General features: G+C 45.0%; 44 protein-coding genes and 2 pseudogenes (1 of these 46 running past the window's edge). 27 read left to right on the top strand and 19 right to left on the bottom strand.

Annotated features, from left to right (window positions below; genetic code table 11):
* The 4 genes from F0229_RS10015 to xsc form a co-directional block, all read right to left on the bottom strand.
* Window positions 1–796, bottom strand: the 5' portion of a protein-coding gene (locus F0229_RS10015) for an FAD-binding oxidoreductase (protein ID WP_171732747.1). It extends 671 nt beyond the left edge of the window; only the first 796 of its 1,467 coding nucleotides appear in the window; its start codon is at window positions 794–796; its stop codon lies off the left edge, out of view.
* 48 nt (window positions 797–844) lie between these two features.
* Entirely contained in the window at window positions 845–1,282 is a 438-nt protein-coding gene (locus tag F0229_RS10010; RefSeq protein ID WP_016767899.1) for a nuclear transport factor 2 family protein, read from the bottom strand.
* Between the two features lie 264 nt (window positions 1,283–1,546).
* A complete protein-coding gene (locus F0229_RS10005; RefSeq protein ID WP_171732746.1) occupies window positions 1,547–2,362 on the bottom strand; it encodes an FRG domain-containing protein in 816 nt (271 codons plus the stop codon).
* Between the two features lie 445 nt (window positions 2,363–2,807).
* Window positions 2,808–4,619 (bottom strand): sulfoacetaldehyde acetyltransferase, encoded by a 1,812-nt coding sequence (gene xsc / locus F0229_RS10000; RefSeq protein WP_171732745.1) that lies wholly within the window; start codon window positions 4,617–4,619, stop codon window positions 2,808–2,810.
* A 262-nt stretch (window positions 4,620–4,881) separates the two neighbouring features.
* On the opposite strand from xsc, the gene F0229_RS09995 reads away from it, so the two are divergent.
* Together F0229_RS09995 and F0229_RS09990 are read left to right on the top strand one after the other, a co-directional pair.
* Complete coding sequence (locus F0229_RS09995; RefSeq protein WP_171732744.1) at window positions 4,882–5,865, top strand: MoxR family ATPase; 984 nt, start codon at window positions 4,882–4,884, stop codon at window positions 5,863–5,865.
* Between the two features lie 3 nt (window positions 5,866–5,868).
* Window positions 5,869–7,590, top strand: coding sequence for a cobalamin biosynthesis protein CobT (locus tag F0229_RS09990; RefSeq protein WP_171732743.1), 1,722 nt, complete (start codon window positions 5,869–5,871; stop codon window positions 7,588–7,590).
* A gap of 51 nt (window positions 7,591–7,641) precedes the next feature.
* Here F0229_RS09990 and F0229_RS09985 read toward each other — a convergent pair whose 3' ends face one another.
* Together F0229_RS09985 and pta are read right to left on the bottom strand one after the other, a co-directional pair.
* Window positions 7,642–8,409 carry a sulfite exporter TauE/SafE family protein gene (locus F0229_RS09985; RefSeq protein WP_171732742.1) on the bottom strand — a complete coding sequence of 256 codons (768 nt, stop codon included), beginning with the start codon at window positions 8,407–8,409 and terminating at the stop codon, window positions 7,642–7,644.
* 71 nt (window positions 8,410–8,480) lie between these two features.
* The gene (gene pta / locus F0229_RS09980; protein WP_171732741.1) at window positions 8,481–9,554 is read right to left on the bottom strand and encodes a phosphate acetyltransferase; all 1,074 of its coding nucleotides are present in this window, start codon (window positions 9,552–9,554) and stop codon (window positions 8,481–8,483) included.
* Between the two features lie 154 nt (window positions 9,555–9,708).
* Between pta and F0229_RS09975 the strand changes: the two genes are divergently transcribed.
* Both F0229_RS09975 and F0229_RS09970 read left to right on the top strand, forming a co-directional pair.
* Window positions 9,709–10,497: an IclR family transcriptional regulator gene (locus tag F0229_RS09975; protein ID WP_017064281.1), complete on the top strand. Its 789-nt coding sequence runs from the start codon at window positions 9,709–9,711 to the stop codon at window positions 10,495–10,497.
* A gap of 93 nt (window positions 10,498–10,590) precedes the next feature.
* A complete protein-coding gene (locus F0229_RS09970) occupies window positions 10,591–12,018 on the top strand; it encodes an NAD-dependent succinate-semialdehyde dehydrogenase (protein ID WP_171732740.1) in 1,428 nt (475 codons plus the stop codon).
* Between the two features lie 210 nt (window positions 12,019–12,228).
* Here F0229_RS09970 and F0229_RS09965 read toward each other — a convergent pair whose 3' ends face one another.
* Both F0229_RS09965 and F0229_RS09960 read right to left on the bottom strand, forming a co-directional pair.
* The gene (locus tag F0229_RS09965; RefSeq protein ID WP_171732739.1) at window positions 12,229–14,412 is read right to left on the bottom strand and encodes a malate synthase G; all 2,184 of its coding nucleotides are present in this window, start codon (window positions 14,410–14,412) and stop codon (window positions 12,229–12,231) included.
* A 155-nt stretch (window positions 14,413–14,567) separates the two neighbouring features.
* Window positions 14,568–15,521 carry a LysR family transcriptional regulator gene (locus tag F0229_RS09960; protein WP_009845781.1) on the bottom strand — a complete coding sequence of 318 codons (954 nt, stop codon included), beginning with the start codon at window positions 15,519–15,521 and terminating at the stop codon, window positions 14,568–14,570.
* A gap of 130 nt (window positions 15,522–15,651) precedes the next feature.
* On the opposite strand from F0229_RS09960, the gene F0229_RS09955 reads away from it, so the two are divergent.
* Together F0229_RS09955 and F0229_RS09950 are read left to right on the top strand one after the other, a co-directional pair.
* Window positions 15,652–17,250 (top strand): isocitrate lyase, encoded by a 1,599-nt coding sequence (locus F0229_RS09955; RefSeq protein ID WP_017059981.1) that lies wholly within the window; start codon window positions 15,652–15,654, stop codon window positions 17,248–17,250.
* A gap of 212 nt (window positions 17,251–17,462) precedes the next feature.
* Window positions 17,463–18,041 carry a hypothetical protein gene (locus F0229_RS09950; RefSeq protein ID WP_171732738.1) on the top strand — a complete coding sequence of 193 codons (579 nt, stop codon included), beginning with the start codon at window positions 17,463–17,465 and terminating at the stop codon, window positions 18,039–18,041.
* Between the two features lie 103 nt (window positions 18,042–18,144).
* Here the strand turns inward: F0229_RS09950 and F0229_RS09945 are convergent, their stop codons facing one another.
* Window positions 18,145–18,537 (bottom strand): cystatin domain-containing protein, encoded by a 393-nt coding sequence (locus F0229_RS09945; RefSeq protein ID WP_017059983.1) that lies wholly within the window; start codon window positions 18,535–18,537, stop codon window positions 18,145–18,147.
* Window positions 18,538–19,205: 668 nt separating this feature from the next.
* Here F0229_RS09945 and F0229_RS09940 point away from each other — a divergent pair.
* Together F0229_RS09940 and F0229_RS09935 are read left to right on the top strand one after the other, a co-directional pair.
* Window positions 19,206–20,435, top strand: a complete 1,230-nt coding sequence (locus tag F0229_RS09940) for an acyl-homoserine-lactone synthase (protein ID WP_171732737.1) — start codon at window positions 19,206–19,208, stop codon at window positions 20,433–20,435.
* A complete protein-coding gene (locus F0229_RS09935; RefSeq protein ID WP_171732736.1) occupies window positions 20,428–23,037 on the top strand; it encodes a hybrid sensor histidine kinase/response regulator in 2,610 nt (869 codons plus the stop codon). Before F0229_RS09940 ends, F0229_RS09935 begins: the two co-directional genes overlap by 8 nt.
* Before the next feature lie 122 nt (window positions 23,038–23,159).
* On the opposite strand, the gene F0229_RS09930 is transcribed toward F0229_RS09935, so the two are convergent.
* The gene (locus tag F0229_RS09930; RefSeq protein WP_017067927.1) at window positions 23,160–23,798 is read right to left on the bottom strand and encodes an RpiB/LacA/LacB family sugar-phosphate isomerase; all 639 of its coding nucleotides are present in this window, start codon (window positions 23,796–23,798) and stop codon (window positions 23,160–23,162) included.
* Window positions 23,799–23,851: 53 nt separating this feature from the next.
* On the bottom strand, window positions 23,852–24,613 hold the full coding sequence (gene kduD / locus F0229_RS09925; protein WP_108092975.1) for a 2-dehydro-3-deoxy-D-gluconate 5-dehydrogenase KduD: 762 nt from the start codon (window positions 24,611–24,613) through the stop codon (window positions 23,852–23,854).
* A gap of 317 nt (window positions 24,614–24,930) precedes the next feature.
* Here kduD and F0229_RS09920 point away from each other — a divergent pair, with 317 nt between their 5' ends.
* Entirely contained in the window at window positions 24,931–26,262 is a 1,332-nt protein-coding gene (locus F0229_RS09920) for an MFS transporter (protein ID WP_171732735.1), read from the top strand.
* A gap of 143 nt (window positions 26,263–26,405) precedes the next feature.
* Window positions 26,406–27,287 carry a DMT family transporter gene (locus F0229_RS09915; RefSeq protein WP_171732734.1) on the top strand — a complete coding sequence of 294 codons (882 nt, stop codon included), beginning with the start codon at window positions 26,406–26,408 and terminating at the stop codon, window positions 27,285–27,287.
* On the opposite strand, the gene F0229_RS09910 is transcribed toward F0229_RS09915, so the two are convergent.
* Window positions 27,256–28,464, bottom strand: coding sequence for a GGDEF domain-containing protein (locus F0229_RS09910; RefSeq protein ID WP_171732733.1), 1,209 nt, complete (start codon window positions 28,462–28,464; stop codon window positions 27,256–27,258). The genes F0229_RS09915 and F0229_RS09910 overlap by 32 nt on opposite strands.
* A 319-nt stretch (window positions 28,465–28,783) precedes the next feature.
* On the opposite strand from F0229_RS09910, the gene F0229_RS09905 reads away from it, so the two are divergent.
* The 6 genes and pseudogenes from F0229_RS09905 (at window position 28,784) to F0229_RS09880 (ending at window position 34,000) form a co-directional block, all read left to right on the top strand.
* Window positions 28,784–29,572 carry a phytanoyl-CoA dioxygenase family protein gene (locus F0229_RS09905; RefSeq protein ID WP_171732732.1) on the top strand — a complete coding sequence of 263 codons (789 nt, stop codon included), beginning with the start codon at window positions 28,784–28,786 and terminating at the stop codon, window positions 29,570–29,572.
* 20 nt (window positions 29,573–29,592) lie between these two features.
* On the top strand, window positions 29,593–30,582 hold the full coding sequence (locus tag F0229_RS09900) for a zinc-dependent alcohol dehydrogenase family protein (RefSeq protein ID WP_171732731.1): 990 nt from the start codon (window positions 29,593–29,595) through the stop codon (window positions 30,580–30,582).
* A 301-nt stretch (window positions 30,583–30,883) separates the two neighbouring features.
* Window positions 30,884–32,788: a bifunctional UDP-sugar hydrolase/5'-nucleotidase gene (locus F0229_RS09895; RefSeq protein WP_171732730.1), complete on the top strand. Its 1,905-nt coding sequence runs from the start codon at window positions 30,884–30,886 to the stop codon at window positions 32,786–32,788.
* A gap of 508 nt (window positions 32,789–33,296) precedes the next feature.
* Window positions 33,297–33,407 (top strand): annotated as a pseudogene (locus F0229_RS09890) (lipocalin family protein); the annotation flags it as partial.
* Window positions 33,408–33,611: 204 nt separating this feature from the next.
* Window positions 33,612–33,821, top strand: coding sequence for a hypothetical protein (locus tag F0229_RS09885; protein ID WP_048609786.1), 210 nt, complete (start codon window positions 33,612–33,614; stop codon window positions 33,819–33,821).
* Window positions 33,818–34,000: a hypothetical protein gene (locus F0229_RS09880; RefSeq protein WP_065583542.1), complete on the top strand. Its 183-nt coding sequence runs from the start codon at window positions 33,818–33,820 to the stop codon at window positions 33,998–34,000. The genes F0229_RS09885 and F0229_RS09880 overlap by 4 nt, the downstream gene beginning before the upstream one ends.
* A 100-nt stretch (window positions 34,001–34,100) precedes the next feature.
* Here F0229_RS09880 and F0229_RS09875 read toward each other — a convergent pair whose 3' ends face one another.
* On the bottom strand, window positions 34,101–34,889 hold the full coding sequence (locus F0229_RS09875; protein ID WP_061032159.1) for a helix-turn-helix domain-containing protein: 789 nt from the start codon (window positions 34,887–34,889) through the stop codon (window positions 34,101–34,103).
* A gap of 99 nt (window positions 34,890–34,988) precedes the next feature.
* Between F0229_RS09875 and F0229_RS09870 the strand changes: the two genes are divergently transcribed.
* The 4 genes from F0229_RS09870 (at window position 34,989) to F0229_RS09855 (ending at window position 39,094) form a co-directional block, all read left to right on the top strand.
* Entirely contained in the window at window positions 34,989–35,882 is an 894-nt protein-coding gene (locus F0229_RS09870; protein ID WP_171732729.1) for a DMT family transporter, read from the top strand.
* A 192-nt stretch (window positions 35,883–36,074) separates the two neighbouring features.
* Window positions 36,075–37,697 carry a peptide ABC transporter substrate-binding protein gene (locus F0229_RS09865; protein WP_171732728.1) on the top strand — a complete coding sequence of 541 codons (1,623 nt, stop codon included), beginning with the start codon at window positions 36,075–36,077 and terminating at the stop codon, window positions 37,695–37,697.
* A 366-nt stretch (window positions 37,698–38,063) separates the two neighbouring features.
* Window positions 38,064–38,567, top strand: coding sequence for an acyl-CoA thioesterase (locus F0229_RS09860; RefSeq protein WP_008215795.1), 504 nt, complete (start codon window positions 38,064–38,066; stop codon window positions 38,565–38,567).
* A gap of 281 nt (window positions 38,568–38,848) precedes the next feature.
* A complete protein-coding gene (locus F0229_RS09855; protein WP_171732727.1) occupies window positions 38,849–39,094 on the top strand; it encodes a hypothetical protein in 246 nt (81 codons plus the stop codon).
* Between the two features lie 600 nt (window positions 39,095–39,694).
* Here F0229_RS09855 and malG read toward each other — a convergent pair.
* From malG to malE, 3 genes are all read right to left on the bottom strand, one after another.
* Window positions 39,695–40,585, bottom strand: coding sequence for a maltose ABC transporter permease MalG (gene malG, locus F0229_RS09850; RefSeq protein WP_017060050.1), 891 nt, complete (start codon window positions 40,583–40,585; stop codon window positions 39,695–39,697).
* 11 nt (window positions 40,586–40,596) lie between these two features.
* Window positions 40,597–42,168 carry a maltose ABC transporter permease MalF gene (malF, locus tag F0229_RS09845; RefSeq protein ID WP_017060049.1) on the bottom strand — a complete coding sequence of 524 codons (1,572 nt, stop codon included), beginning with the start codon at window positions 42,166–42,168 and terminating at the stop codon, window positions 40,597–40,599.
* 81 nt (window positions 42,169–42,249) lie between these two features.
* Window positions 42,250–43,434 (bottom strand): maltose/maltodextrin ABC transporter substrate-binding protein MalE, encoded by a 1,185-nt coding sequence (malE, locus tag F0229_RS09840; protein ID WP_017060048.1) that lies wholly within the window; start codon window positions 43,432–43,434, stop codon window positions 42,250–42,252.
* Window positions 43,435–44,098: 664 nt separating this feature from the next.
* Here malE and malK point away from each other — a divergent pair.
* Window positions 44,099–45,211, top strand: coding sequence for a maltose/maltodextrin ABC transporter ATP-binding protein MalK (gene malK, locus F0229_RS09835; protein WP_017060047.1), 1,113 nt, complete (start codon window positions 44,099–44,101; stop codon window positions 45,209–45,211).
* Window positions 45,212–45,469: 258 nt separating this feature from the next.
* On the opposite strand, the gene F0229_RS09830 is transcribed toward malK, so the two are convergent.
* On the bottom strand, window positions 45,470–45,670 hold the full coding sequence (locus F0229_RS09830; protein WP_010431457.1) for a hypothetical protein: 201 nt from the start codon (window positions 45,668–45,670) through the stop codon (window positions 45,470–45,472).
* Between the two features lie 208 nt (window positions 45,671–45,878).
* Window positions 45,879–47,795: a methyl-accepting chemotaxis protein gene (locus F0229_RS09825; protein ID WP_017067914.1), complete on the bottom strand. Its 1,917-nt coding sequence runs from the start codon at window positions 47,793–47,795 to the stop codon at window positions 45,879–45,881.
* A 456-nt stretch (window positions 47,796–48,251) separates the two neighbouring features.
* Between F0229_RS09825 and F0229_RS09820 the strand changes: the two genes are divergently transcribed.
* The 6 genes and pseudogenes from F0229_RS09820 to F0229_RS09795 all read left to right on the top strand — a co-directional run bounded on the left by F0229_RS09820 (window position 48,252) and on the right by F0229_RS09795 (window position 55,168).
* On the top strand, window positions 48,252–49,208 hold the full coding sequence (locus F0229_RS09820) for a MoxR family ATPase (protein WP_017064262.1): 957 nt from the start codon (window positions 48,252–48,254) through the stop codon (window positions 49,206–49,208).
* Window positions 49,209–49,218: 10 nt separating this feature from the next.
* Complete coding sequence (locus F0229_RS09815) at window positions 49,219–50,145, top strand: DUF58 domain-containing protein (protein ID WP_171732726.1); 927 nt, start codon at window positions 49,219–49,221, stop codon at window positions 50,143–50,145.
* Entirely contained in the window at window positions 50,142–50,627 is a 486-nt protein-coding gene (locus F0229_RS09810; protein WP_171732725.1) for a DUF4381 domain-containing protein, read from the top strand. The genes F0229_RS09815 and F0229_RS09810 overlap by 4 nt, the downstream gene beginning before the upstream one ends.
* Window positions 50,620–51,627 (top strand): VWA domain-containing protein, encoded by a 1,008-nt coding sequence (locus F0229_RS09805; RefSeq protein ID WP_017065686.1) that lies wholly within the window; start codon window positions 50,620–50,622, stop codon window positions 51,625–51,627. The genes F0229_RS09810 and F0229_RS09805 overlap by 8 nt, the downstream gene beginning before the upstream one ends.
* Window positions 51,620–53,486 (top strand): annotated as a pseudogene (locus tag F0229_RS09800) (VWA domain-containing protein). Before F0229_RS09805 ends, F0229_RS09800 begins: the two are co-directional and overlap by 8 nt.
* Before the next feature lie 2 nt (window positions 53,487–53,488).
* Window positions 53,489–55,168 carry a BatD family protein gene (locus F0229_RS09795; RefSeq protein WP_171732724.1) on the top strand — a complete coding sequence of 560 codons (1,680 nt, stop codon included), beginning with the start codon at window positions 53,489–53,491 and terminating at the stop codon, window positions 55,166–55,168.
* A 69-nt stretch (window positions 55,169–55,237) separates the two neighbouring features.
* Here F0229_RS09795 and F0229_RS09790 read toward each other — a convergent pair whose 3' ends face one another.
* Window positions 55,238–57,382: a GGDEF domain-containing protein gene (locus F0229_RS09790; RefSeq protein WP_017064257.1), complete on the bottom strand. Its 2,145-nt coding sequence runs from the start codon at window positions 57,380–57,382 to the stop codon at window positions 55,238–55,240.
* Window positions 57,383–57,671: the final 289 nt, after the last annotated feature.

Raw genomic sequence — 57,671 nt, 5'->3', positions numbered from 1 at the left:
AATGCACACCGTTGCGTGTTTCCCAACCCATAACAGGGCTAGCTGGATGCACTTTTACACCGAGTGCTCTCGCCTTTCTTAGATAGCCAAACGCCAGTTTCCCTGCATGGATACCAATACCTTCTGGCTCATGCATTGCGCCTGCCGCTTCTTGATCACCAACGTAATCACGCTTTACGGTTTCCGCATCTAAGATCTGCGCATCGTAATCGAACGTGTCGCGCAGCAACTTGGCTTCTTTTTCAAGTGTTGCCATCACTTTGGGACGATGGGCAACGTATAAGTGGCCGCCCGACTGTGGGTCACAATCAATGTCTTTGATCAGAGACTTAAAGGTGTTCATACCATCGACGCATTCGCGATGCATTTTCAGTGCGGTTTCTAGTCCCCAGCGTTCAATCCACTGAGAACGCTTCAAACGTCCTGACGCACACTGAGCCTGGCCACCATTTCGGGTACTGCAGCCCCAACTCATACGGTTAGCTTCAATCACAGTCGCTTTAATGCCGTACATTTCAGCAAGGTGTATCGCGGTGCTTAGGCCTGTGTAGCCTGAACCGATTATCGCCACATCCACATCCATATCCGATGTAATTGGACCATCATCTTCAGGTGGCGCGCCTGCGGTATCTACCCAATAAGTCGGGGCGTATTCCTTACCGTGACCTGGGCTCTTGTCTTTAAGTGGATCGTATTTTGGATCGTATCTTTCTTTTGCTTGGGTACTTTCTTGTGCTTGGGTGCTTTTCACCTTTGGCGACACATCGGCTGCCGGTTGTTCCATTACTAAACTCATAATTCGACTCTCCTAGTCATAACACGTGAACGGGTTGTGGTTTCGTGTCTAGCTCTTGGGAGTGTTGTTAGGAGTCAAAAGAGGTCGTGTTTTACGGAAGGCATTTTTTACGCTGATTTTTCCCTCTTTCAGGGTAAACACATCAACCATACGAGCTTCGATGACAGTGCCATCAGGGTTAGTCGCAGAGAACGTTGATTCACTTACCGCGCGGTCACCACACACAAAGTGGACAGGGTCGCTCCAAGCTGCATCTGGAAAGTTCTGCCAAACCAATTCAAAGCTATTGCGAACGGCTTCGTACCCTTCGATAGTGTTGCCAAGTTCGCCTTCTCCAGCCACGGTGTGGAAGACACAGTCTTCGGTCATAAACGACATTAGCGCTTCAATATCATGGTTATTCCATGCATCACTAAAAGACTGTAAAAAGGCGGTGTCGACTTGGTTTTCCAGCACGAATGTCGCTGCATTGGTTTGCATATTCATATTCCAGAATCCTTTATGTTTTCGTTATTGGTTTAAATTTCAGTAGCTTTGCGCCACTTTTTTATTAGAGTGTTTAAACTAGATCTGTGAAATTTAACAACTTGATAACAAGCTTCGCCACTCTAACTTCGAGTTACTTTATAAACAATCTTTAAGCTCACAGATTTCATCTTTTTATAAATTAATTAGTGCTCTAATTTTATTTACACAGTCACTCACTAGATTTATACGAGGTCTAAATAAAATAATTAGAAATATTAGACTTTAGTCGAAGTCAAAATCTTGATGGTACTTTCGGCCATACTGCTCAAGCTGGCGATCATGAGTATTAACTTGTAATTCGATATTACCCTCACCTTTATTAATTGCTTGATTACCATCTACATGGGCTTCATTTTTCAAATCAGCCAGTTTCTCTTCAATATATTCTGTCGGTTCATTTAAAACATTCATGGAGGTTAATTCCTTTATCAGGTTTACTTTCGCTGATGGAAGAATATGAACGGACACTAGACCGTTTGAATATTCTTTCTCATCGTACAAAGGCTGAATGGCATCATTGCCACCTTCCTTAAATGGGTGAATGGAATACCACTTATCCTTTCTTTGCTCTTGCTGATCACAATCAGCCACATTGAATATCTGAGTCTTATTGAAGTCACATGGTGAGTAAAAAACACTAACCTTATGATAATCAATGGCTTTAATAATATTGATACAGTCTTTACTTTGGCTATGACATACAGACCACAGCGCATTAATCAGGTTATCTGTCCACTCAAGTAAACGGGTTGGAAACCCCTGTTTCTTGGCTAAACACATCAATAACCAATCGTTTATCTGGTGTGTATTCAACGAATGCCCGCCATAAACCCTCACGGTCGAAAGAAACTCTTGTTCGACACGGCGAATATTCTTTCGATTTGAGCGACCTAAGCTTGGCATCAAGTTATTATTTTCATAATCACACACGTTATAAATCAAACCACGATGCCCATTACACTCTTTAATGAGTGAATCGATTATTTTATACAGCTCGTCGAGTGAGCTTATATAATGTTTATTTTTCACAACATACATACTACGGTTCACTTAATTTAAATTCGGTAAGATCCAAATATAAACAACCCTATCAATCGATGATAAAAATCAACCAATAATAACGATTGACCAATAATAACGATTGACCAATAGTCAACTAGTGTCGTTATTTTATTTTTTCTAAAATGATAATAAGTATATATCTTCATAAACAAGTATCAGTATTAGAACCATTCACTAAGTAGCTATGAGTTAATGGTCGATTAATAATAACGAGTAACAAAGTTTATATAGCAATAACCACTTATTTCCCTAATGAACATTTAATTAGTGTTCTAATGTTTAACTGGAAATTATTGAACTAAGCGTTTACGTTCTTCACCTAAGTACTTGCCAATACCCGTTGGTATTGCCCGACCACATTCTCGATAGCACTTTCTCTAACACTCTCGAGATATCTGCCGCCGGACAAATTTCCTATGACTTACACGTAATCTTTGTATTTATCTAGGAAACGAACCGGTGTTGATAGTGCATCTCGGCGGAACGGGTCGCCCAACTCCTGAGTACACATGATTTCAATGATGGTTGTTTTGCCTTCGTTCATCTGCATGTCGATGGCTTTTTGCAAGGTTGGACCTACATCTTCAAGCTTATCAACCGTGATACCTTCAGCACCCATTGCTCGTGCAATCTCTGCAAAGCTTTGGTTTTCAAGCTCACCGGCAACAAAGCGTCGGTTGTAGAAGTCGACTTGGTTCTTCTTCTCCGCACCCCATTGACGGTTGTGGAATACCACGGCTGTCACTGGAATGTTATGGCGAACACATGTCATGGTTTCCATCAAGCTCATGCCCCACGCACCGTCGCCTGCATATGAAATAGCGGGGCGATGAGGTGCCGCTGCTTTCGCACCAATGATGGTCGGGAATGCGTAACCACAGTTACCGAAACTCATTGCAGCAAAGAAGCTACGTGGTTTCTCAAAGCGTAAGTAGCTGTTTGCCACTGAGTTGATGTTACCGATATCCGTCGAGACCATTACGTCTTCTGGCATCGCTTTTTCTAGCTCACGCAATACTTGGCGTGGGTGTAAGTATTCGCCACCAGAGAACGGAGTCTCGTGTGAGTTTTCCTCAATCATATCCAAGCTGAAAGAGTCACGTTCGTGTGTCCACTCATCAAGCTCTTTTTCCCAAAGTGCTTTTTCTGTAGCGACGGTATCTTGGCGAGCGCCTTTGTTGTTGTCACACAACAGTGCACGACCTTCCAACCTTTCAGATAGAGCAACCGCTGCTGCTTTTGCATCACCACAGATACCAACCGAAATCTTCTTAACCAGACCAAGCATCTTGTTGTCTGCATCAATCTGAATGATTTTCGCGTTCTTCGGCCAGTAGTCCATGCCATGTTGAGGCAAGGTACCAAATGGACCAAGACGTGTACCCAAAGCGATAACCACATCCGCTTGAGCCATCAACTTCATTGCTGCTTTCGAACCTTGGTAGCCTAAAGGACCACACCATAATGGGTGACTAGCAGGGAACGAGTCATTGTGCAGGTAGCTGTTCACTACGGGTGCGCCTAATCTTTCTGCCAGTGCCGCACACTCTTGAACTGCATCAGCCATTACCACACCGCCACCAGAAATGATGACTGGGAATTTCGCTTCAGCTATCAGGTCTGCTGCTTCATTCAGAGATTTCTCACCACCTGGACCACGGTCTAAACGCGCGGGTTTAGGGATCTCGGTTTGAGTTTCACCGTAGAAATAGTCACGTGGAATGTTCAGTTGAGTTGGACCCATTTCACTCATCGCACGGTCGAAGCATCGACCTGTGTATTCCGCCATACGATCTGGGTGCGTTACGTGTCCTTGATACTTAGTAAACTCTTGGAACATTGGAAGCTGGTTACATTCTTGGAAACCACCTAAGCCCATTGTTTTAGTGCCTGTCTCTGGCGTCACAATGACGACCGGGCTATGTGCCCAGAACGCAGCTGCAATTGCTGTTACACAGTTACTAATACCAGGGCCATTTTGCCCGATGACTACACCGTGGCGACCCGATACACGAGAATAACCATCTGCCATGTGGGCAGCGCCTTGCTCGTGTACTACTGGAACCAATCGAATGCCAGCAGGAGCAAAGATATCCATTGCGTCCATAAATGCCGACCCCATGATGCCGAACATATCGGTAACATCATTAGCAACCATAGTTTCAACGAACGCTTCTGATGGTGTCATTGTTACTGTGCCGGAAACAACCGTACGTTTTTCTTGCTCGCTCATTCTTCCATTCTCCTTGAGTTAACCAAAATTTCATTTTTCGGAATGAATTGTCTCTTTTTCGAATTCAATTTCACCTTAGTAGTAGAATTTTTGCGCGTCAACTTTTTATATTAAATTGGAACAATTCATTCTAATTAATAAAACTGGATCACATTATTGGTAGTTTTTCGTACAAAAAGTGCCGTTAACTTAGGTTGAGCTGTTAATAATCGACGACATAGCGCAATAGCTGCGACAAGTAATGGGTTATATAGAGGGAAGAATGATGAAAGAGTCGGAATTGATACCAACGCGACAAGTAAGTGTAAGAGAGTGCTTTGGCATCGACAGCAACCTAACGGTGATGGCGTTTGAACATGCGGGAGAGTATGTGCCAAAAATCGATCCTAACTACTGTTTTGATCCTGAAGTGACGCTGGCCATATTGGCGGGGTTCACTTCAAATCGTCGCACCTTGATACAAGGTACGCACGGGACGGGCAAGTCTTCTCACATTGAACAAATTGCCGCGAGATTGAACTGGCCATGCTTGAGGATCAACCTAGATGGGCACTTAAGCCGATTGGATTTCATTGGCAAAGATAGCATCGTCATTAAAGATGGAATGCAGGTGACAGAGTTTAAGGAAGGCATTCTTCCACAAAGTATCCAGCAACCCATCGCATTGGTATTGGACGAATACGACGCGGGTCGACCTGATGTGATGTTTGTGATTCAGCAACTCTTAGAGCAAGACGGCAAATACAATTCTCTCGAGCAAAACCGCGTGATCACTCCCCACCCTTCTTTCCGCCTGTTTGCTACGTGCAACACGCTTGGCTTGGGTAATTTTTCAGGTTTGTATTCGGGTACTCAAGTGCTTAACCACAGTCAGTTAGATAGATGGAACATCATCGCTACGCTCAACTATTTAGACCCACAACATGAAACCAAGATAGTGTTGTCAAAGCGCCCGGAGCTAAACGATGAAAGCGGTCAACAATTAGTAGAGAAAATGATCGCCACCGCTGGTTTAACGCGTAACGGGTTTCGGGCTGGCGACCTTTCGACTGTGATGTCTCCGCGTACAGTGCTCACTTGGGCTGAAAACATCCAAATATTCGACGATGTAGCGACGGCATTTAGGCTTTCATTCTTAAATCGCTGCGAAGACGAAGAGAAAGAACTGGTTAGCGAATACTATTTCCGTTGCTTTGGTGAAGCCTTGGAAGCGCATACTCAAAATTATTCGCACTCGGAGTCGTAAACCATGGCCAATATTTCTTCTCAGCAGAAAAAGATCCTCGATATTGGTGTGTCTGTCGCCAGAGCAATCAGTGGTGAACTCGATCTGAACTATCGGGGAGAACGACTCTATAAAGGCAATAATCCCTGTTATTACCAGTCTGCCCACACCAACGATCTCACCTTTGTATCTCGCCACGAGCTGAAAAACAGTAAGCTTTCGATGCAAGGCAAGATCGATTCATCGGCATTACGACTCTTGCTTTCAGATGCTGATCTTCACTACTCATTGCGACCGAAAAACGAGGTCGAACGTCTGTTATATGACTTCTGCGAGCAGGTGCGAATTGAATCGCAAGTTCCATCTTATCTAAAAGGCGTTACCACCAGCATTCAGTTCAACTTTGCGTATTGGAGCGACCAATATCATCAGAATGGCTTCACCGAATCACGAATAGGCATGTTGCTGTTTACTCTGATGCAAGTCATCCACACCCGCTTAACCGGTGTTCCGGTTTCGGAACCCATTGCTGAGACCATTGAATCGACTCGCGCCGGCATCGTGCCTACCTTCGGTCACAGCTTTAAACGCTTAAAGCAACATAGAACAGACCAAGAACAGTTTGCACACAGTGCCAATGAGCTTGCAGCCCTTGCACAAGAGTTAATCATCCAAGAACAGGAAAGTGATAACTCACCCACACCAACCGTTGAAGAAGACATCAAGATCCTTGCACCGCTTGCCTTGATTGTTGATGGTGACATTCAAGATCAAGACGTCGATACCGACATCACAGGCAGTAGCAAGGTATTCGAGTTGTCGGGCGCCAATTATCAGGTCTTTAATTCAGAATTTGATCAAGTCATCGCCGCAGACAAACTCGTCAGGCGTACCCTATTACTCGAACTGAGACAAAAGCTAACCGATGACATCATGGCGAGACAAGTCAACACTCGCCGTTTAGCCGCTATGCTTACTAGCTTTGTTGCCACACCACAGAGGAACCGACGTCAGGACCATTTAGAAGAAGGCATTGTTAACGCCACCACCATCACCAAGCTCGTCACATCGCCATTGGATAGCACTGTCTTTTATCAACCTGACATCGGTACATCTCATCAATGTGCCATCACATTTTTGATGGACTGCTCTGGCTCAATGCAAAAGCACAGTCACAAGCTAAGCCTACTGATTGATACAATTCTCAAATCCGTTGGACTGGCCAACATCCCTTTCGAGATTATTGGCTTTACGACCAATAACTGGAACGGTGGCAAGGTCTATCGGCAGTGGCTTAAACAAGGCCAACCAAAGCACCCGGGCCGCTTAAACGAAGTTCGGCACATCGTGTTTAAGGATTTTGATACCCATTGGAGACGTTCTCGACTTGGCATTGCGAGTCTTCGTAAAGCCGACATCTTTAAAGAAGGGATTGATGGCGAAGCGGTTCAGTTCGCGAGTCATCGATTGCAGCAGCACACCGCCCAGCGAAAGGTTTTGATTGTGTTCTCAGACGGCTGCCCGATGGATACCGCTACCAGTACCGCCAACGATCAGTTCTATTTAGATAACCATCTCAAACAGGTGATTGAACGTGAGTCGACCAAAAACGGTATTGAGATTCATGGTGTGGGAATGGGAGTGGATTTGAGCCCGTACTATCGCAGCAACATCACGCTAGATGTACAAGAGAGCTGCTTGTTTGGGCTATCTAGGAGCATATTTGAGATGCTAAAGCGTGTTTAAACAGGGAAGCTTAGGCTAGCGAATCACTAGCCTCCTTTGTCGAGAATGGTTTTACGAGGAGCCAAACAACGACCATGCAGAGACAGCCATCAAATATCCGCCTATCAGCATTAACACCGTAAACACTAGCTTTCTGAGTTGATCATTGGACAACGGCGGTGGAAAACGTCGAGCAAACATTGTGACAAGCGCCACCAGAGGAACAGCAATAGCCGATAACCACAATATGCTTTGTTCCATGTCGCCTGCCGCATAGACATTGACAGTACGGGACATCGACGTACAAGCGAACACCATCAGCAGTGTGCTTCGCACCAGATCGAGCGTAAAAGGCTGCCGATAGAGATGATAAACAATCGGTGGACCTGCCATCCCAAATAATCCCCCCGCTAACCCAGAGCTAAATCCTGAGACAAGGAAAGATACGGTTGTCGAACGGACCGTTCTAGTTTTAGGTTTAAACATAAAGCTCAAACCAGCGAACAACACCATGGCACCCAATAGCCCTCGTAGGATTTGGGTTGCCGACTCGCTCAACGCGTCCAGCAAGTACACGCCCATCGATACGCCGGGAATAATACCGATGACTAACACCACCAGAATCTTGAGTTCCCCAAGCAGTGGCTTACCCATCAACGCCACCAAGCAATTGAACAAGGTCACAATACTGACCACCGCGGCTATAACGGGTAGGGATACCAAATTAAGGCTGACCGTTAGCCCAATCACAATGATACCGAGACCAAATCCAGTGACAGTTTGGAAATAAGTACCTACCGCAATGGTGGCAAGAATGGCGAGTAAAACAGGTAACTCCATTAGCTATCCTAATTAGGTTATTTGGGGGTAAATATGAGTGCAAGATTCCGCATTAGTTTAAGCAACGAGTGTTAATACCGGAATTCAAACTCCGACTCTTCTCTTTCTTCAACATCAGCTTCAGAGTCAGCCTTAGAGTCAGATGCTTTCCCTTGCTGCGCTTGTACCGCGGTAACGGCAATGACATTAAAGATATCTTCGGCACTACAGCCTCTGGACAAGTCATTCGCTGGTTGATTCAGCCCTTGCAGCAACGGGCCAATCGCAACAGCCCCACCTAGCCTTTCCGCAAGCTTATAACCGATATTACCGGCTTCTAAGTTAGGAAATATCAACACGTTAGATTGACCTTTGACCTCTGAATCAGGCAACTTTTTCGCCGCTATTTCAGTGACAATCGCCGCATCTAATTGAACATCTTGGTCTACAGCGATTCCCGGGCAACGCTGTTTAACTATCTGCGCAGCACTGCGCACCTTGTCTACCGACTCATGTTTCGCGCTACCATTGGTAGAGAATGAAAGCATCGCCAACTTAGGCTCTTCCATTAACAATGCCTCAGCACTTTGAGAAGCGGCTACCGCAATCGATGCCAGCTCGGTTTCAGTGGGGTTAATCACCAAACCACAATCGCTGAAAATCATACCGCCTTTAAGATTATGGAAAGGCTCACACAGCATCATCAAGAAGAAACTCGACACCAATTCGCTGTCCGGTGCAGGGCCGATAATCTGCAGCGCAGCTCGCACCACATCAGACGTGGTATAAACCGCGCCATTAACTGTGCCGTCTACCAGTCCTTCCCTTACCATCAAATTGGCAAAAACAAGTGGATCTTGAACCAGCTCTAGGGCGTCATCATAAGTCATGCCTTTAGCTTTTCTTAATGTATACAGCCGCTCAGCGAGCACTTCTTTGAGTGACGACGCCTGTGGAGAAACAATATGAATGCCAGCGAGGTTAATGTGGTGAAGTTCTGCAGCAGCGATGATCGCCGATTCATCGCCCACAAGTGTGATGTGAGCGAGCTGTTTGTCGATTGCTATTCTTGCAGCAGCTAGCACTCGCGGGTCCTCCGCTTCACTCAAAACAACGCGCTTACGATCTAAATGAGCTTTATCAATAATCCGTTCAATCGCCTTCATCTTTAAATTCCATTTATTGAGATTAATTGTTCCATAATTTATATTTATATTATTGGAATAACAAAAAAGGTCAAATTTTATTCAGATAATTGAAGAATAATGATTTGGTATGTACACTCTTAGGCATAGACATATCGCAAGGATGAATCACTGTATGCAAACAGAAACACCGCAAGTTCAAGGGGATACACCGACCCTCCGACTTTTTGCACTATTAGAGGTGATAGCGCAAAAAGACGAGTTTATTTCTCTGCAAGGTTTAGTCGAAGAGACCGGATTGCCAAAACCCACGCTGCACCGAATGCTTCAACAGTTAGAAGCGGCGGGCATCATTCAAAGAGATGGCGACGAAAAGCACTACAGCTCAGGTATTCGACTCAGAAAACTTGCCGAAAACCTACTTTTGAATAGCACCATGCACAGCGCGCGACGCACTATCCTTGAAAACCTTCGAGCAGAAGTCGGCGAGAGTTGTAACCTGACCGCTCTTTCAAGTGGCGAAATCATCTATCTCGATCGTGCTGAAACTGAAGCCCCCCTTCGCTTTCACCTGCACCCCGGCTCTCGCGTTCCCGTGCACTGCTCGGCTACCGGCAAACTGTTTTTAGCACACATGTCTAAGTCGCAGCGCAGACGATTAATTGAAAACGTGCCGCTGACTCAATACACCGTGAACACGATTACCGACTATTCGACTCTAGAGAAAGACATCGAAGAAGCGAAAATCCAAGGTTTTGCTATTGATGATGAAGAGTTTTTGCCAGGCTTAGTCTGTATCGCTGTGCTGATACCCTCACCAACAGGTCAATCAAACCTAGGCCTAGCGATACAAGCACCTGTGATTCGAGTGAAACCGGACGAAGCAATAAAATTCTTGCCCGCACTTCAAAAAGCAGCAAAAGCATTAGCGAAGATAGAAGCAGACAACTGGGCGCAAGAATAACCTTGGCAGGCTAAAGCGAATCATCAGCACTGCATAGACATCAACTCAATAACAGCACCAACACGTGTTAAGTAATCATCAAGAAGGAATCACATGCTAGAAATTAATAACCAGCGCTTACTCTCTTTTATGGTGACAGAAGCGAATAACGCGGTTGCCGTGACCAATCCAGCAACGGGTGAACTCATCGGGCACGCACCGGTATCATCAAAAACAGAGTTAGCGAGCGCGATTGAACGAGCTCATTTAGCACAGAAAGAGTGGGCAAAAATTCCTGCTAAATCTCGTGCTGCACTGCTTCATCGCTGGCACCAGCTGATCCTTGAAAACAAAGATGACCTTGCTCGAATCATGACAATGGAACAGGGTAAGCCGTTAGCCGAAGCGACAGGCGAAGTGGTGTATGGCGCGAGCTTCATTGAGTGGTTTGCAGAAGAAGCAAAGCGCACTTATGGTGATTCCATTCCTAGCACAGTCGCTGGCAAACGCTTGGTGACCATCAAGCAGCCTATTGGTGTCGCATGTGCGATTACGCCATGGAACTTCCCGATTGCAATGATCACTCGTAAAGCGGCTCCTGCCTTAGCTGCGGGTTGTAGCTTTGTCGTGAAACCTTCGGATGAGACACCGCTTTCTGCGTTTGCTGTGATTGAACTGGCTTATCAAGCGGGTATCCCTAAGGATCTACTTCAAGTCGTTCTTGGTGAAAGCCCTGAACAAGTGGGCAACCTATTCACTTCGCATCCGTTGATCAAAAAAATCTCTTTCACTGGGTCGACCCGTGTGGGCAGCATTTTGATGGCTCAAGCTGCAAAAGGCATCAAACGCACCTCTATGGAGCTTGGTGGCAATGCACCTTTTATTGTGTTTGACGATGCTGACATCGACGCGGCCGTTCAAGGCGCAATGGCGTCGAAGTTCCGTAATGCAGGTCAAACATGTGTCTGTGCAAACCGATTCTACGTTCACAGTAAAGTGTACGATGAGTTTGTGGCTAAATTCGATCAAGCGGTTCAGCAGCTTAAGATTGGTAACGGTTTAGATGAGGGTGTCACGATTGGACCTGTTGTCAGCCTGAATGCGAAGAACAACATCCAAGCTTTGATAAACCGAGCGATTGAACAAGGTGCTGCGCCTGTCACGCCAACTCAGGAGCTTAATGGGCTTTTCATTCAGCCTGTTGTTCTTAAAGATGTAAAACACAGCATGGACATCGTTCAACAAGAGATATTTGGCCCAGTCGCGCCTGTGATGAAATTCGACACGGACGAAGAGCTTATCGAGATGGCCAACGATACGATTTATGGTTTGGCGTCTTACTTCTACAGTCAGAACATCCACCGAGTGTGGAACATTGCAGAAGCGCTTGAGTACGGTATGGTCGGCATTAATGATGGTCTAATCTCAACCGAAGTCGCGCCTTTCGGTGGTGTGAAACAATCAGGAATTGGCCGTGAAGGTGCGAAAGAAGGCATCGATGAGTACATGGACATTAAGTATCTTTGCTTTGGCGGAAAATAAGGTTGGTAGTAACTAAGTTCTGGCAGTGATTAGGGCTCGGAAATAATTAAGTCTTAGTGATCACTAACCTGCCCCACTTTCCACCTTTCCCACCACAAAAATGAATCAAAAAAAAGCCGCGCTATAAAAGCGCGGCACCTTGGGCTCGGTTAAAGGGGGTTTCTTTTTTTAGTATTTTACATTCTCTGTTTTTGTTATTGGGTTGCTTCTCTATCCCTGCGCTTTCAGTTTTAGACGCATAGCATGCAGCACTGGCTCGGTGTAACCACTAGGTTGAGCGCAGCCTTCGAATACCAACTGACACGCTGCTGAAAATGCGATGCTGTTTTCAAAGTCAGGTGCCATATTGCGGTAGCTCGGGTCGCTAGCATTTTGCTCATCAACCACTGCGGCCATGCGCTTCATGGTTTTCATTACTTGGGCTTCATTACAAATTCCATGACGTAACCAGTTCGCAATGTGTTGGCTCGAAATACGCAGCGTAGCGCGGTCTTCCATCAAACCTACATCGTTAATATCTGGCACCTTAGAGCACCCTACGCCTTGGTCAATCCAACGAACCACGTAACCTAGAATACCTTGCGTGTTGTTATCCAATTCGTTTTGGATATCTTGAGCTGTTAGCTTTTGATTACCTAATAGCGGAATAGTAAGGATATCGTCTACATTGGCTCTCACTCGCTCACGAAGCTCTTTCTGGCGGCTTGGTACACTCACTTTGTGATAGTGCAGAGCATGCAAAGTCGCAGCAGTTGGAGAAGGTACCCAAGCCGTATTCGCGCCAGCTTGTGGGTGTCCGATTTTCGCGTCCATCATCTTCGCCATATTATCTGGCTCTGGCCACATACCTTTACCGATTTGAGCTTTACCTTGCAGGCCACAAGCTAGGCCAAGATCAACGTTTTGATCTTCGTATGCGCCAATCCAAGTCATGGTTTTCAGCTGTGTTTTAGGCGCAAATGGCCCGGCTTCCATACTGGTGTGAATCTCATCACCCGTTCGGTCTAAGAAACCGGTATTAATGAACACAACACGATCTTTAGCCGCACGAATACATTCTTTCAGGTTGACCGAAGTACGACGCTCTTCATCCATAATGCCAACTTTGATGGTGTAGCGGTCTAAACCTAAAGCATCTTCAATGCGACCAAACAACTCATTGGTAAACGCCACTTCTTCAGGGCCATGCATCTTAGGTTTTACAATGTTGATACTGTTTGCGGTCGAGTTTTGGTAAGCGCTATTGCCTTTTAAATCATGTATCGCGATTAGCGAGGTGATCATACCATCCATAATGCCTTCAGGTACTTCATTACCTTCGGCGTCAATGATCGCAGGGTTGGTCATTAGGTGACCCACGTTACGTATAAATAACATGCTGCGGCCTTTGAGCGAGATCTCACCGCCAGTGACACTGGTGTATTGGCGATCTGGATTCAAACTACGAACGATGGTTTTGCCGTTTTTCTCTAGCGACTCTTTCAGGTCACCTTTCATCAAACCTAACCAGTTACGGTAAGCCAATGCTTTGTCTTCACCATCAACTGCAGCAACCGAGTCTTCGCAATCCATAATGGTTGTTAGAGCGGCTTCGACTAATACATCTTTAATTCCCGCCACATCGACGCTACCAATCGGTGCGCTCGGGTCAATTTGAATTTCGATGTGCAGATTATTGTGTTTAAGAAGAATGCACGAAGGGGAACTTGCGTCACCTTGATAGCCAATGAACTGGTCGCTATCAATGAGAGTGACTTCTTCGCCGTTATCGAGTGTCGCTATTAATTTATTGCCGATGCTAGCGTTACTGATGCTGTATTTGGTGACGTCTTTATGGGAGACGCCGTTTAATGGCGCTGCGTCATCAAGGAACTCGCGAGCATAAGTCACTACTTTAGCGCCACGGGCTGGGTTAAAGCTTCCGCCCTTTTCCGCGCCATCACTTTCACTGATCACGTCCGTTCCGTAGAGCGCATCATATAGGCTGCCCCAACGCGCATTGGCTGCGTTAAGTGCAAAGCGTGCGTTCATGATTGGCACCACAAGCTGCGGCCCTGCTTGTGTTGCGATCTCAGGTTCTACGCTCGCTGTCGTCACTTGAAAGTCATCGCCTTCAGGAACCAAATAACCGATCTGCTGTAAAAACTGTTTGTACTCCACAGGATCTAGCGTTTGCCCAGCACGCTCTTGGTGCCAAACGTCAATTTGATGTTGAAGATCTTCACGCTTGATAAGCAATGCGCGATTTTTTGGAGCCAAATCTTCAAGGATGGTTGCAAATGATTGCCAAAAGTCTTCAGCGACAATGCCTGTTCCAGGAATCACCTGCTCATTAATTAATTGGTAGAGGGTGCTATCAATGTTCAAGCTTCCCTGTTGAATACGACTGCTCATAAAATCTCTCTCAAACTAATTTATGGCTACTCAATAAATTTTCGTGACTAGCTCAAATTTACTTTACTGACTTAAACTTACTTAACGGACATGAATTTAGCTAATTTATGCCGGTTATATTGGATATTCATATAAAAAATACCCTAAAAACTGTGTTATTCCGTTACTCCACTCTCGATTTCGTTAGCGACACTTTTAATCAAACGACGCATCCACTGGTGGTCTGGATTGGTTTGTAACAATGGACTCCACGCCATCTTCACCTCAAAGGGTTCAATCGCAAATGGCGCAGGCTTGATCAACAATCTAGGGTTATTGCGCTGCAGTTGAGCGGCTTTGGTAGGAATAGTCAGGATCAGGTTCTTCTGTTGTGCGAAGAGAATCGCCGACAAGTAGTGTCGCGTAAACACCGTGATGTTACGGGTTTTACCAATGCGCATTAGTGCTTCATCTATCCAACCAAGCTTTTGTGCTTCGCTTGGGTTTATCCCGACTCCCGTTCCCATACCAGTCTTACTTACCCAAATATGTTGCGCCTTTAAATAAGACAAAATATCGAAATTGTCGGCTATCGGGTTGTCACAACTAAATAGACAAGAAAACCCGTCGTGCCAAAGGCTCATCTGGTGAAACGACTGAGGAATATCGTCAAATCGGTTGATAATTATATCAACGGTACCTTGCTCTACATCCTGATAGCTCACATCACTTGGCGTCATTATATCCAGTCGTATTTTCGGTGCTATCTCGCTCAGTTTTTTTAATAGCGGCTGAATAATGGTCGACTCTGCATAGTCACTCGCCATGATACGAAACACGCGTTCACTGTCTTCTGCATTAAACTCTGTGGTCGGCTGCAGTGTCTTCTCTACATTCGCCAAGATGTTTCGAATCAGTGGCTGCAACTTGTGCGCGCGTTCGGTCGGTATCATCCCTTCACTTGTTCTCACTAATAGCGGGTCTTCAAACAGATCACGCAATCGGCGAAGGCCATTACTCATGGCTGGTTGAGTAATACCCAATTGATTTGCTGCTCGTGTAACGTTTCTTTCACGTAGCAACATGTCTAAATACACAAGCAAATTAAGGTCTATACGAGCAATATTCATAAGAAAAATACCGAATATAATAACTATAAATTAACAAAATTATCACATGCGTGGTTATTCTTTGTCCATAGCAAAGTTTTAATCCAAGCCAATTTGGCAACCATACCCCACGTGAAACTAAGGAATAGTTATGTCGCAAATTACACAAGATATCGAAATGATAGAAGTTGCAAAAAGCGCTGCAGGTGCTCCATGGGATGCAATCAATGCTGAATCTGCTGCTCGTATGCGAGCTCAAAACAAATTCAAAACAGGTCTAGATATCGCGCAATACACGGCAGATATCATGCGTGCGGATATGGAGGCTTACGATAAAGACAGTTCTCAATACACTCAGTCTTTAGGCTGCTGGCATGGTTTTATCGGCCAACAAAAGTTGATTTCTATTAAGAAGCACTTTGATGGCAAGACAGACCGACGCTACCTATACCTATCAGGCTGGATGGTTGCAGCACTTCGCTCAGACTTTGGTCCACTTCCAGACCAATCTATGCATGAGAAAACATCGGTTGCAGGCCTAGTAGAAGAACTATACACATTCCTGCGCCAAGCTGATGCACGTGAACTGGGTGGTTTATTCCGTGAGCTAGACGCTGCACGTGAAGCGGGCGACGTTAACCAACAAGACCTTATCCAAGACAAAATCGACAATCACGTAACACACGTGGTGCCAATCATCGCCGATATCGATGCAGGTTTTGGTAACGCAGAAGCGACCTACCTAATGGCTAAGCAGATGATTGAAGCAGGCGCATGTTGTCTACAAATTGAAAACCAAGTTGCCGATGAGAAGCAATGTGGTCACCAAGACGGCAAAGTAACGGTTCCACACGCTGACTTCCACGCAAAACTTCGCGCACTTCGTTACGCTTTCCTTGAACTAGGCATCGACAACGGCGTTATTGTTGCTCGTACCGATTCTCAAGGTGCTGGCCTAACAAAAGAAATCGCAGTAGTGAAAGAGCCGGGCGACCAAGGTGATATCTACAACTCATACCTAGATGTTGAAGAGATCGATGTTGCAGATATGGCAGAAGGCGACGTTTGCTTTAACCGTGACGGTAAGCTAGTTCGACCTAAGCGTCTACCTTCAGGCTTATACCAATTCCGCCAAGGTACTGGTGAAGACCGTTGTGTATTCGACTGTATTGAAGCAATCAACGCGGGTGCTGACCTACTATGGATTGAGACTGAGAAGCCACACATCGGTCAAATCAAAGAGATGATGGACGGCGTACGTGAAGTTCACCCTAATGCGAAGCTGGTTTACAACAACTCTCCATCATTCAACTGGACGCTAAACTTCCGCCAACAAGCATACGATGCGATGGTAGCAGAAGGTAAAGATGTTTCAGCTTACGACCGTGCTAGCCTAATGAGTGCTGAATATGACGAAACTGAATTGTCTAAACGAGCTGATGACAAGATTCGCACATTCCAAGCGGATGCATCTCGTGAAGCGGGTATCTTCCATCACTTGATTACTCTACCGACTTACCACACTGCAGCGCTGTCAACCGACAACCTTGCAAAAGAATACTTCGGTGACCAAGGCATGCTGGGCTATGTTGCAAATGTTCAGCGCAAAGAGATACGCCAAGGCATCGCATGTGTTAAACACCAAAACATGTCTGGTTCAGACATCGGTGATGATCACAAAGAATACTTCGCGGGTGAGAATGCACTAAAAGCCGCGGGTGAAGCGAATACGTCTAATCAATTTGATTAACCGCTAACGCTAAAGCCTCCCCCGTCCTTCTCTCTTACTTAGGTAAGATCCGGGGGAAGGCTTTGAGATAAAGCTTGTACTGCCAGCTTTATCTCAAAGCCTCAGATTTGTGTTCCACACCACGGTTAACCGAACAACTTCTGTTTAAGCTAACTGTATACGTATTTGTTCAGATTCCTATTTGTTGAGATTTTTATTTGTTGAGAGTGCCTATGACTTCAATACCTACACACCTACAAGATGCAAAAACACTGTTATCAGAGAATGGTTTCGCGACGGGTGATACTTGGTATCACGGCACATCTTCCGCTTTATTGGCTTCTATTCAAGGCCAAGGTTTAAAACGTTCTGGAGACAAAGCGCTCAACGAAGCAGCTTCAAAAACTATGGCGACCATCGGCAACAACTACACCGAATCGGTTGAGCCAGTGTTTCTCACCCAGAGCAAAGAACTGGCATATTACTGGGCTCAACAAACCGTTCGTGAGCGAGGCGTTCGCTTCGAAGGTGAAGAACAGCCTATCGTATTAGCGGTAAACTTATCTGAAAAGCAACGTCCCAAAGTAAGACCGGACGTAGGAGCAATGAGTCTATTGATGATGAGTGTGGGCGAGCAATTCATGTCTCACCTCACTGAAATTTATCAAGCCAATAACATTGCAGGCCCCGACATCGAGCTTCGCACTGCTGATCGCATGGACTACCTCAATAAACTCGGTATGGCCTACATTGATGAAGACATCAGCAGTGCTTGTGTTCAGGAGTTAGCTGAGCCCGAGTTGGCCGACTGAAAACGTTCAACAAATCAGTCTTCTTAAAAACAAAAATGGCTCCCAATACGGAGCCATTTTTATTTGCTATAAGCCTATCTCACAAGATACAGACGCATCTAGATTATGAGCACAGAAGACCTTTCTGTGCAGGTTGCGTCATTTCGATGTCACCTTGTAGAGAACGGTAAACGATGGTGTTCCACACTTCACCATTATCCATTTCAAACTCAATAGCGTAATTCAAACCCGCGACAACCTGAGTTCGAACACTCAAGATCTGCTTGAGATCAGCTGAAGTGTTCATTTGGCTAAGAACTGCGTTTAAAGCTTGCTTAGCTTCTGGTGTTATCTCACTTTTCGACCAACCACCCGTCAGGTTTTTAGTGCTGCAGATGGGGTTCGCATTCTCTTGCGGTTGAGTTGGTACTTCTGATTTCTGACTACACCCAGCTAACGCCACGACACTAAACAAGGTTGCTGTTCCAAGTAATGATGTTAATCGTACGTTCTTCATAAATTCTCTCTACCTCAATCATTTACGAGGGATTACTCGCAATAATGTTTCATATGCAGGCAAGCTTAAACCTCGAATGTCATCACTTCATCAGAGATTATGGTGTAACTACTCTATAAACACAGGAGATTGTCAGGAAAACAAGACGAGCACTGGAGCTCTGCTTTTATCCACCTGATATTTAAATCATTAAAATGAGTAGCGAGAGAATAAGCGAGTAATAATACAGACATAATTAATCAGTTAATTACATATCTCACACCAAATACATTCACGCTGTAATTAATAAGATGAGCTCATGTTGATTTGGATTATGATATTGGTTCAAAAAATAGATATTTGAGATTATTTTATAAATTCAAAAGTTTATGCTCGGCTTAATCATGTCTGATTTTAAAACTGTGATCCTTCCCTACAAGTTGTTGATAATAATGTACTTTGTTCATCTGTGAATTCATTCAAATATGGAAAATCTTTATTGTTAAGGGTGGGTGCAAGTAGTAAAATCTCACCCGATTATGCAACTTACTTCTCACAACATGGACACAAGTAAAGTTACGATTGGCTCTCTCAAAGTAACGTAACTTCAAACACATACCTAAAATCAGTGTCCTATAGATAGTGCAGATCAAATAAAAATAATTATATAAACCTAGGCTAGGTTAAACATGAAATTAACGTCGTCTTTAGGCTCACTGTTGGTTAGCAGTCTGTCTATCGAAATAAAACAGCGAGCGCTGATAGAGCTCGTCATCAACACTTATCAGCCACATGAGCGCACTGAGCTTTTTCAAAACGTGACTGAATATCGTAGAAGCCAGTTAGAATTGCTTTTCCCAGAGCATCAAAACAAAAGCTATTCTGTATTGTTTGAGGTGATGGACTACCGCGATCTGATTCTGCGCTATCCAAATACACTATCTGCAGAGATTGCTCTTCTAGAGCAGGCTGTAGGGCAGTGCTATATGCATTGGCTAGATTTCTGGTGTGAGTGTGAAATTGCTGCGATCAAAGCAAAATCTCCATTAAATCCAAGCTCCATTTCTCATGTCGACCTCCCTATCAATGACAGTGCTTATTACGGTGCGATCATCGAACAGATAGAACATGAGCCACTTTTGGTACAAACACCGAGTCACCCACAAGGAATGCCAATCAGCGATGCCATTGCTTTAAGCAATCTCGAGGTGTTCATCAAGGGCGAGAAATGGTTTGAGATGCTGCCTTTATTACACCTTTCTCAGGCAGGTAAGCATTTTATTCTGCTCAAACACCCAGTCGATGAAGCCTTTCCAACACTGGTTTCCTCTGCGCTGATTCAAGACTGGTCTAAGAATGACACTTGGCTAAGTTACGCACCGCCATTTAGCAATGAGCAATGGCACTACTGTTTACCCAATCACGGTTACGACGAACTGGCGAAGCTACAACTTTTCACACCACCTACACTGTCAAAGTGTTACTCTCTCCCAGAATTTGACCAACAATTCCAGTTACAATTGTCCGACAAAGATGCCCTGTGTGAGGTGTTACGTCTGACAGTCAGTGGCAATACCCAACAAAAGCTCTATTTCCTCTACCTTTCTCAAAAAGAGCTGATGAGTGTGTTACACCAAATAGGCTATAAGATTGGCTTCACTATTATCGAGCAACCTTTCATGCTTCAGTTTTATCAAACCATTGATTCCAATGCATACTTCCATTCTGGATATTGCGAATTAAATGACGATGGCACGACAATTTATCGTGGATTCTGGAATTTTGAGATGATGGTAAAAGCGTTCAATAATGTCGATTTTCGAAGCTACAAACGCGCAGTGCGAGAAAGCAGAAAGTCATTAGAAAAGTCGCGCTCGGCAGGAAAAACTAGCTCGGTGAAAAAGGATGAACATGTTTGATTTCGGCCTAGAAGCGATCATCTATACAAAAGCAATCACACTGCTTGCAACCGTGGCTGTGGTTGTCATGTGGTTGTTCTATTACTGCTATCGCCTGAAACAGAAGAACGAAGTGATCGCAGGGACACACCATGCCCCTTACATCGCCTATTCGATCTGTATTGTTGCGTGGATCAGCAGCAACGCCTACTTCCATACCGATTTATTGCCAGAACTTGGGGCCTCGGCCGCTGTGTTCGCGGCAAAGTTTGCCAACCTCGCCTCTTTCTTTGCATTTGCCTTTGCCTATTACTTCTCGTGCAAACTCGCAGCCGAACAACGTAATGGTAAGGTTCATGCATGGCAGCAAGCCATTTTTGTCACACTGACTGTCTACTCCTTCTTTATCAATTTAAGTCCGGGGTTAACCGTTGAACATGTCACGATTGCTGGCCCAAGCCAGTTCGTGATCGAGTTTGGCACACACACGCCGTACTTCTTTATCGGGATGATCAGCTTCGTTGTCCTGACGCTATTCAACCTCGTGGCCATGCGCGCCAACAGCAGCAAGCTTACCTTAGCCAAAACCAACTACATGATCGCGGGCATCTTAGTGTTCATGCTGTCTACTGCGACGATCCATCTAGGTATGACCTACTTCTTGCGTGACTTCTCACTCACTTGGCTACCACCAGCCTTGTCGATCAGTGAGATGTTGTTCGTTGGCTATGCTCTACTGACCTCTCGCTTCTATAGCGTGAAATACCTTGCGTATATGAGCCTAAATACGTTGTTGGTGTGTGCAATTTTGGTGATACCTTTTGGCGCGATATTTATCCCACTGACAGACGATAACCAATGGCTCATTGCTATACCGATCTGCGCGGTTATCGGCATCACTTGGCATTTACTCTACAAACGTGTGAGCGACTACGCCTCATTCTTTATCTACGGAAACAAGAAAACGCCAGTACAACAGATCCTCGCGCTAGAAGAGGATTTCAAGCTATCAATTGATGATGCAATGCGTCGTTTGGGTAGCCTACTGCAAATTCCAGAAGATAAGCTACGTCTAGTTAACAGCAACTATAACGAAACCTTCTACGAAGATTATCTGTCTACTAACAAGTCCGTTTTAGTGTTCGATGAGTTGTCTCAGGAGCTTGATTACACCGCACCAGCCAAGCGCTCAATCAAAGCCCTGTATGACAAGATGAGCTCCAACGATACCGCTTTGGTGATACCTCTGTTTGGTCAGGGGAAATCGGTCACGCACTTGTTAGTATCGTCACACAAGAGCAACGATCAGATGTTCTCTAACGAAGAGATCTCTGCCCTGCAAACCTTGTTAACTCGAGTACAAAGCACTATCGAAGCCGATAGACGCATCCGCCAAAGCCGGGCCCTTGCTAACTCAATCGCTCATGAAATGCGTAACCCACTGGCTCAAGTGCAATTGCAATTTGAACTATTAAAACAGCACATTGATAATCAAGCTCCAGCGAAACAGATCTTACTTGATATTGAGAACGGCCAAGCTGCGATTCAACGTGGTCGACAGCTGATTGATATCATCTTGCGAGAAGTCAGTGACAGCTCACCCGAGCATGGACCAATCACCATGACCTCTATCCACAAGGCCGTGGATCAAGCCGTCAGCCATTATGGCTTTGAGAACGAGAAGATCATTGAGCGAATTCGTTTACCACAACATGCTGATTTTGTGGCAAAGCTGAATGAAACCTTATTCAACTTCGTCATTTTCAACCTGATACGTAATGCAATCTATTACTTTGATTCTTATCCAGAAAGCCAAATTGAGATCAGCACCAACACCGGACCGTACGAGAACGTTCTAATATTCCGAGATACCGGCCCCGGCATTGACGAAGCCATTACACATAAAATTTTTGATGATTTCTTCTCTTACCAAAAAAGCGGTGGTAGCGGCCTAGGGCTCGGTTATTGCCAACGAGTGATGCGTTCATTTGGCGGCCGAGTTGAGTGCCACTCTAAACTTGGGGAGTTTACTGAGTTCCACCTGTACTTCCCGGTGGTACCCAATGCCCCCAAAGCAGACGCACTTCGTACGCCTTACTTCGATGATTGGAAAGGTAATCAAACTGCAACTGAAAACAAAACCAACGCTGAAGCTAAGCCAGACAACCAAGCGGCAACGCAAAATTCAGAACCAACAAGCACGCTAACCCCAGGGAATCATTTGGCTCCAACCGTACTGATCGTTGATGATAAAGAAGTACAACGCACGCTTGTTCAAATGTACTTGAGTCGACTTGGCGTCAATAGCTTACAAGCCAAAAACGGTGAGAATGCCGTCGAACTGTTCAAAACACACAAGGTCGATTTGATCTTAATGGACGTACAAATGCCGATAATGAATGGTTTTGACGCAAGCCAAATTATCAAGGCACGCTCTCCTCAAACGCCAATCATTGCTTTGTCTGGCGAATCAGGACAACACGAGTTAGATATGATCAGCAAACTGATGGATGGTCGCCTAGAGAAGCCAACCTCTTTGAAGGCACTGCAACACGTACTGGACAACTGGCTAGAGAAAGGCTGTGCCTCGAATGCTTCCAAAGAAACCGAAGATGAAGAGTAAATTCAGGAAAACACGAATCGCCATTTTTCCAGTTGATTACTGTCTGCCTCACAACTTTCCTTTAATTATTCATCAAAAAGCCAGCCGAACAAGGCTGGCTCTATCAGAACTAAACGCTCTAATTAATCTAAAAGTGAACGAACATAATCAGCGATTTCTTGGTTTTGGCAATGCTCAAAGAAGCATTGTTGGAAACGTTCGCTGCCAACCGCTGTTTTCACTAGATCTTGGTCGATGGCTCTCAGAGAATCAATAAAGTTATCTTTTACCACCGCCGCTTTCACTTCATTCAAAATTGCTGCATTACGTTGCTGTGGTTCTGCACGCTCTAGTGGATACCCATTACCACGCTCGCCTGTGAACGCTTTTTCAAAGATATAACGAATGTTGAGTTCACCTGCCCAGCCAAAGCCTTTAGCAAAAGCGAGAGCGAGAGCATTACCGTTGTTAATTTGGTTAAACAAGAAAGCATCTGATGGCTCTAGGCAGTAACCACAAACCACCCCCGGATGCAGGTTCAGTGACATCAAAGCACCTTGGCCAGTGCCACATCCTGTCACAACAAAGTCAACAGCCTTTGAGTTAATCAGAATGCTCGCCATAATACCTAGATGAATATACGTTAAGTGGTGATCGTTCTCGTCTGTCATTCCTAGGTTGAAGACATCGTGACCAAAACCACCAGCAACTGACTCTAGTTCAGCTGATACCATAGCATTTTTGCCTGCTTGACTGTTTTCCATCATTAAAGCGATTTTCATTTATCTTCTCCTGCAAGATTGCTGCAAACTCAAAATTTAGAATAAAAAACTAATTAGCGTGCTAACCAACCACCGTCAACAGCAATGGTATAGCCATTAATGTAATCCGATGCTGATGATGCTAAGAACACACAAGGACCTGCGATATCTTGCGGTTTACCCCAACGCTCAGCCGGAATACGCTCAAGAATCGCTTGATTGCGCTCAGCATCTTCACGCAGAGCTTGAGTATTGTTCGTTTCCATATAACCGGGTGCTATCGCATTCACATTGATATTGTCGCGCGCCCATTCGTTCGCCATAGCACGTGTCACTCCCATCACAGCGCTTTTTGAAGCCGTATAGGAAGGAACTCGAATGCCACCTTGGAATGAGAGCATCGATGCAATGTTAATGATCTTTCCGCCAGTACCTTGAGCCTTAAACTGCTTTGCAACAGCCTGAGACATAAAGAACACTGTCTTGGTGTTCACGTTCATTACGTCATCCCAATCTTGCTCTGAGAACTCAATAGCATCTTGGCGGCGAATAATTCCTGCATTGTTCACGAGAATGTCGACTTGGCCAAACTCAGCCAAAGTGCGCTCTATAACCCCTGGAATGCACGCTTGATCGAGAAGATCAGCACTCACGTTTAAGAACGAATGGCCTGCTGCACTCATTTTTTCAATAGTCTCTTCAGGTTCTGTTCGGTTAACACCGACAACCTTACAACCGGCTTCCGCTAGGCCTAATGCAATACCTTGCCCAAGCCCCGTGTTACAGCCCGTCACTATCGCTACTTTACCTTCCAGACTGAATGACTCTAAGATCATGCTCGCTTCCTCAATTACATTGGATTCATTGCGTATCGTTATTACCAATAATTAAATCATACAATAAGATGTAAATACGAGAGCGACGTTGTAGAAGTTCGATCTTGCACCAAAATCAGTCGAACAAGTGAAACGGCACCACAAACTAAATGAATAGGGGAAAGTGATTTGAAGACGAGAAACCTATAACCCACTATGAACAATGAGTTCGAAGATCACCCAAACCAGATATTTTAGGGATTTGGCAACAATTCCATGATTTAAAAGAGTAAAAGGATTATACATAATAATGTGTTATCTAAATTACTGAAATTATCATGACGCTCAAAGAGATCCTTAAAATTCCCAATGTCCGCTACTTCTTAATGTTTAGAAGCAGCTACTTTGCGCGTTTTTACTACCCTATATTCACACTACTTTATTTAGATTACGGGTTAACCCTGTCTCAATTCGCGATGCTCAATGTAGTTTGGGCGGCCACCATTGTGCTTGCTGAAGTACCGTCGGGTGCATTCGCCGATACCTTAGGCCGCAAGAAACTGGTGGTGCTGTCTTCGATTGTGATGTTTGTTGAGATCGCAATGATCGCCTTAGTGCCAACCGGAAACCCCGACTTGGTGTTCATAGTCTTTCTGATTAACCGGATTCTCAGTGGCTTAGCGATGGCACTGGCCAGCGGCGCCGACGAGGCATTGGCTTACGACACCTTAAAAGAACAAGGTAATGAAGAGTTGTGGCCGCGAGTGCTGCAAATCCAGCTTCGTGTCGCCTCAACGGTCGGTATCTTTGTCACGCTGATTGGTGCGGCGATGTACGACGTGAACTTTATGACGAACATCTTTCATTTCCTTGGACTAGCCGAACCAGAAAGCACTAAAGACCTGATGCGTATTCCTGTGTTCGCCACCCTATTTGTAGCGATGATCGCCATCTATGCCGCGATTAATATGCGCGAAGAGAAAAAGGTGATGCCAAGCGACCAAACCAAATTGGCAACCACCATCTCAAGTCTTAAATTGACGATCGATGCGGGTAAATGGGTATTCGCTACACCTTACGTGCTGTTCATCTTGCTCTACTACAGCCTATTCGAACACACCTCACGCATGTTCCTAACCATGAACAGCCAATACTATCTGGCGATTGATATTCCAATTATCTACTTTGGTTTTATTGGTGCGGGTATAAGTTTGCTTAAGATTATATTGGCAGGACAAAGCCGAAGATTAGCAGAGAGTATGGAGCCTAAAACCTTCATTGTGGTCATGGGTTTAGCAAGCATGGCGACTTATTACTGGATCAGTTTAGGTTGGTCGATTTACGGGGTCATTCCAGCGTTGGTGTTAATCTTTATCATCATGACGATGAACATTTTCATCAGCTACCACCTGAATAAAAAGACCGAATCGCACAACCGAGCCACCGTTCTTAGTTTCAAAGGTTTAATGTTTAACCTCGGATACGGGCTGATCGGGATCTTGTACGCTTACTACTATAAGTTGGTGTCTCAGGGCTTCACCGAACAAGAAATAGAACAGAACCTTGCCTTCTTGGCCTCACTGTCTTCGTTTTTCTATTACTTCACCTTACTGTTCATTTCGATCAGCGCGCTGTTCTATTTCAAAAACAAGAAACAGCCGATCTTCTGAAGAAAGCATCGAACTGTTGAAGATATCTCTACTGCCGAATAGAGAATAAAGGTGAGCCTGTGGCTATAAACAGATAATGACACTTCTTATCAAGTGATTTTTTGTTAGTATCACCACCAAATTACATAACACATGGACGCGTCATGTCTTTTAGTTGGATAGCCTTTACTCTCCTTGCCGCCTTTAGCCAATCTTGGCGCAATGCCTTTCAAAGTAAATTAAGTGGCACCATGAGCGTGGCTGGCGTAACGTTAGCGCGATTTATTTGGGCTAGCCCTATCGCCCTTATTTACCTCTGCGCCCTCTATCAATGGCAGCCCGTATCCGCACCGGATTTTTCGGGTGAGTTTGTTTTCTATATTGTTGCTGCCGCCATCATGCAGATCCTCGCGACCGGCTTAATGGTGATGCTGTTCAAGCTAGAAAACTATGCGATAGGCGCAGGATTAGCCAAGTGTGAAGCCCCCGTGTCTGCGGTGCTATCCGTATTGTTTTTTGGTACTGCTTTGACACTAACAGGTTGGGTCGGCGTACTTATTGGTACTTTAGGCGTGCTAATCATGAGTAGCGCTTCTGGCTGGCGAAGCTTGTCCCCAAAAGTGTTCTTATTAGGTATGGCGTGTAGCACCGCCTTTGCTTTAACGTCTCTTTGGGTACGGGAAGCAAGTTTGAACATAGGGTTGCCGTTCCCTCATAGCGCTGCTTGGGTGCTGTTCCTCGTCATTTCCCTTCAGACAGTGATTATCTGTACGTATCTCTTTTTCAGAGAACGCGACACGCTGCGCCTGATATTCAAGAAGTCGAAACTGGTCGTAATGACAAGCCTAGCGAGTGTTATCGGTTCTCTGGGTTGGTTTAGCGCAATGTCACTTCAAGCCGTTCCGTACGTAAAGACGCTTGGGCAAGTCGAAGTGATCTTCATGGTGTTGATATCCTACTTCTGGTTAGGACAAAGCATCGCACGCAAAGACATTCTTGCACTCATCTTACTCTCTATTGCAGCGGTATTGGTGATGTGGCAGTGACGATCTCGTTAATATGACTAGGACAAATTGAAGTCATATTGCGACCGTTTGTTTTCGCTTGATATAACGCTTTGTCGGCTCGAGTAATAAACCCATCCCAATTCTCATGTGGGTGAAGCTGAGCGACACCGAAACTCGACGTCAGAAACATCTCATTCCCTTGTACGGCTGAGATCTCTGAAATAGATAATCGCAGCTTACAAGCAATAACCTGTGCTTGTAGGAAATTAACATTGGGCAATAAAATCATTATCTCGTCTCCGCCAAAACGAAACGCACTGGCTGTTGGCGATGTTTTGATTGCACTTTGAACCATTTCAGCAAAAGACTTGATCACGAGATCACCCACAATGTGTCCGTGTTGGTCATTGATCGACTTAAAGTTATCAATATCCATCATAATGGCACTAACAGGTGCAGTCCCCGCCTGCTTCATGACGACTGGAACCATTTCATCTAAAGCTCTGCGGTTTCCAAGTGCCGTTAAAGGGTCGCTGTAAGACAGGTCATGAATAGACCTAAGCAACCTTGCATTAATCAACCAGAGCATTGTGAAGCTCATCGACACGATAAGAACAATACTCATTAAAAAGGCAAGTTGATGAATGAGTGCGGCTGCCATGAAATCCTGAAGCTCAGTTGAAAATAGCGTCACCAGTACTCGGAAAACCATAAACCCACCATATATCAAAAATGATAAGGCCATCATTCGAGTTGCTAGGGTCAAGTCATCACGTTGACCCTTTAACACCACAAAGGCAGTGCAAAGAGTAACAAAGGCCAAATATAAACTAATGAGAATAATTCGAGCTTTGATGGAAGGTTCATAGTACGTGAAGTGAATAAAACCTAGCAAAAGAGCCAACATCATCAGACTGCTGAGGTAGGTGCATTTTAGGGAATATTCTCGAAACAGGCACAAGCTATACAAAGCGAGATGAAAGCCAAGCGCAATGACCATGTTGGCGCCAATAACAGTGATCCAATCAGGGAGTTCCCCTCTTAGGCTCAACATCAACGGCCCACTTCCGATAACAAATATTGAAATGGAAAAAATTGAAAGCCCTTTAATGGACTGTTGGGTAAATTGGAACAGCAACAAGCCAATGCAGTAAATGAAAGAGAACAAAATAATAATAAAATTAAGTGTTCTCATATCCAGCGAAAAACCATCCATGATTTTCTATCTTCCATACGCAACCAAATTTCAACATGGTCAATAATCATGCAAACCACAAAAACATTCACCATGTGAATCTTTTTATTTTATAAAAAAAGGGGGTAGATCACATATGCGGAGATTTTTATCGCATGAGTCCATGATATGGATAGGCATGTAACACTCGCCCCCATAGAGTTTTATCGCATCACTGAATCTACAGGCTTCTGCACTCGTTACTTGGTTGAATGACGACTGTCTGGCATTATGCGCCCAAGAAATCTCTAGGGCTGTTGACCTTAGTTATTATACAGCAAAGAATGAACGAAGGTAGTCAGTGGTAGAAAACAGCCAACAATTAAGTGACCGTTACGACGAACATGGTTACTTTGTTATCAGAAATTATTTCAATGAAGCTCAAATTGCATCGCTTAGAAAAGTCGTGCTGAAATTTCATGAATCATGGAAAGCAGACAACGAAGAATTCTATAAAGAAGAAGCATTTAACTCGTCTTTAATTACGGGAAGCGAGTATTTGCCTGCCGACGATAGAAGCGTGCTTTTCGACTTCATCAGCTCGAAACAAGTGATGGATGTGGTTGATGCGGTGATTCCGAACAAGCCGGCATTCATGAATACACAGCTGTTCTTCAACCCAGTAAACCCGCAGCAAAAAGACTTCTGGCATCGTGACTGTCAATACGACTACGACATTGATGACCAGATGAAAGTCATCATGGAAACCCAAGTATTGCATCTGCGAGTGCCCCTTTTTGATGAGCCCGGCATGGAACTTATCCCCGGCACGCACAAACGTTGGGATAACGAAGAAGAGTACAATGTTCGCCAAGAAGAAAACGGCAAAGTGAGCAGCGATGACATCTCTGGTGGTAAGCAGATACCGTTAGCCGCAGGTGACTTATTGGTGTTTTCAGCGGATATGATCCACCGAGGCCGATATGGCTTGGATCGTTTGGCTTTGGATATTTTGATCTTCGATTCGGCGGCAGACTATGTCGACTACGTTGATGACGACTGTTTACCGACGCCAGTTATGTTAAGCAATATTAGCGACCCAAGGTTGTTTATGAACACGCTACACTTAAAATCAATGCAGTACTCATAATCCATAAAGGTGCCCAAACTATGACTGACACTAAGCAAAATACCCGAATTAGCCAGTTCCGTTTCGGTCAGCCAAAAGAATCTCTCAAGTTAGAACATGTCGCTTTAGGGGTACTAGACAAAGATAAAGTTCGCGTACAAATTGAAGCGACTAACATCAACCCTAGTGATCTGTTGTCGATTTATGGTGTGGGCCAATACAAACATAGCCATCAGCCGCCGAGAGTACCGGGATTTGAAGCGGTAGGAAGGATTGTAGAATCCAGCAGTGCTGAGTTTATAGTGAATCAACGAGTGCTTGTGGCAACCAGTGGAACATGGCAGAACTATGTCGATGTATCACCAGATGATCTGTTCCAAATTCCTCAACATTTAGACAATGGCTACGCCTGTCAGTTGTACATTAATGCGCTAACCGCATGGGTGCTAACGACAGAAATAGCCAAGCTGACCCAAGAGGATGTGTTGATCATCAACGCGGGCAGTTCAGCCATCGGTAAGATCTTCTCCCAGTTATCAGCATCACTCGGCTTCAACATCATTGTCGTTACATCACAGCAGACACAATACCCTGCCACTTCCTGTTGGGTGATAGATGCGAACGCTGATCTAGTTTCTCAAATTAAGGCATTAGGCTTGCCTATGCCAACCGTTGCCTTTGATGCGATTGGCGGCTCACCCGGAACCGATCTTGTTCACACCCTTGGCAACAACGGGCGCTTTATCAACTATGGGACGCTGTCGTTGGATTTTTACGAGCCACGCTTCTTTGAGTACGCGAAAAACCAACACATCGATTTCAGCACCTTCTTCTTGCGTTATTGGGAGGAAGCAGAAGGTAAAGATGTTCGCCGTGATAAGTTCACGACCATGCTAGATCACTTCATCACAAACGACATTCAGCTCGACGTTGACCGCTATCTACTATTCGATGAAGTGCAAACCGCGATTGATCTCATTGAATCGAAAACCACACGCCTAGAGGGTAAGATCATCTTACTGCCACAGTAAGTGAGAGTTGGACGATATATACCTTGTTTATTTCAACAGGCAAGACGTTCAACAGCTTACAAGCGTGCTTGTTAATACACCATCGCTTAGGAAGTTTGATTAAAGAAATCGAAGATTGAAAAGATAGCGAAGAGTTGTGGTGCATTTCTCCATAACTTAAGTGGTTACGAGATGGTCATGAATCACATTTATTTGAAACATCAATTAGTTATATCAGTAGAAATATGATACTGATCACCCATAAGATAACCTCGATTCTATATGGTAGCGTCATACTTAAAACCACGATGTGAACATACTTATGAAAAGACACATACTATCAAGCGCCATCCTACTCTCTCTAGCCTTTCCCACCTTTGCAGCTGATGGCGATATACACGATGTCACGATACTGGGTACTTCAGATATCCACGGTCATTTTATGGCGTGGGATTACGCGGCAGATAAACTCAACACTCGTGGTAGCTTGAGCCAAATCGCGACCAAAGTTGGTGAGATCCGCAAAGAGCAATCTAACATTATCCTTGTCGACGCTGGCGATACCATCCAAGGCAACTTCGTAGAAACCTTCAAAGACGAGCCCGTTGATCCAATGATGCTTGGCTTTAATCACATGAAATACGATGTGTGGGTTTTAGGTAACCACGAATTCGACTTTGGCCTCAAAACCCTCAACAGGGCCGTTACCCAATTTAAAGGGCAGTCTCTCGGTGGCAACATCAAGAACAAAAACGGAAACCCATTCCTGCCTGGTTACACCATCCTAGAACGCGGTAGCATTAAGATCGGCGTGATCGGAATGGATACCCCAATGACGGAGGTCTTTGCGCAAGGTACCAACCGTTTAGAAGGCGTCACTTTCACTAATCCAACCTTGGAAGTGAAGAAAATCGTCAAAGAGATTGATGATAAAGTGGATGCCATCATATTGGTTGCCCATATGGGAATTGAGAACGAGAATGACATTGCCGACACCGGTGTCACCGACATTGCCAATGCAAACCCAGAGCTTGATGCCATCGTCGCTGGCCACATGCACACTCGCATCGAGAAAGCCGTTGTAAATGGCGTTATTATTACTGAACCCGACAGATATGGCCGCGCCCTATCTCGTATCGATCTTCAATTTGAAGAGCGCGATGGCACATTCACTCTCGTCAACAAAGACAGCTTCACCTATAAAATTAAAGGTATCGACTCTGATGAGAATATGGACGAGTTATACCAGCCTTACCACAAACAACTCCGAGAAATGGCGAACAGACCTGTCGCTCAACTTACCGGCGTTGATTTAGTCCCAGAAAACGAAATCCGCGGTATCCCTCAAGTCCATGTTCAAGACACAGGCATCAGTGCGCTATTCCAAGAAGCGAGCTTCTTCTATGCACCTAAAGCCAATGTCATCGCACTTCAAATAGACAACGACAATGCCAAGCTCGATGTTGGCCCAATCAAAGCCAAAGACATCGCGTACAACTACCAATACGCAGGTGGCGAAATCACTGTCTACCAGATGACAGGCAAAGAGCTGAGAACCTACATGGAATGGTCTGCGGGCTACTTCAACTCAGTACAACCTGGCGATGTAACCTACAGCTTTAACCCTGAACGCAGAGCATCAAAATACTCGACCAATGACTTCTTCGCGGGCGTGGCTTATACCATCGACCTTACTCAGCCTGCAGGTACACGCATTACCAACCTCGCGTTTGCAGATGGCACTCCGGTTACAGATCAAACAGAAATCCGTATTGGTATGAATAGCTATCGAATGGGTCATCTAACCAAGAAAGGCGGCGTGCTAGAAGGCGAATCGTTCCCTGTACTTTTTGATACGGAAGCAGAGTATGGAGAAGAAGCAGGCACAATCCGTAATATGACCATCAAATATCTTAAAGAAGAAAGGAACGGTCAGTATGAAGGTAAACCTCAACAACGATGGGCACTTTCTGGTTTAGAAAGCCGTTATAATGAACAACGAGAGATAGTGAAGTCATTGATTAATGATGAAACCATATCAATCCCGACCAGTGACGATGGCCGCTACACAAACATCGCTTCTATCAACGTAAAAGAACTGATGTTCAAATCTGACGAAGCGAAACAAGCTGCCATAACCACACGCGAAAAGAAACTGGCGCAAGCAACTGAGCAAGAGAGTAAGCAGATCAAACGCGAAATCACTCTGATTGAAGCGCTCAATTAATCCCTGACCTCAAACCAATAACGACTTAACGACGCTTAGAGCGTGGTTAGGTCGTTGATTACGGAAAGTTGAGTACGATCCATATTAAGTGACGTTGAAAAATAGAAGTAAAAGCAAACTCTTTGACACACTCATTACTATTGTAAGCAAGTACTTTGCAACTTGAAGGCTACACCGCCTCCCCCCCTTTTAGTAAAACCTAATAAATCAGATAGTTATCCACAGGTAGCCCCATTTCTTTATCTTGCCTTCCATCACATGCATGTTGATAATACGAAGAATCTCTCACATAAGGCGAGAGCTTCTTTATAGGTAATAATATGAATAACCCTGAATTGGTTTTCGCTATCGCTGCTTTGTTAGGTGCCTTAGCAAAATTAATCCTCGCAATAAAGTCCAAGTAACTAGATTTTCTTGGGCCTTACTAACCCTGATTGGCTTCAACCAATCGGGGGCGTTTTCTTTTAAAACGAATTAGAATTGGGACAATTTTTAACATAGATATTTATTATCTATAAACAGCCCCAAAATGCCGCTGTCGGTTCCTTATTGGGAAGGGCCAATTGAAATCAAAGGTTCTCATTCTGGGTCTGGCTATATGGAGTTGACTGGGTATTAGATTGTGTATTAATACAGGTGGAATCTAACAACAAATACATCGCGATAACCATCAACTAAAACACTTTCAACCAAAACCTCCACCACGGAGGTTTTTTGTTATTCCATATGTTCTATTTACCTTAACGCCTGTTGAAAAACATCTAATTTAACCAAACACTGGGCTCCCCTAAAATACCAATCAAATGGTTAGAGGAGATAGAACATGCTTAGCTCAGTGCACAATGACGAACTTAACAGATACATCGAGAAACTAGACTTAAACCTTACCAAGGATCAGGTTCGTGAACTTGGTTGGCAGCAAAGTAATGAAGAGGTAGGAAAAGAAAAAACAGTATTAGGCTCGTGGTTTTTCTTTTCTTTCTTTGGCTTATGTACGTCTGCATGTCTTGCGCTGCTAATGTATATCTCATGAAGATAAACAAAACAATGACCACGTATAACCAGCATGGAACCTTCAATTGGTTCGAGGTCGACGGAGAAACGTACATACTGTTCAAAGTGAGCAGCAACAGTGCTCTATTGAACCAACACTATGAGGATGTCACCGAACAACAGAGCGAAATATATGGGCTGTTAGGGGCGATTCCATAAGCTCATACTGCACGTATTCACTTATGGTCTATCTATTCACTTGTGGTCTATCTACGCACTAACTAGCGCAAACATCCGTTCTTTTGGCAACAAGACCGAGCTACAACAATCGATTCTTATACTGCTCTGGTGTTTGTCCTGAATACTTCTTAAACATACTGATGAAAGGACTGGCTTGGTTGTAGCCTAACGTAAGCGCAACTTCTTTAACCGACTGCCCATTTCTTAGCAGATCCATTGAGTATAAATAACGAACGCGCAGTCGCCATTCAGTAAAACTCATGCCCAGTTCACTCTGGCAATGACGAGACAAAGTGCGCTCGGTAGCATGTACTTTCTCCGCCCAATCTTTCAACGAAATCTCATCCGTTGGGTTCTCTTCTATCGCCGCTAAAATAGGCGCAAGGTACTTGTTGTCAGTAGACGGTAGGAAGTGGTGTTCAACTTGGCGCTCTGCGAGTTGATCCAATAAGACCTGGACCAATCTCTTGTCTGGTTCGGTTTGTGCGACGTTGATATCACGTTGACGAAAGTCATCAATGATCGAAGAGACTATCGGCGTGATCTTAATGAGGCTGGTCTTTTCTGGCAGGTGCTGAGTTAACTCTGGTGCGATATTCAGTGAACAGTAGTCCAAAGGTTTACGGTTATAGCTGCAATGCCTGACCCCTGCAGGTACCCAAATCGCAAGGTGTGGTGGTGCTAGGAAGCGCGTATCCTCTGCTTCCATTTCAAGAATCCCACCACTGATCAGTTGAACTTGCCCCCAGGGGTGACTGTGGACACGAGTTTCGGTATTCGATAAGAACGCTTCGAAATTCATAAATACGTTGGATGGTGCCTTATCAATTGATAAGGATGGGTGCAGGTTTCTTGAGTGTTTTTTCAATCTTGTCTTCCTATCGCGCCTGATGTCTTTTTAAAGATATCTGTAAGTATAACGACCTGTCAAACTAGCCGCATCAACTCATTTTGCGATGGAATTCACATGCATTATCTTTTACCTTTTTTCACAGTCTGTATCTGGGGTGCCAATGCGATAGTCAACAAGCTCGCTGCAAGCACCATCGAACCCAGCGCGATGAGTTTTTACCGTTGGTTTATTGCGATGTTAATTCTAACGCCTTTCTGCATTCGCTCGGTTATTAAGCAATGGTCAATCATTAAACCTAACTTATCAAAGCTGGCTTTCCTTGGCTTTCTAGGCATGGTGTTGAACCAATCTTTAGGTTACTACGCTGGCTTAACCACTTCCGCTTCGAACATGGCTTTGATTACATCATTAGTGCCATTGATCAGCGTATTTCTTAGCGTTCCACTGCTTAACAAGTCGATTTCAAGTTTGAGTATTGTAGGCGGTGTGTTGTCTCTATCAGGCTTAGCATTAATGCTTGGTAAAGGCGACCCCCTATTCTTCATCCATCAGGAGTTAACGCAGGGCGATGGCTACATGTTAATCGCAGCTTGTGTGTACGCTTCTTACTGCGTCTTATTAAAACGTTGGAAAATGCCGATCAGCAACTGGGTAGTCATCTACATGCAAGGGATATTCGCGGTCGCGATGTTGGCACCACTTTGGCTAACGAGCGATCAGCTAGTGCCTTCACAACAAGCCATTCCTTTGATTGCTTACGCAGCTGTAGCGGCTTCCATTTTGGCACCTTGGATGTGGGTTAAAGCAATTGACACGATTGGCGCTGATTCAAGTGCGATGTTCATGAACTTAATGCCTGTCGTCGCGATTGTATTGGCATCGACATGGTTAGGCGAAGAGATTAACCAGTTCCACATCATTGGCGGTATCATGGTCGTTTCTGGTGTTATCCTTGCTCAAGTAAAAAGAAAACCAAGACTGGAAGCGCCACTACCTCAACAAAGTTAGGCACAGTTCCCATACTTTAAGCTTCCTACAAACGAACAAGTTTCACTCAAGAATGTCTGCGTTACTCCGCAGGCATTTTCGTTTCTTTCACACCGCTTTCAAATTCCATTAATCCACACTTGCTGTATTGCAACCTGTGCCCGAGTCATGTTTAATGCATTGAGTACTGTTTAAGTTGTAAAAGGAATTACAATGACTCAACCAAAGCTACCTCTGCTTATCTCATCGCTTATCGCACTCTCTTCCACTTCAGCTATTGCTGCTTCTGTGCCCTCTGGTACTTTACTCGCCAAAGAACAGCATTTTGTTCGTGGTAATGGTGCAGAGCCAAATACGCTAGACCCTAGCTTCGTCAACTCTGGCATGCCAGGAGACATTATCGTCAACGATATGTTCGAAGGCTTTGTTATCGAGAACAGCGATGGACAAATTATTCCAGGACAAGCTGAAAGTTGGACATTCAGCAACGGGGGCAAAACGGTCACATTCGTTTTAAAAGACGACCTTAAATGGTCAAATGGTGATCCTGTGACCGCAGCAGACTTTGTGTTTGGTTGGCAACGTGCTGTGTCTCCCAAAACGGGCAACAACACGGGTTTTGTGTTCTCGACGGCAAATATCGTTAACGCGAGTGACATTCTATCTGGAGACAAAGATCCCTCAGAGTTGGGGATTAAAGCACTGGACGATCGCACGGTAGAGATCTCTTTATCGAAACCTACTCCCTACTTCATGAGTTTAATGAGTATTAAAACCTTCTTCCCTCTTCCAACTAAATTGGTTGAAGAGAAAGGAGATCAATGGACTCGTGCGGAAAACATCACGACCAATGGTGCTTACACTCTCAGTAAATGGGTTCCCAATGAATACGTCGAAGTGACGAGAAACCCAAACTATTGGGATAACGATTCAACGGTTATTAATAAGGTAACCTACCTAGGTTTATCATCTCAAAACGCCGAGCTTATTCGTTATCAGTCCGGTGAGATTGATATGACCAATCGCGTGCAGCTTGAGTACTACCAAAAACTTGTCAAAGAGAGCCCTGAGCAAATTAAAGCGCAAGCTTTGCTAGGTTCTTACGTCTACTCGTTCAACACGCGTCAGGCACCATTTGATGATGTCAGAGTACGTCAAGCACTAAGCATGGCTGTCGACCGTGAGATACTAGTAGATAAGGTAACAGGGCAAGGTGAGCCAGAAGCCTACAGCGTGACACCGAATAATATCCCTAACTACACGGCCCCGAAATCCGTATTTGAAGCATTAAATAGTGTAGAACGCCAAGCCAAAGCGAAACAGCTACTTGAAGAGGCAGGATACAACAAAGCGAACCCACTGCAATTCACACTCACCTACAACACCAGCGAGAACCACAAAAAGATCGCCATAGCAATTGCCTCTATGTGGAAGCCACTCGGGGTAAACGTTGAATTACAAAACATGGAATGGAAAGCATACGTAGCAGCGAAAGGAACCGGAGACTATCAACTTGCTCGTTCATGGGCATTTGGCGATTACCCGGAACCCTCTGCTCTTCTAGAAGCATTCACTTGCAATCACACAGCAAACGAAAGTGGTTTTTGTAACTCCGACTTCGATGAGCTTTTACAGCAAGCGAGTAAGACCGAAGATCAGGCTAATCGCTTTGCTTTATATCAGCATGCCGAATCGCTATTGAACGAATCTGCAGCAGTTATGCCTTTATATCACTACAATCACACTCGATTAGTGCGAAATACTCTCAAAGGCTTCCCAAATAACAATCCGAAAGGAAATATCTACGCGAAGGATCTATACTTCATACAACAGTAAAAGTGAGCTTAATAATAAAGAATTTTACCTACCACTTTAGTAGTAATAAAGATAGAATCACTTTAACGAAACCAAATAAAACAACGGTTAGTTGGCTAACATTATAAGGGTACCGCGATGAGTACCCAATGGCTTAAAACACCTAGCACTGCGCTAGGTGTTTTTCTTTGTTACTAAAGTTCGCTACGGTTTGTTTTTTCAAGGTCCCATAAGCCCCGTAAACATCAACCTTCACGTAGTTGTCATCCGTTTGAAAAAATACTCTTAACCTTGAGATTATCCGCTTTAAATTATGTCGTCTTAAGTATATTGTTATTAGCAAGTAACAAGCATGTTATGCAATAAAATAATAATGAAGGAAGACACATGAGCAGTAACAATAGCCGACAAGATGGTAAACGAGACGTTACTCTGCGTTTTTTAGCTGAACCCGGGGATGTGAACTTTGGTGGTAAAGTTCATGGTGGCGCAGCAATGAAATGGATCGATTTAGCAGCCTATGCTTGCTCTGCAGGGTGGAGTGGTAAATATTGCATTACAGCTTACGCCGGCGGTATTCGATTTGTTGCCCCAATCCATGTAGGCAACTTGGTAGAGGTGAGTGCGAAAGTTATCTATACCGGTTCGTCTTCTATGCATATTGCTATCGATGTACAAGCGAGTGATCCTAAAGAGCTGAACAACCGTCTTACCACTCACTGTATCGTTATTATGGTTGCGGTTGATGAAAATGGTAACCCGACTAAAGTCCCGGAGTGGGTACCAGAAACTCCAGAAGACATCGAATTAAGAGACTCAGCGATTCGCCTAATGAACATGCGAAAACAGATCGGTGAAGAGATGGAAGCGCACGTGAAGTATCTGAAATAAGGTCAGTCATTAGAGCTATAGCATCGTTTAATACCTTGCCTTTTCAGCCAATAAACTGTTTAAATGCCAAGCACACGCTTGGCATTCGTTTATCTAACCCTACCTATCTAACATGCCCCAAACTGCACTCTGTTTCGCTCATAGAGTGTGATTTTCAGCCAACGCTTGAAATGAATGGTCACGAGCTCGATGATTTATTTTGACTGTAATAAAGTCGTCATTTTGCTCTGGTTAAATACCGCCAATCATAATGGATGTACTTTTAATTCCCGGAGCCACACTTGAGCGTCACACGCCCCACTCTTAGCGAAGCTACCTTAAACAATTTGAAGGCTGTTGAGTACCAATGGGTTAGAACTTTGTACGTCGAAGGCTACGACAGTAACGAGATCAACCATTACATCCAAACTTGCTTCGGCGGTGACCAGACGTTTGCGGATCTATTTCGTCGCGTGGCACTCGATCAAGAAAGCATCTATGTATTACTACAACATCTTGGTTGTGCACCTTCGAGTAAAGAGTTCTAGTTTAATTATTGCTTCCTCCACTTCCGATAACACGCCCTAAAATCTATACATAAAAGCACACCTATAAACCGAACAAATGGCCAGTAGAGAGTTTGCACCGGCGCCTCGTTTCCATATACATTTTCCGTGCAATTGCAGAGGTTGTTGCATACAAATCATTGAAGTATCACGCAATGGAATATTAGCAATATATCAATAGGCTAATAGCCCCTTATACTGGATGTCTGATTTGTGAGACTAGTTCATTTCTATAAGCAAACGAGGTGAAGTAGTTGGTATTTAGGAGAGAAGTGACTCGAAACTTTCAGTGCAAACGCAGTTTTAAACACATAAGTGGCGATAAGCACCGCAGTTGATGAATAGAGCCAGCACAAAGACAAGATTAAAAGTAGCAGACATAAAAAAACCCAAGTAAATACCTGGGTTAGAGTTACAAAAACCACTAATCATTAATAGCGTAAGGAACCTGATTAGTAGCCAGCTATGCGTAACCTGAGGGTTATTTTTATTACTGATCGGCGGCCAAACCAAATGATGTAATAAAAATGCCAATATAGAGCGACCTAACGGTCGCTCTTTTTCTTTCTTATAGAGTACAGCTTATCCTTTTACACCACCTGCCGTCAAACCACCAACTAACCAACGTTGAGCAAGTAAGAACACGATAGTAATCGGAAGTGCTGATAGTACAGCCGCTGCCGCAAAGTCACCCCATAGGTAGTTCTGAGGGTATAGGTACTGCTGCATACCTACTGCTAGCGTGTAAGAGTTCACATCTGTAAGTAGGATAGACGCTACTGGCACCTCACCCACTGTCGCGATGAAAGATAGGATAAACACAACCGCTAGGATTGGCACAGACAGCGGTAGTAGAACCAGTCTGAATGCTTGCCAAGGCGTTGCACCATCAAGGGCTGCTGCCTCTTCCAGAGAGTTATCAATCGTCTCAAAGTAACCCTTAATCGTCCATACGTGCAGTGCAATACCACCTAGGTAAGAGAAGATTAGACCACCGTGTGTGTTCAAGCCTAAGAACGGAATGTATTGACCAAGTTTGTCAAACAGCGCGTAGATTGCTACTAGAGCCAATACTGCTGGGAACATTTGGAAAATCATCATCGCTTTCAGGATTGTGTTCTTACCTTTAAAGCGCATACGAGCAAACGCGTAAGCCGATGTCGTAGACAGTGTCACAATCAGAATCGATGTGATACCTGCAACCTTCACTGAGTTCCATAACCAAGTTAGCACAGGGAACGGAGGTGACGTTACCGAGCCATCTGCGTTCGTTACTGACATACCCAATGCTAACTTCCAGTGTTCCAATGATGGGTTATCTGGAATCAAACTACCGGTTGCGAAGTTACCTTCACGGAACGAGATCGCGATGATCATCAGTAGTGGGAAGATAATCATTGCCAAGAAGCACCACAACACTGCATGCGTTGCCCACACTCGGTATTTAAGGCCTTTACCTTGTACCATAGCCATTGTCGTGCTCCTTAATCTTGAGACAGTTTAGTGAAACGAAGGTTTAGTAACGCTAGTGCACCAACCAATAGGAAGATAAGCGTTGCGATAGCACTTGCTAGACCGAAGTCTTGACCGCCGCCGCCTTCGAATGCAATTCGGTACGTGTAGCTTACAAGCAAGTCTGTGTAACCCGCTGGCTCAGAAGTACCAATCATGTTCGGGCCACCGTTCGTCAATAGTTGAATCATTACGAAGTTGTTGAAGTTAAAGGCAAACGCTGCAATCAATAGCGGTGTAAGCGGTTTAATCATCAATGGGAACGTAATGCGCTTGAAGTTATCAAGGAAGTTCGCACCATCGATTGCTGACGCTTCGTATAAATCATCAGGAATCGCTTTAAGCAGACCCATACATAGAATCATCATGTAAGGGAAACCTAGCCATGTGTTAACCATCAACACCATGGTTTTCGCTAAGATAGGGTCTGAGAACCAGTTCGGGCTTAAGCCGAAGATATTCTCGAGCACCATGTTGATCTCACCAAAGCTTTGGTTGAATAGACCCTTAAAGATAAGAATCGAGATAAACGCGGGTACGGCGTAAGGCAGAATCAGTAGAACACGATAAATAGAACGACCTTTCAACTCTTCCCATTGCACGATGTTAGCCAATACAAGGCCGATAACTAGCGTGAACGCTACGGTACATACCGAGAAGATAACCGTCCAAATAAAGATGCTGATAAACGGTTCTTTAATGCCGTCATCTTTCCATACACGCTCAAAGTTATGCGTACCAATGCTAACCACGAAACCTGGAGAGATGGTATTACCCGTAAACTCACCATTTGCATCAACAGGCTGGTAGAAACCCACATCCATATTTGGCTTGAGAACTTCACCCGTTTCATTGTTGATTAACGTTTCTTCATCGTCTTGTAGCGTGTAAAGCGGAGCAACAGAAGCAAACTTACGTAAGCCACTCATGCGGATGTCACCACCGTCAGGTAGATTGAAATCAACACCACTGATTGCTGCTCGGTTTTGAATGATCGCTTTGATCTTCTCTTTTTCACCTTGCGCAGACTCAATAACAGATAGGTCCATCTCTGTTTCTGTCATATTGTCTAGAGAAAATACGTCAGTCGCTAACAGTTGATCGCCATCTTTTACAACGATCTGGTGACCGTCATCTGTCTTGTACAAAGTAAATGGGTAGCTCTCACCGCTTTGGAAAGAACGGTCTAAAAGAACGGTTTGAGTGCGCTCTAGAGAAAGTTGGTTTTTCGCGCTGTAGTTAGTAAACGCAAGCCCTACGGTGTATGCCAATGGGAAAAGAATGAACAAGATCATTCCGGCAATACCTGGGTAAATATAACGGTGGGCGTAAGTTTTTTTACTACCAAAAATGTAAAGTGCCAAAGCCGTTAAGATCACTGTAAGCAGCGCAAAAGCGAGCTCACCGCGAGAATACATTAGAATTGTAGCGTAGCCGTTTATTAAGCCAACGCTACCAAGCAACCCCCATTTAATGAAGACGCTTTTACTGCCTGGAAGGCTTGATGGTGCTGGGATAGCATCTGTACCTTGAACTGACTGCATAGAGGAACCTGCTAGCGATATAGATAAAAAATAGAAAAGTAAGGAGAGGTTACCCTCTCCTTAAAAGGTAGTGCCTGGGTGTTACTTAACCATACGACCTTCAGCAGCTTTTAGTGCTTGGTCTACTGATTGACGGCCGTCAACTACGTTGCCGATCGCTTCTTCCATGCTGTACCAGAATGTTGTGAACTGAGGGATGTTAGGCATGATTTCACCGTTCATCGCGTTGTCCATTGTTGCTGCAATACGAGTATCGCTGTCTAGTTGACGTTGGAAAGAGTTAAGAGCAACAGCGCCTAGTGGCTTGTCGTCGTTCAGGCTCTTCATACCTTCATCTGTTAGTAGGTAGTTTTCCATGAACTCAACAGCTAGGTCGCGGTTTGGAGACGCAGTGCTGATACCACCTGCCCATACACCAACGAAAGGTTTAGACGCTTTACCGTTGAACTTAGGTAAAGTTGTTACGCCGTAATCTACGCCAGCTTTCTTGATGTTTTCCCAACCCCAAGGGCCGTTGATTGTCATTGCAACGTTACCTGCAACGAATTCAGACTCAGCTACTGAGTAATCCATGTCTGCAGAGATAACTTTGTCTTGTACCATCTTCTCGATGAAACCTAGAGACTTCTGAACACCGTCAGTCGCTACGCCCGCATCTTTAATGTCGTAACCTTCTGCAGTCTGTTTGAATGCGTAACCGCCGTCAGCTGCAAGTAAAGGCCATGTGAAGTAAGCGCCGCCACGTAGAGGCCACATGATTGCTTTCTTGCCGTCTTTTTTAAGTTCAGCATCAAGTGCTGGGATTTCTTCCCAAGACTTAGGTGGGTTAGGAACAAGCGCTTTGTTATAAATTAGCGAAACTGACTCAACAGCAACAGGGTATGCGATTGTTTTACCTTCGTATGAAACAGCGTCCCATGCGAAGTCTACGATACCTTCTTTAGTTTCTTTAGAAGGTTTGATATCAACAAGAAGTCCCGCTTCTGCATAGCCGCCAAAACGGTCATGTGCGTAGAAGATCATGTCTGGGCCATCGCCAGCTGCAGCTACTTGAGGGAATTTCTCTTCTAGCTTGTCAGGGAAAGCGACGGTTACTTTAACACCAGTATCTTCTTCGAAGCGTTTACCTACTTCAGCCATGCCTTCATAAGCTTTGTCACCACCTACCCAGATTGTTAGTTGTCCTTCTTCGATAGCAGCATTTGCACCAAAAGAACCCAGAGCAACTATTGTACCTAGAGCTACAGCGCTTAGAGCGTTTTTCATGTGAATATCCTTTTTATATTTATACGTAGGGCACATCTACCAAGACGAGCCAGTTTTCGGAGGTTATGATCTGAGAAAACAGACCCTAGCTCATCATCCTAGCCACTACGCCCTAGCTATTATGGCTTAAATTCGTGATCACCATCCGGTCAGATTAGAGACTGCAATCACAAAACGCATACTCATCGTGATCAACATCACCGTTACGCGGTGGATTTATTTGAACTGGATCGCCAATTATTAATAACCCCATTTATCTACTCCTCCCCTCCTACTCCCCCTAGTTAATTTTCCATTAGGAGGATGTACCCTTACGCCAATTCACCGAAACTGCATTCATCCAAGAGTGGATAGTAAGAACCCTTTACCGGCAAGTGTTATGCGTTGACGCATTATTCATTTAGTTGGCTTCACTGCCCGCTGGTGTCTTATATTAGCATCGAGCTAAATCTGTGATTGAATCACGGGGGAGGTTTAGCTGGATGTGGGGGAAATGGGCATCAGTTTGGCTATGACGGGTGGGCTTGGTTAAAGAAGCCAAGTCTCACCCACTTTTTTCTTACTCACTCAATACTTACCAATTCCTACAGTTACTGCTGACCCAAAAATTTCTTATAATGATAAGCAGTAAAACTTAAAATTTGATCGATCGAGGACAAGCTAGATGGCGAGTGTCACGTTAAAAAACGTTTATAAATCATATGGTGATGTACAGATTTCTAAGGACGTAACCTTAGACATCAACGAAGGTGAATTCGTAGTATTCGTTGGACCATCAGGTTGTGGTAAATCGACGCTATTACGTTGTATCGCAGGTCTAGAAGACATTACGTCTGGTGATTTGTACATTGGCGACCAACGCATGAATGACGTTGAACCGTCAAAGCGTGGCGTAGGTATGGTATTCCAGTCTTATGCGCTTTACCCTCACCTTAACCTATACGACAACATGTCTTTCGGTCTTAAGCTAGCAAACGCAAATAAAGCTGAGATCGACAAACGCGTTGAACATGCTGCAGAAATCCTTCAGCTTGGTCACCTTCTTGAGCGCCAACCTAAAGCGCTTTCTGGTGGTCAACGTCAACGTGTTGCGATTGGTCGTACTCTGGTTTCTCAACCAAACGTATTCCTACTTGATGAGCCTTTATCAAACCTAGATGCCGCGCTACGTGTTCAAATGCGTTCGCAAATCACCAAGCTACAGCGTCAACTGGGTTGTACCATGATCTACGTTACCCACGACCAAGTGGAAGCGATGACAATGGCGGATAAGATCGTTGTTCTGGATGGTGGTTATGTATCTCAAGTCGGTAAGCCGCTTGACCTTTACCACTACCCTCAAAACCGTTTCGTTGCTGGCTTTATTGGCTCACCGAAGATGAACTTCATGTCGGTACACATTGAACAAGCTGAAGCAGAACGCGTATTGGTACAACTTTCTAATGGCATGACTTTCTGGATCCCTGTTGATGGTACGACTGTCAATGCTGGCGATCGTATGTCTCTGGGTATTCGCCCTGAACACTTGATGTCTGCTGAATCAGGTGACGCGACGATTGAAGCTGACGTGATGATGGTAGAGAAACTAGGTAACGAAACTCAGGTTTACCTAAACCTTGAAAGTGCCGATGCTGATGTTATCTATCGCCAGCCAGACACGTTGAAAATCGAATCAGGTGACAAGTTGGCGATTGGTATTCCAGCGCACCGTTGTCACCTGTTCCACAGCGATGGCCGCGCATGTCGTCGTTTGTACAAAGAATACGGCACAGACTAATCGCTTAGCCTTTTAGGATATAACTTGCCCATATCGAATCCCTCTTACTCAGTAAGGGGGATTTTTTTATGTGCTGGATATTTTTATGTGTTGGATACGAGTTTCACTTACATTGAATAGTTCATGAGTCAGCCACTCGGTCTTTCGCTAGCGGCAATAAAAAAGGTCTAGCAAGCGCTAGACCTTTATCTGTTAGTTAGGCTATGAACCCAACCGCTAATATCACTTCTTTCAGACATGAAACCTGTCTAAATCAACTTAGTGAATTGGCGTATCATTCTGTTTGTTGAACTGGCCAAAATGCTTCTCTAACACTTCAGGAGTCAGTTTGCCTTCCGCCTCTAGTCGCTTGAACTCAGCAACAATTGCTTTTTGCTCTTCAAGTGATGGCAGTTTCACCTCAGGCTCATCGCCCATCTCTTGAGTCATCTGCTCTAGTTCTTTTTCAAAATCGCTCATGATACTTACCTAAATATTAAACCTAACGAGATTTTACTCATTTACGCCCTATGATGCTAGGGTGATTAAAAGCAAAGCCCGAAACCAGATCAAGCTAAAGGCAGTTAGAGGCAAATTAGCGCACTAATAAAAAGAGCCGGATTCACGATGAAATGACCCCAGCTCTTCGTCTATATCCCTTTCTAAGTCATGTTACAGCTTGAAAGAATTAAAGCTTAAATGAACCAACCATCTTATCTAGACGAGACGATAGATCACGAAGCTCTTGGCTCGCTTCAGCAAGTTGCTCAGCCGTGCCCGTTGTCACTTCGTTGATTGCGTTAATCTCTTCAATGTTCTGGTTGATGGTGTGAACTACGGTTGATTGCTCTTCCGTTGCCGTTGCCACTTGAGTGTTACGGTCTGTGATATCAACGATACGGTCTGAAATGCCACTCAGCACGTCTACCGCTTCATCCGAAGCCGATACACCTTCAAGGGTAATCACCTTACCCGCACTCATTGCCGTTACCGCATCTTTAGCATCGCTTTGCAGTTGGTTGATCATCTTTTGAATCTCTTCCGTTGAATCTGCGGTACGGCTTGCTAGGTTACGTACTTCATCCGCTACAACCGCAAAACCACGACCTTGCTCACCAGCACGGGCGGCTTCAATTGCAGCGTTCAATGCGAGTAAGTTAGTTTGCTCTGAAATATCACGAATAACACCCAGAATAGAACCGATGTCTTGAGTTGTAGAAGCCAGTTGCTCTACTACCTGACCTGTGCTTTCAATATCTTGCGCCAAACGGCTGATCGCGTCTTTTGCTTTGTTCACCACAGAGCGACCTACTTCCGTATTGCCTGAAGCTTGAGTTGCCGTTTCTGCTGCGGTTGCCGCGTTCGATGCAATCTCACTGATGGTCATACCCATTTGGTTAATGGCAGCTACGACTTGAAGGGTTTGGTCGCGCTGTTCTTGGCTGTTGTCGTGGGTGATGTGAGCTTTATTCGAAACACTCTCTGCAGCCACTTGAAGCGCTTGGCTTGTCGAACACACCTCTTTCATCGACTCGTGAATCTTTTCAATGAATCCGTTGAAGCCTTTTGAAAGCTGTGCAATTTCATCGTTGCCTTTCACTTCGATACGCTGTGCAAGGTCACCGTCGCCTTCACCTAAGTCGCCGAAACGCTTAGCCAAAAGCTTGATCGGTTGAGTAATGCTGTTCGCCAGAACTACGCCCATTAGGATAAACACTAATGCCACAACCGCAGTCATGATCAGCATCTTCTGCGCTGTCGCATCTAACTCTGCAAACACTTCACCAGTCGGAACGACACCAATAACAAACCAGTCCATTGAAGACACATACAAGCTCGCCACGAACAGCTCTTGGCCTTGGCTTTCAGTGGTAATCAGGTTAAAACCCGACTTGTTCAGTAGTTGGCTTGCTTGAGGACCGTAAAGTTGTTGAAGTGAAGAGTCACTGCGAGAACGCTCACGGTGAATTTGAACATCACCTTGGCTATCGGTTAAGAATACGAAGCCGGTATTTTCAATCTTAAAGCCGTTCAGCAGGTTAACCATGTCATCCATCGACTTTGATAGACCAGACATCGCCAAACCAGAAGGTTGTTGATAGTTAGCAAACATCTTCACTTCGCCATTGGCTTCTTGGAACATGCTCACCATGGTCGGCTGTCCAGATTGCGTAAAGCCAAAGAACCAACCATCTTGCTGTTGGTTTAACTGACGCAGGAAACCATTTTGGTTCCAGTAGTAAGCCGTTTGACGGTTCGCCACTGAGGCATCGTTCAACTGATACTGGTTACGAACATTGTTCAGCTGTTTAACCAGTTTATTTTCTAGTGCCGGATCGCGATCGGTCGATTCGATAGCATCAGAAATAAATTCATTTGAAGCAATTTGCTCCGCCGCTAGTAATAGCTGAGAGACTTCTCGGTCAATTTCACCATTGATTCGCTCTAGCATTCCTGGAAGTTCAATATCGATCAATCGATGACTTAATACATCTCTTGCTTGTTGTTGTGCCATTGCGCCGACAATCACTGTCGATGCAAGAACCGCAAAGGTAATTCCAAGTACAACTTTTTGCTTGATACTCAGAGAGTTAGTTTTAAACATATTTGGACCTTTAAAAAGAATCGCTCGTTATTGATATACCCTGAACAGGACTTTTTTAGTGCACTCCAACAAGCAATGCACAATCTGAGTGATGTATCGGCCACAACCAATAAAACTAGAGACTTTCTTCTCAAAAAACCGCAAATATGATGTAACAATTAGAAATATTCACCTTGAGCATGAATTAACTAAGCAAATACCGCATTGTCGAGAGTCAATTTTAGTTCTCATCCCCTGAGACCCAACCGAACTCAAACCACTCCCCACCGCCGAGCTTTTGTATATAAAAACCAATTGATATAGTAATAATCACAACCTAACGATTTTTTTAGCTAACCACTTGTAAATATTTCCAATTTTGAAAAAATAAATTACGCAAATGTACTGGAACTTTTTCCTCGAAATCAGTGACCAATACTCAAAATAAAAATCAAATGGATACCCAGAGAGTCCAAAATGCACAAAACAAATTTCGAAGTCCTTCAAAACTATCTAGAGTCTCAAATCATTGGTCAAAAAGAGCTCGTTAAGCAACTGATGATCGCCCTTTTAGCGGATGGTCATATCCTCGTTGAAGGACCTCCCGGCTTAGCAAAAACTCGCGCAGTAAAATCATTGGCTGATTGTGTTGAGGGTCACTTCCACCGCATTCAATTCACTCCCGATCTGTTACCTGCTGATTTGACGGGTACCGACATCTTCCGTCCTGAGACTGGGGAGTTCACTTTCCAATCAGGCCCGATTTTCAACTCGCTGATTCTAGCGGATGAGATCAACCGAGCTCCGGCGAAAGTTCAAGCGGCAATGCTGGAAGCGATGGCAGAGAAACAAGTAACTGCCGGTCGAAAAACCTATGCGCTGCCTGAGTTGTTCTTGGTAATGGCAACACAGAACCCAATTGAACAAGAAGGGACTTACCCGCTACCGGAAGCTCAGTTAGACCGATTCTTGCTTCACCTAGAGGTTGAATACCCAGATATGGAAAGCGAGCTTGAGATCTTACGACTAAACCGTGGTGAGGCTCAAGGTAACGAATCAGCTCAGCCACAACAGATATCTCAGCAAACGATCTTTGAAGCGCGCCAAGAAGTGCTCAACATTCACATGGCAGACACCATTGAGCAGTACATCATCAGACTGGTTATGGCGACTCGCCAACCTAAGCAATACAGTGACCAACTTGATCAATGGTTAGACATGGGTGTCAGCCCGCGTGCAACCATTGCGTTAGACCGTTGTGCCCGCGCTCACGCTTGGCTTGCAGGACGAGATTACGTCACGCCACAAGACGTTCAAGCGATGGCATTCCCTGTGTTACGCCACCGTCTACTGCGCAGCTACCACGCACAAGCTGAAGGTGTCACCGCAAACCAAGTGATCGCACACCTTATTTCATTGGTTGGCAGCGCATAGGGATACGCGCATGAATAATCAACTACCCAACCATAGTGACGGTGTCACGTTAAACCTGGACGAACTTCTGCAATACAAAGCGCAGTCTGTTCGCTGGTTGCCTCCCGCCAAGAGCCTTTGGTCACAGCTTAACGGCCAACACGAGAGCAACCGTAAAGGTCGCGGGATGAATTTCTCTGAAGTTCGTCAATATCAAGCGGGAGATGACATTCGCAGCATTGATTGGCGTGTAACAGCCAGAACGGGCAAAGCGCATACCAAACTTTTCTCTGAAGAACGAGAACAGCCTGTCATTTTATTCTTGGATCTATCAAGCAGTATGATTTTCGGCTCAACCTTGTTGCTGAAATCGGTTCAACTTGCACACTTTGCTAGCCAACTGTGCTGGCTTACTGTGGCTCAAAAAGATCGAATTGGCGCGGTGATCGATACTGGCAAAGAGGTCATTGAGATTAAGCCAAGTGCAAGCAACCATGCTCCACTGCGTATTTTGCAAAAAGTCATAGAAATCAATAATACGGCACTGACTAATCACGACAATCATAATGACACGACCTTAGAGCATGGACTGAAATCTCTTCACCAGCTTTGCCCTAAAGGAAGCGATATTATTATGCTCAGTGACTTTGTGCGTTACCAAGAAAGTGACTACTCACTTATCAGTCAAATTCGCCGACACAACAGAGTACGTCTTGTGCATTTCTACGACCCGCTAGAGCAAGGTGAAACCACCTATAAAGGCTCTAAACAGGTCACCGATGGCAGCAAAACTCAATGGTTTAATTTCTCTTCTAATAAAGAAAAGCAAAAGCTTAACCATGCTTTTTCGCTTAAGAAACAGCAGCTGCAACAGATGGGGTTATCTCTCGCGATGCCTTATAGCTCGCTGTCGAGTGCGCAGTCACTCATGAGCCAGATATCAGGAGCTCAGTCATGAAACAGCCCTTAGATTTAAGTCCGGTGATTGCGCCAGACGCCCCGACTTGGTGGCCTTTGGCGTGGGGTTGGTGGGCAGTCATTATCACAGCCATTTTCCTGATTGCCTTGGTGTTTTTCATTCTAAAACGTAGAAAAAACAATCAACAGGCGAAACAAGAAGCGCTGTCTTACTTTAGTAATAGACAGTCCCAAGATGGCTTGTCTCCGAGCAAAGCTCAAGACATCGTTCGTCAAGCAGCACTGAGCTATTTCCCTCGTGAAAAAATTGCAGGTTTGTCTGGTGATGATTGGTTGAAGTTCTTAGATGCGCAATTGGCGAAGCCGTTATTTGTAGCAAAACAATCCCAGTGGCAACAAGCGCTCTATCAAGATGTAGCCCTAATGAACGACGAACAGAAAAAGGCTCAACAGCAATTGGTTAATGATTGCGAAACTTGGCTTCGCAAAGCACTTCCTCCAAAGCGAGGTCGTTATGAGTGATTTTCTAAGCACTATGTTTCTAAGCAGGGACTTGCTAAACATCGAGTTCGTTTGGTGGTGGATGTTCTTCATCGCGCCACTGCCGTTGCTCGTTTACTTGTTCTCACCAAAGTCAGAATCGAGCAATGCCCTAAGGCTTCCATTTCTGCCAGAAGACAGCAATACCAAAACACCGAGCAGTCGCTTACCAAAGGCGTTGTCCGTGATTATCTGGCTTCTGCTGGTTACGGCGAGCGCACGCCCTGTATGGTATGGCGAACCGGTGGAGTTTCAGCCGAAGCATCGTGATTTAATGTTAGTTGTCGACCTCTCCTATTCGATGAGCCAAGAAGACATGCAGTTCAATGGCGAATACATCGACCGCTTGTCGGCGGTGAAACGCGTATTGAGTGACTTTATTGAGCGACGAAAAGGCGACCGAGTTGGACTGGTGTTATTTGCTGATCACGCCTACTTGCAGACCCCGCTTACGCTAGATAGAGATACGCTTTCACAACAGCTCAATCAAGCGGTGTTAAAGCTGATTGGTACTCAAACAGCGATTGGTGATGGTATTGGTCTTGCCACCAAAACCTTTGTCGATAGCGATGCGCCCCAACGTGTAATGATTCTACTCAGCGACGGCAGTAATACCGCCGGGGTATTAGACCCATTAGAAGCGGCGGATATTGCAAAGAAATACGACGCAACGATTTACACCGTGGGTGTCGGTGCAGGCGAGATGATGGTCAAAGAGTTCTTCATGACGCGCAAAGTCAATACTGCTCAAGACTTGGATGAACGTACACTAATAGAAATTGCCAAACGCACCGGCGGTCAGTACTTCCGAGCGCGTGACAGCAAAGAGTTAGCGACGATTTACGACACCATTAACCAGTTAGAGCCCGTGACGAACGCCACTAAGATCTGGCGACCGCAACAAGAGTGGTTTGTATGGCCACTGTCGGCGGCAATGTTCTTCGCATTTATGCTGTTAGCCATTAGGAGAAACAATGTCTAACTTTACTTTTATCTACCCATATTGGTTCTTGGCGCTTGCCGTGCTGCCCGCTATTTGGTGGCTGAGCAAGACACAGTCCAAACAAGGATTACTCGCGTCACACATCGCCCGTTACTTGGCGCCAGAATCAAGCAAGCCATCGAAAAATCGCAGTACTTACTTCGGTATTTGGTGGCTGGTCGGCGTTATTGCGTTAGCTGGGCCAAGCTTCGAGAAAAACGAACAACCAAGCTTTGAAAAAACGCAGGCACGAGTTGTGATCATGGACATGTCGATGTCAATGTATGCCACCGATATTAAGCCGAATCGCTTAACTCAAGCGCGATACAAGGCTCTTGATCTGCTTTCATTATGGAAGGAAGGGCTAACAGGCATGGTGGCGTATGCTGGGGATGCTTACACCATTAGCCCGCTAACGTCAGACATCAACACCATCAAAAACCTAGTGCCTAACCTATCGCCAGATATCATGCCTTATCAAGGTGGTGATGCCGCATCAGCCGTTAAGCTTGCGATTGATATGATGACTCGCGCGAAGATCTACCAAGGTGATTTGGTATTGATTGCTGATGACATCGATGACCAAGAGAAGAAGCAGATCGACTCCCTACTCTCTGGCAACGATTGGACATTGTCGATTCTAGCTGTAGGGAGTGAAAACGGTGCGCCAATCTCGTTACCTACGGGGTCGATGCTGCAAAGCGACTCAGGACAAACCGTGGTGGCAAGAACCAACTTGAAGAACATGCGCGAGCTTACACGCCGCTATGGTGGCACGTTCACTGAAGTTCAATTTGATAACTCAGATGTTGAACACATCGCGAGCTACCTCGACCGCGTTGCAACAACATCGGAAGTAACCAAGACCAAGAACTCACTCAACACCAGAGTGAACAACGGTTTCTGGTTACTGCCTTTGCTATTACTTCCGGCACTTGGATTATTCAGGAAAGGGGTTATTTGGTGTGCCTTAGCTGGAGTTATCTCTTTTAGCCAACCAAATACTGCGTTTGCGAACCCGTGGAAAACCAATGATCAAGTAGGCTATCAGCTGTATCAGGACGAGGACTTCCAACAAGCTGCTGAACAGTTCACCCAACAAGAGTGGAAAGGCATTGCTCAATACAAAGCCGGTGATTTCGAAGCCGCAGAGCAGACGCTGCAAGAGCTTTCTAGTGAAGATGCTCGCTACAACCTTGCTAACGCTCAAGCCCAACAAGGTAAGTACGACCAAGCGATCCAAGAGTATCAACGTATTCTTGAAAGCAACCCTGAACATGCTTATGCGAAGAAGAACCTAGAGATTGTCGAACAGGCTCAGAAGCAACGGTCAGCAAGGTCAGCAAGGTCAGCAAGGTCAGCAAGGTCAGCAAGGTCAGCAAGGTCAGCAAGGTCAGCAAGGTCAGCAAAATGATTCTTCGCAAAGCTCTCAGGATCAACAACAAAGCTCCGCTGACAATGGCAAGTCACAAGATCAAAGCGGTAACCAAGATCTACGCGGTAGCCAAGACCAAAACTCATCTCAAGGCCAACCTGAAAATCACTCTGACTCTGAAAAGTCTAAACAAGACGACAAGCAAGCCACGCAACAAAGTAACAGTGATCAGCCGAAACAGAGTGACCAAGAAGGCGCTACACCTCAAAGTGCTAGCGCACAACAAGCTTCAAAAGAAGATGGTGAGCAAAGTAGTCAGCAAGCTGTAGCACAAACCTCAGATCAACCTCTGTCGAGCGACCCTGACATGCGAAAACTTGAGCAAGTAGAAAGCGCCCGTGACCCGAGCCAACTGCTTAAAGCGCAAATGATTTTACAAGCACGACAAAAAAGTGCTCCTAACAACCAGAACAAAAAGTGGTAACCATGCGATTTCTAAACAAGCCATTTTTATCCGTACTCCTAACATTGTTGTTGGGAGCTTTCTCGTCCTTCTCAGTATTGGCTGCAAACGCCGTGGCGAGTGTTTCACATAACAGTGTCACCAAAGATGAAGTCTTCCTTCTTAGAGTCGCAACCGATGAAAAGGTCTCTTCTAATGCTCTAGATCTAACAGAGCTCCAACAGGATTTCTATGTCGGCACACCAAACTTTGGGTCATCGATGCGAATCGTCAATGGCAGCCGTTCGGTGTCAAGTGAATGGAACATCAGCCTTGCTCCACTGCGTTTAGGCAAGATCCAGATTCCTAGCTTCGATATTGAAGGGGCGAAAACCAAGCCAATCACCATCAATGTTGCCGTTAATAAAGCTGCGCCCACTCAACATGACATGGCTGAGTTCCAGCTTAACCTCAGCAAGAACTCGCTGTACCCACAAGAAGTGGCTGAGCTTGATGTAAAACTCATCATCAAAGCTGATCCAAGAAGGCTGCAAGATCCTAAAATAGCGCCACCGAGCTCGCAGGGCTTAGATGTGGAACCTATTGGTGAATCGAAGCAATTTCAAGATGTTCTCAATGGACAAGAGGTGACGGTAGTTCAACAGTCTTTCCGTATCTCTTCACAAAAGGCCGGACAGTTTAAGCTGAATGGACCGAAGCTGAATGGAGCCGTTGTTTACTCAACCAACAACTCCAGTACAACGCGTCTGTTCCAGCTCGACACGCCCGTTGAAATCTTAGATGTAACTGTGAAGGACGTACCAAAAGGCTACCAAGGTGAGTGGTTACCAACATCAAACTTCAAACTGATTCAACAATGGTCAGATAGCCAAGGCAATCAACTGGGAAATAGTAATGGTTTAGAAGGCGACAACCAAACCATTGAAATGGAAGCGGGTGATTCGTTAACTCGTACCATCACGATGACGGCTAGCAACTTAACGCAACACCAGCTGCCAAAACTGAATATCACCTACCCTAATTCGGTACGTGTTTATGAAGAGAAGCCGCAATTTGGCACAACTCAGTCAGGTGATTCTGTCGTTGTTTACAAGCAAGTCTTGATTCCGAAAGAGGCAGGAAACATCTCGCTTCCTGATGTGTCTCAAGCTTGGTTTAACACCGATTTGCAATCAGAACAAACAAGCAAAGCGCAGGGGCTAGAGTTAGCGGTAAAAGCAAGTGATCGCGCAGCGTCAAGCACTCCACCAGTTACTGCTACGCCCGCCCAACAAGTAAGCCCGACGGTTGTTACTGTGGATAGCCCAGGGATCTGGCCTTATCTCACCGCCCTATTTGCAGCTTTGTGGCTAATCAGCTCAGCATTGGCATTCTACTTCTGGTCACGCCGCGGTGTAACGACAAAACCAACACACACTGTTGAACGTCAATCAGATACCGCAGAAGCGCTTATTGAAGCTCTAAGAACGAAAGATGGCGTGATGACCAGAACCTTATTTGAGCATTGGAAATCTGAAAATACAGATCTAAGTGATGAGACGTTACAAACCGTTGAAGCCGAACTCACCAAGCTAAACCAAAGCCTTTATGGTGAAGCCGGTTCACCAGCCCAAACATGGAGCCCTGAGCTGGCAATCAAAACGGTGAAGAAGCCCAAGAGAGTTGCGAGTAAAAAGCATAATAGTTCGCTAGAAAATCTTTAGTCGACGCTGTTCATCAAGAACAGTAAAACACAAAGGCCGTTGATCATCTTGAGATCAACGGCCTTTATTTTAAGAAAGAGAGGCTGTGACTTTTTTACGTTTTAAGGCAGAAACGATTCGATTTCTACCAGAGTCTTTGGCTTGATACAAGGCTTTATCTGCCTTGCCATACAGTAGGTCGAAGTCAAACTGGTGCTGATCAGAAGTTATCGAGGCATAGCCAACGGATGCCGTTAAATATGGGCTGGTACTACTTTCACAATGCAGGATTTTTGCCTCTTCAATGCATTTTCTAATCGACTCTGCACGTTGCTTTGTCTCTGAGTGATTCGTGCCAATCATCAACAACATAAACTCCTCTCCGCCAATCCGGCAGAAGGTTTCTTTATCATTGTGAACATGGGCATTCAGTATCTCACCTACCGTCCTCAGAGCCGCATCCCCTTCAGTATGACCATAGACACTGTTGTACAAACCAAAGTGGTCGAGGTCGACAAGAATCAAGCCAAATGTAATTTCGTTCTGTAAGGCAAAGGCACCTTGATCGTCACCGTTCAAGTCTTCTAGAACCTGCGACAGCATACGGCGGTTTCCAAGGCGCGTAAGAGGATCTAGCTTAGAAATGATATCCAATTGCTCATTCGCCAACTCTAGCTCTTGGGTACGCTTACTGACTTCTTGCTCCAATGTTTCATTGAGCTTTTTCAGTTCTTCTTGAGCCATGGTTCTTTGCAGCACCTCAGCAAGGCTCGAAGCAAAGATACGTATTACCTCACGAAGCTGTGAGGTTAAAGGACTGCGAGTTAATAGGTTATCAGCAGCGATAAACGCAATCGGCTCACCCGTATTGGTGGTGAGCATGGTCATTGCCGTCCAACCGACTCCCACAATATTGAAATCGTGATAGATAGGAACTGATTCTTCAAAGGCAACTTGATTAGGGCAAGCACGAGCTGCGGCTACAATGTCACGTTCCACCAGCTCAGAGCGATAATAGGACTCATCGACAATATCGCCTTTGATGTCAGTGCCCCAAGTACCTTGCATGTAACTGCACTTTTTGTCTGTTAGGAAAACAGCCAGTCGATCGATACCTAGATGTTGAATCGCAAAACTAACCGCGGACTTACAGACTTCACTGACGCTATCGCATCGAGACAGCTCAACCATACTCGAGTGCAACATACGTATGTTCTGCTCTTGGCGCTTGCGAATATAGATTTGAGAAAGCAAAGAGCCAAAAGACTCAAGCATCTGCTTTTGATAGTTAGTAATCGGTGAGCGATGAATGTAGTTATCCATGGCGATCCAGCCGACAGGTTTGTCGCCTTCACGCAAGATAAGCATGCCATTCCACCCCTGCCCGACCACCTTACCTTCTGTATACAGGGGCGCATTATCGATGATGACTAGATTAGTATGGTTATCAGACAGCGCTTCAATGTATTCCGCTTCAAGTTGGTGCAAATCGTATTGAGTGTGGTGTTCACTGTTGGTTTTACCCGCTTCGTCAGTGCCATAAGTGCCGCTGAAACAACGCTTTTTCATATCAAGCAACATGAAGATCGCACGATCAAACCCTAACCTGTCTCGCACAGCCTCAACCGATGCTTTATACAAAGCATCGAGTGACTCAGGGTTAGAAAGCTCAAGCGCGACCTGATGAACCAGCTTCATGTTCTCTACAAACAGCTCACGTAACTTTATCTCATCTAAGTATTGAGCTTCACGTGTGTCTCTGTGTTTGATTTCTAGCGCCGCGTTCTTTTCGGCACGAATACATTGCCAACGGGCAGCCGCGAGCTGTAACACATCAAGATCTTGGTCAAAGGTTTGATTAACCTTCTCAGCATTGCAATTTTGAACAATTAAATAAGTTCTGGAGGCAGGTGCGTTGTCGAGCATCATGATAAACGACTCCCCACCAAGCACTTTCATGTGTTCCCACTTGCAGGTGTTGATAGCCATTGGCAAAACCCCGTCTGCGGTATCAAACTGTGAGACCCACGGCCAAAATGTAGAGGGGTAGCTCGCCAATGAGGTTAGGTCGCCATAAGAAAAAAGCGGTAATGCGTCGCTCTCCGGCGTCGGTTCAGCAAATATTCCTATCCCTTTTGGAGTAAGTACCTTAACCAGATAGTCAAAAAGAGACTCAGCCAACAGACGATGGTCGCGTGTCGCAGATATTTGTTTTGCAAAGGCTTTAACAGGCACAGCTTCCTTCCATTGGCGATTAAGAATAAAGCAAAAATACAGAAGGCTTGATATGCAATCAATGTAAGTAAAAATGAGATGTTAAGCGGGTCGCAGTTTCACCTTTAACATTATCACAAGCATGAGAAGGACGACAAAAATGGGATTCTCTGCCCAAAATCACATCGACATTGGGGATTTTTAGACAATCGAGTAGGAGGAGGCCTCGCAGCCTCCGTCCTCTCACACCACCGTACAAGCGTGGGTCGCATACGGCGGTTCCGAATATACTTTCAGTGACTCGTACCCA

The sequence above is a fragment of the Vibrio sp. AIC-3 genome, assembly GCF_013114515.1.
GTDB lineage: Bacteria > Pseudomonadota > Gammaproteobacteria > Enterobacterales > Vibrionaceae > Vibrio > Vibrio crassostreae_C.
The sequence above is the reverse complement of the archived record's forward strand: the minus strand, read 5'-3'. Positions and strand labels throughout refer to the sequence as shown.

Excerpts from the sequence above, each read along its gene's own strand:
- F0229_RS10010 (WP_016767899.1), bottom strand. The coding sequence starts at position 1,282 with ATGAATATGCAAACCAATGCAGCGACATTCGTGCTGGAAAACCAAGTC.
- F0229_RS10005 (WP_171732746.1), bottom strand. The coding sequence starts at position 2,362 with ATGTATGTTGTGAAAAATAAACATTATATAAGCTCACTCGACGAGCTG.
- xsc (WP_171732745.1), bottom strand. The coding sequence starts at position 4,619 with ATGAGCGAGCAAGAAAAACGTACGGTTGTTTCCGGCACAGTAACAATG.
- F0229_RS09995 (WP_171732744.1), top strand. The coding sequence starts at position 4,882 with ATGATGAAAGAGTCGGAATTGATACCAACGCGACAAGTAAGTGTAAGA.
- F0229_RS09990 (WP_171732743.1), top strand. The coding sequence starts at position 5,869 with ATGGCCAATATTTCTTCTCAGCAGAAAAAGATCCTCGATATTGGTGTG.
- F0229_RS09985 (WP_171732742.1), bottom strand. The coding sequence starts at position 8,409 with ATGGAGTTACCTGTTTTACTCGCCATTCTTGCCACCATTGCGGTAGGT.
- pta (WP_171732741.1), bottom strand. The coding sequence starts at position 9,554 with ATGAAGGCGATTGAACGGATTATTGATAAAGCTCATTTAGATCGTAAG.
- F0229_RS09975 (WP_017064281.1), top strand. The coding sequence starts at position 9,709 with ATGCAAACAGAAACACCGCAAGTTCAAGGGGATACACCGACCCTCCGA.
- F0229_RS09970 (WP_171732740.1), top strand. The coding sequence starts at position 10,591 with ATGCTAGAAATTAATAACCAGCGCTTACTCTCTTTTATGGTGACAGAA.
- F0229_RS09965 (WP_171732739.1), bottom strand. The coding sequence starts at position 14,412 with ATGAGCAGTCGTATTCAACAGGGAAGCTTGAACATTGATAGCACCCTC.
- F0229_RS09960 (WP_009845781.1), bottom strand. The coding sequence starts at position 15,521 with ATGAATATTGCTCGTATAGACCTTAATTTGCTTGTGTATTTAGACATG.
- F0229_RS09955 (WP_017059981.1), top strand. The coding sequence starts at position 15,652 with ATGTCGCAAATTACACAAGATATCGAAATGATAGAAGTTGCAAAAAGC.
- F0229_RS09950 (WP_171732738.1), top strand. The coding sequence starts at position 17,463 with ATGACTTCAATACCTACACACCTACAAGATGCAAAAACACTGTTATCA.
- F0229_RS09945 (WP_017059983.1), bottom strand. The coding sequence starts at position 18,537 with ATGAAGAACGTACGATTAACATCATTACTTGGAACAGCAACCTTGTTT.
- F0229_RS09940 (WP_171732737.1), top strand. The coding sequence starts at position 19,206 with ATGAAATTAACGTCGTCTTTAGGCTCACTGTTGGTTAGCAGTCTGTCT.
- F0229_RS09935 (WP_171732736.1), top strand. The coding sequence starts at position 20,428 with ATGTTTGATTTCGGCCTAGAAGCGATCATCTATACAAAAGCAATCACA.
- F0229_RS09930 (WP_017067927.1), bottom strand. The coding sequence starts at position 23,798 with ATGAAAATCGCTTTAATGATGGAAAACAGTCAAGCAGGCAAAAATGCT.
- kduD (WP_108092975.1), bottom strand. The coding sequence starts at position 24,613 with ATGATCTTAGAGTCATTCAGTCTGGAAGGTAAAGTAGCGATAGTGACG.
- F0229_RS09920 (WP_171732735.1), top strand. The coding sequence starts at position 24,931 with ATGACGCTCAAAGAGATCCTTAAAATTCCCAATGTCCGCTACTTCTTA.
- F0229_RS09915 (WP_171732734.1), top strand. The coding sequence starts at position 26,406 with ATGTCTTTTAGTTGGATAGCCTTTACTCTCCTTGCCGCCTTTAGCCAA.
- F0229_RS09910 (WP_171732733.1), bottom strand. The coding sequence starts at position 28,464 with ATGGATGGTTTTTCGCTGGATATGAGAACACTTAATTTTATTATTATT.
- F0229_RS09900 (WP_171732731.1), top strand. The coding sequence starts at position 29,593 with ATGACTGACACTAAGCAAAATACCCGAATTAGCCAGTTCCGTTTCGGT.
- F0229_RS09895 (WP_171732730.1), top strand. The coding sequence starts at position 30,884 with ATGAAAAGACACATACTATCAAGCGCCATCCTACTCTCTCTAGCCTTT.
- F0229_RS09885 (WP_048609786.1), top strand. The coding sequence starts at position 33,612 with ATGCTTAGCTCAGTGCACAATGACGAACTTAACAGATACATCGAGAAA.
- F0229_RS09880 (WP_065583542.1), top strand. The coding sequence starts at position 33,818 with ATGAAGATAAACAAAACAATGACCACGTATAACCAGCATGGAACCTTC.
- F0229_RS09870 (WP_171732729.1), top strand. The coding sequence starts at position 34,989 with ATGCATTATCTTTTACCTTTTTTCACAGTCTGTATCTGGGGTGCCAAT.
- F0229_RS09865 (WP_171732728.1), top strand. The coding sequence starts at position 36,075 with ATGACTCAACCAAAGCTACCTCTGCTTATCTCATCGCTTATCGCACTC.
- F0229_RS09860 (WP_008215795.1), top strand. The coding sequence starts at position 38,064 with ATGAGCAGTAACAATAGCCGACAAGATGGTAAACGAGACGTTACTCTG.
- malG (WP_017060050.1), bottom strand. The coding sequence starts at position 40,585 with ATGGCTATGGTACAAGGTAAAGGCCTTAAATACCGAGTGTGGGCAACG.
- malF (WP_017060049.1), bottom strand. The coding sequence starts at position 42,168 with ATGCAGTCAGTTCAAGGTACAGATGCTATCCCAGCACCATCAAGCCTT.
- malE (WP_017060048.1), bottom strand. The coding sequence starts at position 43,434 with ATGAAAAACGCTCTAAGCGCTGTAGCTCTAGGTACAATAGTTGCTCTG.
- malK (WP_017060047.1), top strand. The coding sequence starts at position 44,099 with ATGGCGAGTGTCACGTTAAAAAACGTTTATAAATCATATGGTGATGTA.
- F0229_RS09830 (WP_010431457.1), bottom strand. The coding sequence starts at position 45,670 with ATGAGCGATTTTGAAAAAGAACTAGAGCAGATGACTCAAGAGATGGGC.
- F0229_RS09825 (WP_017067914.1), bottom strand. The coding sequence starts at position 47,795 with ATGTTTAAAACTAACTCTCTGAGTATCAAGCAAAAAGTTGTACTTGGA.
- F0229_RS09820 (WP_017064262.1), top strand. The coding sequence starts at position 48,252 with ATGCACAAAACAAATTTCGAAGTCCTTCAAAACTATCTAGAGTCTCAA.
- F0229_RS09815 (WP_171732726.1), top strand. The coding sequence starts at position 49,219 with ATGAATAATCAACTACCCAACCATAGTGACGGTGTCACGTTAAACCTG.
- F0229_RS09810 (WP_171732725.1), top strand. The coding sequence starts at position 50,142 with ATGAAACAGCCCTTAGATTTAAGTCCGGTGATTGCGCCAGACGCCCCG.
- F0229_RS09805 (WP_017065686.1), top strand. The coding sequence starts at position 50,620 with ATGAGTGATTTTCTAAGCACTATGTTTCTAAGCAGGGACTTGCTAAAC.
- F0229_RS09795 (WP_171732724.1), top strand. The coding sequence starts at position 53,489 with ATGCGATTTCTAAACAAGCCATTTTTATCCGTACTCCTAACATTGTTG.